Raw genomic sequence first — 49,080 nt, forward strand, 5'->3', positions numbered from 1 at the left:
CGGCGATGCGAAAACTGCTGCAACTGGCCTATGGTGTGGTGAAATCAGGAAAGACATTTAATGCGGAAATACCGCTTGCCGGATAGCCGACAAGACGGTATCTCTCCCACAGGGAGAGGGAGCTGGCCGGAGTACTTGGTTAGCCCGACACATTAATAAAACATAGCAATATCAACCAACTATAGGATAACTTGACTGGCTTTTACCTTCGATACCTCCGCGTAGCCTCAGGAAGTAATGGGGAGTATCAACGGACTCGAACGGTCCCCTTTCTCTGCGGGAGAGGGAGCTGGCCGGAGTACTTGGTTAACTTATATTATTAATAAAACATATTAATATCAAATAATTATAGGGTAATCGAACTGGCTTGTGCCTTTGATACATCCGCGTCGTTTCAGGAAGTCATCGGGGGTATCAACGGACTCGATCGGTCCCCTCTCCCTGTGGGAGAGGGCTAGGGTGAGGGGTAACACCTAACGCAATAACATACCTTTCTTCACTTAACAGATTTCTCCGCATGAAAATGCCATCATTTTTTCTTATCCCCACCAGACAAAAAGCCAATTTATCTTGTCGCCAGGCGCGGTGCATAATGCCTTGGTACTCTGATTTATCATCATAAAAGGGAGCACTATGTCACTTGCAACCCCATCGCTGGCAACGCTAAGCGTCTCTGATGCCAGCACTGAGGATATGGCGGCCATTCAACAAATTTATGCTCATCATGTGCTTTACGGGCCAGCCTCGTTCGAAGAAACGCCCCCAACGTTGGAGGAGATGCAACAGCGCCGCCACAACGTCTTGGCTGCTGGGTTGCCATGGCTGGTGGCGAAGATGCAAGACCGCGTCGTGGGCTATTGCTATGCCACGCCGTATCGGCCACGACCGGCTTATCGCTACACCATCGAGAATTCGGTCTATGTTGCCGAAGGCCTGCAAGGGCACGGTATTGGCAAGACATTACTCGGCGCATTGATTGCCCGCTGTGAACACGGCCCGTGGCGGCAAATGTTGGCAACGATTGGCGATGCTGCCGGCAATGCAGGCTCCCTTGCCCTGCACCGCAAGCTAGGCTTCACCAGCATCGGTACCCTAAGCGGCGTCGGGTTTAAATTTGGCGGTTGGCTGGATACCCACATTATGCAGCGGCCACTGAATGGCGGCAGCCATACGCTGCCTTAGGCCCTTTCCGGGCAAGCTGCTGATTTTCATCTATAGTTAATTCTGTCGTGGCTTAGCGATCTCAGCGTGCATTCACGCATTCACTAAACATAAACAGTCGGGAGAGACGGATGAAAATTTTTCTGTGGATTATTGCGATTATCTTTATTGTTGGCCTACTGACCATTACCGGTGTGTTCAAACTGATCTTCTAGTTCTTACCACCATGGGCGCATCAATGCGCCCTGCATTACTCTGCAGTGATGTAAGCATATCAATGAGCTCAGATTATTTTCGAGCCGCTTCCCAACTCTCTAATATTGTTGCCAAAAACCGCTAAAAATCGTGTTGAATGCCTTCATTGCTACGTTAAAGAGAGCATAGGATGGCCTCAATTCATCACCTAACTCTTCCGTATCCTTTGGAAATCAACCGAGACTACGGAAAGCCCTACGTCACTGGTACATTTGAAGTTGGAGGCAAGCTATTTCTTGTGGTGTTCAACAAAATAGCCACAGCGACAGAGGCTCGAGCCAAAGGCTACGGTATCAACATGCCTGACATACCTTTTCCGCCCAATGGTATGGTAGAAATCTTTTTCGACGCTCTGAGCGTACCTGAAGAATACGGCCAATTTAGACACGTGCCGTTGCCGGGTGAAAACGGATCCAGGGTCTTGTTCAACGTTGCCAAGCTGGTGAGACTTCATTATAGTGTTTGCAAACCTGGTGGATATTTGTTCTATGCAGCGCCTGATGTTCACAGTGAACGCAAAGTTGATCTGGTCGTCATCTATAATAGCCTGCTAGGGTTACGGAACCCGCAAAGGGCCCAAAGTCATACCAGACTCTGTCGATTGCCAGCTGGCTGGCATGCTTATAACGGACTGTGCGTAGATGGGAGGGGTTATGTCATTACTTGCTGAAAAACCTGTGGTTAACAAAATATTGGCCCGTCAGCGCCTGATGATGCAGATGGCTGCGACCCAGGTTGTGAACCAGAAATTACTGACCGGGGAGTTTGAGTTGCGTGATGGGAAAATCACCAAAGGGAAAAACTTCCCTGAGCCCCACAATCCGCAACTTTACAGCGAATGCTAAACCTGCCGGCAAAACGCCCTGTTGCCGACAGCGCCAACGTTAAAAAAGCCCCAACTTTTCTGAGTTCACTACCAACCCCCGAAAAAACACATTTCGGGGGTTGGTCATTAATCCGCGGCATCAAGCCTTAAAACGAGCCCGCACCGAACTAATCCCAGAGACCACCAGCATCACAACGCCACCGGCGATCAGACCAAACACTGCATTCAGCAGCGTAGGGGTGAGGCCCCCCAGGATCGCACCTACGCCAGGTATCACCATAGAATAACTCGCCCAGTCGGTGAACAGATGATGCACAGGCGGTAACCCGTGGGTCAAAATCCCGCCGCCCACCATAAACATAGCCAGGGTCCCCACCACCGACAGCGTTTTCATCAGATAAGGTGCCGCACTGACGATACCGCGCCCTATCGATTGCGCCAGCGCGCTACGCTTACGGGCCAGGTAGAATCCCAGATCGTCCAGCTTGACGATGCCTGCCACGATGCCGTATACCCCAACCGTCATCACAATGGCGATGCCACACAGCACAATCACCTGCTGGCTAAAGGTGGCTCCGGCTACGGTCCCCAGCGTGATGGCAATAATCTCGGCGGAGAGTACAAAGTCGGTACGAATGGCGCCTTTGATTTTGCGCTGTTCATAGACCGCAACGTCCTCACTGTTATCCAGTTCCGCTTTCTCTTCTGCCTCTGCGCCCTTGCGGTGCGTCAGGCTGTGGTAAACCTTTTCAAACCCCTCAAAACAGAGGTAAGCCCCACCGACCATCAGCAGCGGTGTAATCGCCCAAGGGGCAAAAGCGCTGATCAGCAATGCCAGCGGTACCAGGATCGCCTTGTTGATAAACGATCCCTTGGCCACCTTCCACACCACGGGGATTTCACGATCGGCCTTAACACCGCTAACTTGTTGGGCATTGAGCGCCAGATCGTCTCCCAGTACCCCGGCGGTCTTTTTGGCCGCCATTTTCGTCATCAGTGAAACATCATCCAGTAACGAAGCGATGTCGTCGATCAGGGTTAATAAGCTACTGCCTGCCAAAATGCACTTTCCTTATCAAAGGGTGGGATAGCCATACCGGTTTAGCATAGCGGGTTGAAAACATGAAGAGGGAAAATCTTAATGATTTTACTGTAGCTGCGGGCTTAAGTCGTGAATTCTGCAGAAGGGGAAAGTGATAGCCTGCCGCGACAGGCGGCAGGCTAATAAGTCACGTTTTATTCCGTGTCGTTCTTCGCCAGGGCGGCATCTTTCTGGCGGCGATAATCCCGTGCCGCCGCCGGGATCGGCGTTACTTTGCCGGTTTCAATCCAGGTACGCAGGCGGCTAGCGTCCGCAAAATGGGTATATTTGCCAAAGGCGTCCAACACCACCAGCGAAACGGAGCGGTTGCCGATCACGGTACGCATCGCCAGGCAATGCCCGGCCTGATTGGTAAAGCCGGTTTTGGTCAGCTGGATATTCCATTTCTGGTTGTAGACCAGATGGTTGGTATTGCGAAACGGCAGTGTATAGTTGGGATCCTTGAAGGTAGCCATCCGTTCGGTAGTGGTGCTCAACTGGCCGATCAGCGGGTACTGCTTGGTCGCCAACATCAGCTTGGTCAGGTCACGCGCAGTGGACACGTTATGAATCGATAGCCCGGTCGGTTCAACGTAATGCGTATTGGTCATGCCTAGCGCTTTCGCCTTGGCATTCATTGCCTTGATAAAGGCGTTATAGCCCCCTGGATAATGATGCGCCAAGCTGGCCGCGGCCCGGTTTTCCGACGACATCAGCGCCAACAGCAACATATCCTTACGGCTGATTTCGCTGTTCAAACGCACCCGGGAGTAGACCCCTTTCATTTCTGGCGTCTGGCTGATATCGACCGACAGCATTTCGTCCAGCGGCAGGCGGGCATCCAACGTCACCATCGCCGTCATCAGCTTGGTGATCGAGGCGATAGGCACCACTTCATCGGGGTTACGTGAATAAATCACCCGATGCGTTTGCATATCCAGCACCATGGCACTGCCAGAAGCCAACTCAGGCTGGGAGGCCTGCACTGCGGCGGTTTTATTGCTGGCTAATGCACTCGGCACCAGTCCAGTACCGGCTTGCAACGCGAGCAGGGTTAGAACCAAAACACGGATTTTCACATGTATTACTCTGTAACGGAGGAGAGAACCGACTGCGTTGAATTATAAGTGAGGGGTATAGAATTGCACTGTGATTGTGAGTAGCTATTTGTGACAAAATCTATCGGCGCAAAATTTATGCAACCCGCGAGCGTACTGGGTTGTACGCCCGCAAGGTAAAAGTTACAGCGCTGGCTGCCAGGCAGATTGCGGCAACAGGTACAATCCGGCAGCATGCTGCTCACCGGCCCCCACGATATGCCCAATACCGGCGGCCATCACGGCCAGGGTCACATCGAAGGCATTCAGGCTGTCGCCGTAGCCTGCCGTCAGGTTGAACATCGACCCGTTGGCCAGCAGATACAGCGTTTTGTCTGCCAGTTGGTAAGCATTCACAAATGGCATTGGCTCGCTGTGCGGCAGGGCCTGCAGGAAACCGACGTCGATCTCTTCCGCCACATGCCCAACGTTGAGGATAAACACCCCATCCTTGGCCCGCTCCAGGTGCCGTGCAGACAGCACGTTTTTGGCTCCGGTGGCAGTGGCAATTACATCGGCCTGCTCTACGGCAGTGGCTAAATCGACTACCGCCCAACCATCGTAGCGCGCTTGCAAAGCCCGGGCCGGATCGATTTCCGCCACGATAACTTGCCCGCCATAAGCCTTGGCAGAAGCGGCTACGCCCTGGCCTACCAGCCCATAACCAATCACCACCACACATTTTTCATGCAGCGTCAGATGGGTGGTCTGGAAGAAAGTATGCCAGGCAGTCAGCCCAACCATGTGGCGATTATGCAGCCCTTCTTTTACCGGCAGGTCATCCCAGTTAAAGATCGGGTAACGTGGCGCGATGCCCCCCAAACGGCTGATGCCTGAACCGGTCGCTTCCAGCCCAGCCTTGATCTGCGGACCATTGGCAGATTGATGCAGGCGAGTGGTCAGATCGGCTCCCATCTCACACAGGTGAGTCGGCTCCCAGGCCAGCGCTCGGTCGAAAGATTCAGACCAGTCGGCATCACTCATATCACGCCAGGCGTGCGCTTGAGCACCATGACGCTCCAGCCAGGCCACTACGTCATCCTGTACCGTCGTCGGGTTACAGGTGGTGAGATAAATGGCCGCGCCCTTATCCAACAGCCCGGCTACCAGCGGGGCCATTTTCAGATCCAGGTGCATGTTACACGCCAGGCGCACGCCGTGCAGATCCGGTAACGCCGCTACTGCCGCGCGGGTACGTGGCATATGGCGCATGGCCCACTTCAACTCACTGTCAAAATCCTGATACATCGGTTACTCCTCTACTACGCCACGCCGCCAGGGCATGGCAGAATGATTAATCTGCATCGCATGGCGGCTATTATCACTTATCTCACCGCAAAAAACCGAGGTGACTGTCATGACAGCAGCATGAGTGATGGTTTTTCCGATCTATCAGGGGGAAGAACTTCCGGACGGATTGTTCAGCAGGTCCAGGCCGCGATGGCGAAACTCACGGCCCGGTATCAATGATAAGGTTAGAACAGGTAACGCACACCTAAGGCAAACTCACTGGAAACCAGGCGCGCTTTCATTTGCTCATCTTTTAACCCACGGGCATTGGTAAAGTTATTGTAACCACTTTCAATCTTGCCCATATCCACGTAGCGGTAGCCCAAATCAAGATTGAGCCGCTCCATAGCCGCATAGCTGATCCCTGCGCCAATAGAGTAAGCCAGATTATTTTGCGTGCTTGCCGCGTATTGGCGCGAGGTATTCCCCTGCCAGCCGTCGGATTTCACTTTGGCGATACCCAGGCCAACCGTGCCATAAACCGAGAAGTCATACCCTAGCGCGTAGTCACGATAGGCATTGAGCATCAGGCGCTGAGCGTCCACTTTGTGGTGATTGTAGCTGCTGGCAAAGGTGGTTGAGCCGCTGGTGTATTCGCTTTTCTTTTTGAACACATACTCCGCCTCACTGCGCCAGCCATTGCCAAATTGATAGCCTGCGGCGATAGCCCCGTTATAGAAATTATGCTTTTCGTCACCGCTGACAAAATCACCCACGCCTGGGCGGCTGCTGGTATCCATATCTTCTGCCGACTGTCTGGCGTGCAATAGTTTTATCGCCCCATAGTATCCCTCTAAATAATCATCGGCTAAAACATTACCGGAAACAACGGAGAGGGAAACCAGCAGTACCAGAGGTTTAATATTCATGCGATCCTCGCTTGAAAGGTTATTTATGAAGAACAATGAAGGTTCAGCTAAAATAACCAACGCGCAAAAGTGTCGCAATTCGGTTGAATACCTAAAGCTCTAGGTATTTTTACTTAACTCTTGCTGGAGAAAACAGCTCACCATAGACTTTCATTAGCTTCACCGACGAGTTGATCGCCAATTTGGCAAATAAATTGGCGCGATGGGCCTCTACCGTGCGCGGTGAAAGCTCCAGCTCCTGAGCAATTTCCTTACTGGATTTCCCTTGCATAATCAGCCCAGTGACCTCCAGTTCCCGCGCTGACAGCGCATTGAGCCTCTCTTGCAACTCGGCAGTTGCTTGCCGCTGTTGTTGCAACGTTCGCTGATGATCCAATGCCCCAGCGACAGTTTCGATCAACAGATCGGCATCAATGGGCTTGGTCAGGAATTCAAAAGCCCCGTTTTTGAAGGCCCGCCGACATAAATCAATATTTCCGTGGCCGGTCATGATGATAACGGGGATATCCAGCCCCTGTTGTTGCCACTCTTCCAGTAGCGTGATGCCGCTTTTACCCGGCATGCGAATATCCAGCAGCAAACAGCCGCACAGCGCCTGCGGTTCCCCCATCCGCTGTTGAAAATCCAGACTATTTTCATAAGCCAGCGTTTGCCAGCCCATGGTTGCCAATAGTGAAGTTAGCGAACTACGGATAGCCCGATCGTCATCAATCAGATAAATAAACTGTTCCATCACTCCTCCTGAGTGTTAAACGGAAACCACAGGGTAAAACGCGCTCCCTGACCGGCCATATTTTCCACCGTAATAGTGCCGTTCAGGCGCTGAACTAGAGTTTCTGTCAGCGCCATGCCCAGCCCCAATCCCTCTTGGCGAGTCGTGAAGAAGGGAATAAAGACCTGTTGTAATGCGGGTTCAGAAAGCCCTGGCCCACCATCGGTAATCATCAGCCGGATCCCTTGCTTCGAGTATTCAGCATCGATTGCCACCCAACCTGGCTCCGGCTGATTGGGCTGTTGTGCCTGAATGGCGTTGGTCACTATGTTATGGAAGATTTGTTCAACCCAGAGAGGATCGGCTCGCAGAGGAGGTAACGCATCGGGCATCCGGTTAACGATCCTGACCTTGCCCTTATTGATCTCATCTTCCAGCAGCATAGTGACGCGCAACCAGACCTTATGCAGATTGACCTCTTGCAATACTACCTGCTCATGCGCCAACTTTTGCCGAAATTGCAGCAGCAACGTGCTGATGCGTTTGATTTGTATCACTGCTGCATCAAGCAACGGCACGGCTTTATCCTGCTGCTGTTGATCTAACAGGCGCAGGGCAGCCTGGTTATAACTTAACACCGCAGTCAGCGGCTGGTTGAGTTCGTGAACCATACTGGCCGTGATTTCTCCCATGGCATTAAGCCGCGTCAATTGCGAGAAGTGTTCACGCAAAACGGCAATATTGCGTTGCCGTTTTTGAATACGGTATTGGTCGATAAAATAGACGACACCAGCCCAGAAAACTGGCAACAGCAATAACAGCAACCAAGGCAAACGCGCCCAATCAGGGTCGTTTCGGGCGGATAATGCAAAAGGCTGAGAGGCACTGCTGATCCCCTTGTCCCATTGCCAATAGGCTGGTTGAGCATGATCCCCCTGCTCAAATAAAGGTTTGTTGTGCCAGCTCAGGCCGATCTGCCGAAAATCATGACGCTGGGGAATATCCGCAAATAGCAGCGCAGGATCGATCAACAACGCAAAATGTTGGTGTGCCAGCCAGTAAGTTCCCTCTCCCGTTGGCGTTAAAGTCGGGATTGGCTGTGCCTGTGGCATACGTTTCCAAGCCACAATCTGCGGGAATTTTTGCTGGACGATGGCGGGATCGCTGGACACCGACAGTAAGGAAAGCACCGTCTCAAGCTGGGATAATTTAACCGTCACCTCACGATATAAAATACGATAGGTAACTGATTGCTCTTCATATTGCTGTTGCAAAGCATAAATTATCACCCCGCTCCCTGAAAACAGAGATAGAACCAACCAGAGAGCAACCTTGAGCATAATATCTCCATATCATTGGCAGACGAGTTTATTAATAGCGGATTAAACACTATGCGAATACAAGAATCTATTATTAACATCGGGCCGTTTCAATTCACCTCACGCTGCGGGGACAGGGTGTTATAATCCTATTTCATCGCAATAAAGGAACAACAATGACGGATTTGGCCCACTACATTACCCAATATGGCTACTGGGCGCTGCTGATTGGCTGCCTGCTCGAAGGGGAAACCATCACCCTGCTGGGAGGAATTGCGGCACACAACGGATTGCTGCGCCTGCCGCTGGTGATTGCGGTGGTCGCCATTGGCGGCGCCTTGGGCGATCAGGTGCTCTATTTTGCCGGGCGCCATTTTGGTGGGCGGGTGCTTGCCCGTATCGAGAGCCAGCAAGCCCGCATTGAACGCGCCCAAAAGCTGATTGCAAGCCACCCGATTTTATTTGTGATTGGCGTCCGTTTCATGTACGGGTTCCGGCTTATCGGCCCTGTACTGATCGGTGCCAGCAAGCTGCCCCCCTCGCGCTTTATCCCGCTGAATATTCTGGGGGCTATCCTATGGGCCACGCTATTTGTACTGCTTGGCTATTTTGGTGGCCAGGCCATCAGCAGTTTTGTCAGCGGTAGTGACAAAAAGCTGTATAGCCTGCTGTTCTGCGTGGTGGTGATAGCCGCTATTCTGCTGCTTCGCTACTGGTGGCGGCGGCGTCACGCACAATAAGACTATTTGTTGAGCATCAGCTTCAGGCCCAGTAAGGCCAGCACACTGCCGCCCAGGCGATCGAACCAGGCTTTGAAACGCAGGTAGACGCGGCGCGGGCGCGGTGATGACAGCACAAACGCCACAAAGGCATACCACAGCAGATCGACGACCAGAGCAATCAGCGGCAGCACGATATACAGCACCATAGGGATCTTATGGCTGAGCAACGCCGCAAACACGCTGCCGAATACGATAGCGGTGTTCGGGTTGCCCAACTGGGTTAGCAGCCCGGTGGTGAACGCCCGGCGAAAGCCTAGCTGCTGGCCGCCAACCGCTTCGATCATCAACGGCTGATTGGCTCCGCGCAGCATTTTGAACGCCAGATAGATCAGATAGGCCCCCCCCAGCATTTTCAGCGTGGTATACAGCCAAGGCAACGCCAGCAGCAGCGATTGCAGGCCCAACAAGGCGATTAGTGCGAAGATAAAACAGCCGCCCCCCATCCCCAATGCTACCGCCATCCCATCGCGCCGTGACGAAGCCACCGCCGTTCGCGCCACCAGAATAAAGCTTTGCCCTGGGCTCATCGCGCCAAGCGTAATAGCCCCGGTAATGCTGAGTACCGATAATAGCGTTTCGTTGATCATGCCCTTTCCCCTTGCCTGACTCCATCATTCAAATTAACGCGCTGGCCAAAATAAAAGCAATAGAAACGTAAGGATACGGGGTTAAAACTGCGCCACGTTCCCCCCGGTCAAGCATTACCCTGCGTCATCAACGCCACCAACTCCCTGGCCGCCTTCTGTTGCGGCTGGTGCTTCAGCCAAATCAGGTGCACCGGCAGACGCAGTTCGTTTTTGGTATTTTTAAATTTCAGGCGGATCAACCGGCCCTGTTCCAGCAACAGCGCAGTTAATGACAGCGGAAAGTTGCCCCAGCCCAGCCCGGCTTCCACCATGCTTAACGCCATCGGCAAACTGTCAGTACGCCAGAAAGATTCCGCTACCTGTGGGCGTTTATCGGCCATAGGCAAATCCCGGCTGGCTACCATGATCTGCCGCACGTTGACCAGTTCCTCCAGAAACAACTCGGCACCGCCAGCGCCCAGGGCTGAATGTTGCGCCGCAATGGTTGCCACCAACGACTCGCTACCCACATAGTGAAAATGTTCCTGGCTGTTAACGTCCAGCCCGCCGAATGCCAGGCACAGGCTGACCCGCTGTTGATGCAGCATATGCAAAACATCATCTTGTGGGGCAGTCAGCACCTCGATATCCAACAGCGGGTAGCGTTCCGCCAACGCTTTCACCGCCGCCAATAGACCGCTGCTGTTGATATCAGATGCCACACCGATCGACAGCCTGCTTTCCAGCCCTTGAGAAAGCTCAATGGCGTGGTTCTGCAGCTGCTTGAGCTGCTCGGCAATCAAGCGCGCGTGGGGAGCCAGTGCCAATGCCAGCGCGGTGGGCACCGGTTCACGGTGCGAGCGGTCAAACAGCTGAAAACCCAGCTCCGCCTCCATATTGGCGATCCCCATGCTGACCGCCGAAGGCACCCGCCGCAACGCCCTGGCTGCCGCCGAGAATGAACCGCGATCCAACACGGCCAAAAACAGTTCGATATTGTCACTGGAAAAATTCATCGCCTCACCTGTCAGTAAAACTGACAGCTCCTGACTTTTTCTATCAATAGCATTGACGTTATCTTACGCATCGGGTTGCCGGACGTCATCAGGCACGAAAAATAAAGCAGGAGAAAAGCATGCAAGGCGTGAAACGCAAACTGGTCTATGTGACCGCTTATGAAGTTATCGGTATGGTCATTTCGGCCCTTGGGTTGGCACTACTCTCCGGCTCTGCCCCGAGCAGCACCGGGCCGTTGGCGGTGATCATCACCACCATCGCCGTCACTTGGAACCTGATTTACAACTACTTGTACGAATTCTGGGAAAGCCGCCAGGCATCACGCACCCGCACGCTGAAGCGCCGCATTCTGCACGCGGTGGGCTTCCAACTGACGCTGGTGGTTTACCTGATCCCACTGATCGCCTGGTGGATGGAGATTTCCCTGCTGCAGGCCTTGCTGTTGGATATGGCGCTGATCGTGATTATTCCCTGCTATACCTTTGTGTTTAACTGGGCCTTCGACAAAATATTCGGGCTGCCGACCTCTGCCCTGCCTGCCGCCGAATCGGCCTGAGTGACACCCTCTTCCTCTGAACCGCAGTTTTTTTGCCTCAATTCCTTAGAACGGGTAGCATGCCTCGCCGTTATTTAACGGCGTTGGTATCAACCAAAACTGCGGAATGTTGCCATGACCTCATTCCCATGATGCAAACAGACAGGAACAGGACAAATAATGCACTCAGACAAAACGACTGCACATGACAAGCAGGCGGCGAGAAAGCGTTGGTTGGACTCGCACGAGTCCGGTTACCACAAAAGCATGGGTAAACGGCAGATACAGATGATCGCCATTGGCGGCTCTATCGGCACGGGCCTATTCCTTGGCACCGGTGCACGTCTTCAGATGGCGGGTCCGGCACTGGCGCTGGTGTATCTGGTATGTGGCGTGTTTTCTTTTTTCATCCTACGCGCCTTGGGCGAGCTGGTATTACACCGCCCATCCAGCGGCAGTTTCGTTTCCTATGCACGCGAATTTCTCGGTGAAAAGGCCTCCTACGTTGCAGGCTGGATGTACTTTCTTAATTGGGCGATGACCGGCATTGTCGATATCACCGCAGTAGCGCTGTATATGCATTATTGGGGTACCTTCGCCGAGGTTCCCCAGTGGCTGTTTGCCCTGGGGGCGCTTGGAATTGTGGCTACCATGAATATGATCGGCGTGAAATGGTTCGCCGAAATGGAGTTCTGGTTTGCGTTGATCAAGGTCGCCGCCATCTCTCTGTTCCTGGTCGTGGGGGTCATCTTCCTTGGCGTCGGCACACCGGTAGCGGGTAATACAACCGGCATCCACCTGATCACCGATAACGGCGGCATGTTCCCACATGGTCTGTTGCCTGCTTTGGTATTGGTACAAGGGGTGATTTTCGCCTTTGCCGGTATCGAACTGATAGGCACCGCCGCTGGCGAGTGTAAAGATCCGGAAAAAATGATGCCAAAAGCGATCAACAGCGTGATCTGGCGTATCGGTTTGTTCTATGTCGGCTCGGTGGTACTGCTGGTTCTGCTGTTACCCTGGAACGCCTATCAGGCTGGGCAAAGCCCGTTTGTCACCTTCTTTTCCAAGCTTGGCGTACCCTACATCGGTACCATCATGAATATCGTGGTGCTGACCGCCGCCCTTTCCAGCCTGAACTCTGGCCTGTACTCAACAGGCCGTATCCTGCGCTCACTCTCCATGGGGGGATCAGCACCAAAGCTGATGGCTAAAATGAGCAGCCAGCAGGTACCTTACGCCGGTATTCTGGTGACCTGCGGCATCTATGTGATTGGCGTGGTGCTGAATTATCTGGTGCCATCGCAGGTGTTCGAGATCGTGCTGAATATCGCTTCGCTGGGCATCATCTGTTCTTGGGCGTTTATTATCGTTTGCCAGATGCAACTGCGTAAGGCGATCAAGGCGGGGAAAGCCAAACCGGTGGCGTTTAAAATGCCAGGAGCACCGGTCACCTCGTGGCTGACGCTGTTGTTCCTGTTCGCGGTGGTGATCATGATGGCCTTTGATTACCCGAACGGTACCTGGACTATTGCCACCATCCCAGTGCTGGCCGTGTTACTGCTACTTGGCTGGTTTGGCCTGCGCAAGCGTGCTGCACAGGTGAAGCTTGAACAACAGGCTCACGAGCAACACAACGGCCAATAAGGGTTAACTTATTAGGTTTACCTAGCACTTTCGCTGGGTAAACCTGGCAACGACACGTTATTTAGGCAAAGCGGGATTTCATCCATTCACGTAGCCGTTGAATATGCAGGTACAGCGCAGGAATAAAGAAGATCCCGACCAGCGTTGCCAGTAACATCCCGCCAAACACGGTAATGCCGATAATTTGGCGGCTCATAGCCCCGGCTCCGGTAGCAAACACCAACGGCATCACTCCGAGAATAAACGAAATAGCCGTCATCATCACCGCCCGGAAACGTTGCCGGGCACCGTCCTGCGCGGCTTCGCGAATGCTGGCCCCCTCTTCACGCCGCGCCTTGGAGAATTCAACGATCAGGATGGCATTCTTGGCCGCCAGACCGATCAGCAAGACCAGCCCGATTTGGGCGTAAACGTCGTTGGCGAACCCCATCATGCGTAACCCGGCGACTGCCCCCGCCACCGCGAAAATCACCGATAGCATCACCACTAGTGGGATACTCCAGCTTTCATACTGAGCCACCAGGAACAGATAAGCGAACACCAGCGCCGCCAGATAGATCAGCAGGGCTTGGTCACCGGTTTGTTGTTCCTGCCAGGACAGGCCGCTCCAACTGTAGCCGTACCCCTTTGGCAACTGCTCGGCCAATAAAGACTCCATGGTGTTCATCGCTTGCCCAGAGCTAACCCCCTCGGCCGCAGATCCGTTCACCGATACCGACGGAAACTGGTTGAACTGGCTGATAAAAGGCGCGCCGATAGAAGGCGTGAGCCGCACCAGATTGGCCAGGCTCACCAAAACGCCGGTATCGCTGCGCACATTCAGGCGATTAATTTGTTCGGTGCGTTGCCGGTAATCCATATCGTTTTGCAACTGCACCCGAAACATACGGTTATTGACCGAAAAATCCCCCACGTTCAGGCCGCCAAGCGAAACTTGCAGCGTATTGAAGATCCGGCTGACCGGCACCTGCAACAACGCAGCCCGTTCACGATCGACCGTCAGGTCGATATCCGGCACCACGGCACTGAAGGTGGTAAATACCCGGCTCAGCTCTGGCCGCTGGTTGGCCGCAAAAATAATCCCCTGGGCCACCTGAGCCATCTGCTGCGGCGTTTGCCCCTCCAGCGCCAGCAGGCGTAAATCAAAACCGGCGGCGTTTCCTAACCCAGCGATTGCCGGTGGATTGACCACCACGATCATCGCCGAAGGTATCGCCGCCAGTCTGCCCTGAAGATCGGCCAACACCCGGTCAACATGTTCGCGTTGGCCCCAGGGTTTGAGCATCACGATGGCAAAGCCCGCATTGGGTGAATTGCCCCCGCTTAGCAGGCTGAAGCCGGTAATTTTGATCACATCTTCCACCGCCGGGTTTTGTATCACCTGCTGATGCATCTGATCCATTACCGCCTGGGTACGTTCAAGGGAAGCCCCATCCGGCAGTTGTACGTTGACGAAGAAGAAGCCCTGATCCTCCTCCGGCAGGAAAGAGGTTGGCAGACGGCTATAGCCATACCAAGTGGCCAAGCCAACGACGAAGAGCGCAATCACCGTGGTTAAAGCCCGCTTGCTGGCCAATGCGGTCAAGCGAACATAACCATCGCGCATCCGGTCCATACCCCGGTTGAAACCACCAAAAAAACCGGTTTGCGCCAGCTCACGCCGCCGGATCAGCGTGGCACAAAGCGCCGGGGACAGCGTCAGCGCGTTGATACTCGACAGGATCACCGCCGCCGACAGGGTCACGGCAAACTGACGATACAGCTCACCGGTAATGCCCGGCAGCACCGCAATCGGCACAAACACCGCCATCAGCACTAACGTCGTAGCGACGATCGGCCCGGCAATCTGGCTAATCGCCGTGCGGGTCGCCTCTGCCGGGCTAAGAGCGGGATCTTGGGCCAGCAGACGCTCCACGTTTTCCACCACCACGATGGCGTCGTCTACCACGATAGTCAGCGCCAGAATAATGGCGAACAGGCTGAGGGTGTTGGCGGAATAGCCGAAAACATACAGCACGGCAAAGGTACCGAGCAGCGACACTGGAATGGTCAGCGCCACGATAAAGGTGGCCCGCAGGCTCTGTAAGAACAGATAAACCACCAACAACACCACCGCCAGGGTTAACGCCAGCGAAATGGCAATCTCGTGCAGCGTTGCGGTTACCGGGCGGGTGGAGTCATATTTGATGTCATAGCTCATATCGCTGGGGAAGGATTGCGACAAGCGCGCCATCTCCTGGCGTACCGCGTTAGCAACATTCAGCGCATTGGCTCCCGGCGTGGGGTAAACCACCAAAAATGCCGATTCCTGTTGGTTCATCGAAGCATTGACCTGATAGTTTTGCGCTCCCAATTCGACCCGCGCCACGTCGCCCACCCGCACGGTGCCGCCATTGGCACCGCTGCGGATAATCACCCTGGCGAACTCCTGCGGATCGGTTAAACGTCCCTGCCCGCTGATGGTCAAGGTTTGCTGCTGCCGGGAAGGCGAAGGCGCGGAACCGATCTGGCCTGCAGCGGCCTGCACATTCTGCTGCTGCAACGCCTGCACGATGTCCTGCACGCTGATATTGAGCGACTCCATACGCTGCGGATCGAGCCAGACGCGCATGCTGTAATCCCGGGCACCAAACACCTGCACATCCCCCACACCGCTGATGCGGGCCAAGGCATCGCGCAGTTGGATACTGGTGTAATTGCTCAGAAACAGCGTGTCGCGGCTGCCCTTGGGAGAGAACACGCTAACGCCCAACAGCAGATTCGAGGCCCGCTTGCGCACCGAAACCCCGTTGTTATTCACCTCCGCCGGTAGCTGTGCACTAACCTGTGAAATACGGTTTTGCACCTCCACGGCGGCCATATCCGGATCGGTGCCGCTGGCAAAGGTAATGCTCAGTTGATAACCGCCGTTGTTGGCGCTGGTCGATTCCATGTACAGCATGTTGCTGACGCCGTTGACCTGAGCTTCGATGGGTGATGCCACCGCCTGAGCCACGTCACAGGCGCTGGCTCCAGGATAGAGAGCGCTGACGGAAACGACCGGTGGCGTGATATCGGGGTACTGCTCCACCGGGATCACCTTGAGAGAAACGATCCCCACCAGGGTGATCACCAGCGCAATCACGATGGCGAATTTTGGCCGCCGGATAAAGAAATGCAGCATCAACGTCCCCTTATGGTTGCGCGTTGGCGCTGGAGAGAATGGCGTTCACCTGCATTCCGGGCCTGACGTGCTGAACACCGGAGATAATCACCTTTTCGCCAGCTTTGAGCCCGGCGTTCACCTGATAATATTGCTGATGCTGTTCACCCAGAGTTACCTCGCGGACCTCCACGATATTCTCCGGGGTGACCACCAACACAAAGTGGCCCTGCTGGTTTTGCTGAAGCGCGGCGATTGGCACCAGCGTGACCGTCTGCGGTTGCTCGGCGGTCAGGATCACGTTCACCACGCCCCCGGGCAGCAGCAGATGATTAGGATTGGCAAAACGGGTGCGCAACGTGACGGTGCCGGTGTGGGCATCGATCTGGTTATCTACCGATTCAAAAGTGCCTGGCTCCGGGTAGGATTTGCCGTTGGCCAGTTCAAGACGGGCGGAAAACTGCCCTTCGGCAAGCTTTCCCTCCCCATGCTGACGCTGATAGGCGGCGGTAATATAGTCCCGTTCATTGATGGAGATCGCCACGCGGATCGGATCGAGCTGAATAATGTTGACCAGTGCACCACTCGCCGCGTTGACCAAGCTGCCCACATGAAAACGGCTATGGCCGATGCGCCCGGCAATCGGCGCATAAATACGGGTATAGCTAAGTTGTAACTGCTGTGTATTAAGCAGTGCCCGCGCCTGGGCGACCGCCGCCCTGCTGGTATCACGCTCGGCTGCCGCGGCATCGATATCCGCTCTGCTAACCGCGCGGTTATTGCCTAACTGCTGCAAGCGCGTCAGGTTTACCTGAGCCAGGTTGGCTGTGGCCGTGGCGCTATCCAACTGAGCCTGAGCCTGCGCTACGGCAGAATGGTGTAATGCGGGCTCAATCTCGTACAGTAAATCCCCTGCCTTGACCATCTGCCCTTCGGTAAACGGCCGTTTGGCGATAAACCCTTCGGTACGGGTCTTCACCTCCACGGTTTGTATCGCCTCAATGCGGCCAAGATAGTGCAATGCGCGTTCGGGTTGGCTTTGTTCAATCAGCGCCACGGTCACCGCAGGCAGCGGTGCAGCAACGATCGGTGTGGCAATGGCCAGCAGCCACAGAGCCATAAGACGGGAGAACAGAGGTTTAGTCATCGGCAGCAAGATCACTCATCAATTAATCTAACTTGATGAAAATTATAGTTCACCCATAGCAAGTCAGAATGAGCTCTGCTGACGATTTCTTGCAAAGACGCAAGCTCGCTTACACCTTGGCCAGAGGGCGCAGCATGCCGCGCCCACCAGCGGTTTACTGCGCCGTATAACCCCCATCAATGCTGTAAAAGGCCCCGGTGGTAAAACTGCTGTCTGTAGAAAGCAAAAAAACCACCGTTTTCGCTACCTCTTCACGCGTAGCCATACGCCCCATCGGATGGGAGGCAGCCATTTTCTCCCGCACCAAGGCTGGTAATCTGGCCATCGAAGGCGTATCGACATAACCAGGCCCGACGGCATTGATGCGTATCCCCCGATCGGCAAACTCCAGAGCGGCGGCCCTCGTCAAACCAATAATGCCGTGCTTGGCCGCGGTATAAGGCGCAATACCGGCAATGCCGACTATGCCATTGGCGGAAGAGAGGTTCACTATCGCGCCACCGCCTACCGCTGCGATAGCGGGTAATCCGTACTTCATCCCATAGAAGGTGCCACTGAGATCGGTTTCAATCACCGCGTGCCAATCATCAATGGAATATTCATTCAGCGGCACATCATGCGGCCCGGTAATACCGGCATTGTTGACCAGCAGATGCAATTGCCCGCCAAGGGCCAGCGTTTGCGCTACCGCACTGCGCACCGATTCAGGATCGCGAGCATCCATCACCAACGGAAATACCGATTTGCCTGTCGGATCCATACGTTGTGCCGTTGCTACCAGTCTTGCGCGATTTCTGGCGGTGATCGCTACCTTCGCTCCGCGATCGACCAACTCTTGAGCAATAGCTTCACCAATACCGGTGGAAGCACCGGTCACCAATGCCACTTTACCCGTAAAATCTTGCATAACGCCTCCCGATCGCTTTGAGTTAGGCGTTCAGGCTAAGGCTTGGGCATGACAGTTTCTGGCAGTGGCTATCCTCCAAAAATGCTGAAGCATCACCCCATTGGCAAAAGGATAAAACGAAAAAGCCCTGACAATATTTGCCAGGGCTTTTAGGTTACTGCATTTTTAAAATTCAACATTAATCAACTTACTAACTGGGTACTACTTTCGATACTGCTTAAAATGTACTTGTTTATCACAGATAATATTGGGTATTGAAAAGCTAACTACATCCTCCCCTATACTGGCTGATTTACAAATTCGACTTACCTACCTCACAATAATTAGCCGAGATAAAGCAAGCTAAACTGGTACATTCCCCCTTCGCGATATAAACTTTTGACGCATGGCTTTACTTTCATTGCAACAAACTTACAGGATAAAATTAACAAGTTGCAACATTAACACTTGAGAAACAGAGCCTTACATCATCGCGTTATGGTACACACCCTGCGATCGTCGGTACTGACTACGTGGCCTTAAAGCATTGTCGTTTGAGTCCGAACCGGCTACTCAACGAAGACTTCCCCATACAACAGAACTTCGTGGCCTTTATCGCATATCACTAAACAACTTATTAAAGATAACCTTTCAATCTGTTATTTAGCTAAGCAGCTAACTATCAATTTCCTGCTGCTGGATACTAATTTACGACTTTTTCAAACTATGTCAATACTGTTTTTAACAACATACGTTTATTGGCTAAATCGCTAATTTTAAACGGAGTGAAATCGATTAGCGTTTACCTTGCTGGTTAATTACAGACGGCTCTCACATGCTTGCAAGCTCGGTGGCCACGACCTGTCAGGAAGACGAGTGTAACGCAATGGCACAAGCGGCTCTTTTCAGCACCGCACATATTGCTTCCCCGACTGCCACAATTCCCGCTAATTTATGCAAAATTTCCCGTATAGCGAGAATTCCGGTGGACATACCACGCTACCTGCAACACATCGGCTTCACAGGCACACCACAGGCCGACCTGCAAACTCTGCAACAGTTGCATCGCTGCCATATGCTGGCGGTGCCCTTCGAGAATTTGAGCATTATCTATCATCAGGGGATCGATCTTAGCGAGGCCGGGCTGTTCAGCAAAATCGTCGAGCATAATCGCGGGGGGTTTTGCTATGAATTGAACCGGATATTCGCCCTGCTGTTGCAGCAGATCGGCTTTCAGGTAGCGTTTATATCCGGGGAAATCCACGCCAGAGACGGCTCTTTTGGCCCGCCGTTTGACCATATGGCGCTGGTGGTGACCCTGGATCAGCCGTATCTGGTCGATGTAGGGTTTGGCGATTCTTTCCTCGCCCCGCTGAAAATCACCACTACCGAGCAACAACCGCAGGCCAGCGGCACCTTTCATCTTGAGCAAGACGGCGAGTGGTATCATCTGGAGCGCCGCAACGGCGATCGAACCTCCCACGCCAAGACGCTTTATCGCTTTACCCTGCAACCCCGGCAGCCGGAAGAATTTAACGACATGTGCCACTATCACAGCACTTCGCCACAGTCGCACTTTACCCAAAAGCTAGTGTGCTCCCGCCCCACAGAGGATGGCCGCATCACCCTCAGCGAGTTAAAGCTGATCGTGACCCAAGACCATCACCGTAAGGAGTCTACTCTGCATTCGGAGGAAGAACGGTTGGAGGCGTTGCGGCACTATTTCGCCATTGAACTAAGGAGTTAGCGGCAAATCACTCGCGCAATATCCTTGGAGTTGTTTAACGTGCGGATCTCGGTAAACAGCTCAGTGGCTTCCTGATACTCTTTGCGCAGGTAGCTGAGCCACTGTTTGATGCGGGCGACGTGGTATAAACCGGTATCGCCCTGCTTTTCCAGATGCACGTACTTTTGCAATAGCTGCACCACCTGCGGCCAAGGCATACGCGGTTCGTTATATTTCACCACCCGGCTCAGATTGGGGATGTTCAACGCCCCACGGCCCAGCATTACCGCATCGCAGCCGGTGGCCTGCATACAGGCCTGCGCACTTTGATAGTCCCAGATTTCCCCGTTGGCAATCACCGGGATGGTCAAACGCTGGCGGATCTCACCGATCGCCTGCCAGTTGATGCGATCGGCTTTATAACCGTCCTCTTTGGTACGGCCATGGATGGTGATTTCGGTCGCCCCCGCTTGCTGCACCGCATCGGCAATTTCAAAGCTGCGGGAATCTGAATCCCAACCCAAGCGCACTTTTACCGTCACCGGCAGATGCGCTGGCACCGCGGCGCGCATCGCTTTGGCCCCCTGATAAATCAGTTCGGGATCTTTGAGCAAGGTGGCCCCGCCGCCGCTGCCGTTGACATGTTTGGACGGGCAGCCGCAGTTCAGATCGACACCGTAAGAACCCAGTTCGACTGCCTGAGCAGCGTTTTCCGCCAGCCATTCGGGATACTGGCCCAGCAGTTGCACCCGCACCTGGGTGCCGGATGGCGTTCTGCTGGCATGATGCAGTTCTGGGCATAGCCGGTAGAAGGATTTGGCCGGCAGCCGCTGATCGATCACCCGCAGGAATTCGGTGATGCAGAGATCGTAATCGTTCACCTCGGTGAGCAATTCCCGCACCAGAGAGTCGAGTACCCCCTCCATTGGAGCCAATAATACGCGCATGCCTACCCCTGCAATCAAAGAGGGCGCAATGATACGGGCGAAAGGCGGTGCCAGCAACATGAGATGACCGAATTGTCTATCGAAAACGTCTGCAGTGAAGCGATCACCAGTGGGGAAACGATCGGCTCAGCGGCGTCCACCTAGTTCAAGTGGACGCATTGACAACGGAGACCGCTCAGGGTTTCTTCACCGGCTTACCATGAAGATTAAAATAGAGTTCTTTGTCAGTGCGATGATACGTCCCCTCGCCCTCTGATTGCCAGAAGGTAGCGATGATATAAGGCGATTGCCACTCGAACACATATTTTCCACTCTTTGGCATAGCAATGAGCATATTACCTTCGTTGTCAATAAGCCCTTCGGTAACAGAAAATCCAATGTCTGCCACTGGTCTAGCAACCCTCTCATATTTGAAGAGATTTTTCTTCTCGCCAGTGGGGATTTGCGGCAGTTTACTGAAATCCAGCTGTTTGAAGACCTGGGCCAGAAACAGTTGTTTATCCAGTTGCTGCGTTTCCCAAGCGGGGAATTCCAGCGTCACATCATCAGCAAGGCGATAATACCAAGAGTAGTCGGCGTCATCGCCCGTCATCGCATAGATGAAAATATCATCCAGACGTTTGCCTTTAGGATACTTTTGCTGATTCTGAGCCATGAGCGCTTCAAGGTTGGCCCGGTGAGCTTTGATATCCACATAGACGCTCACATGGCCCGGGCCTTCAACACGGATACGTTTCGACAACGGCTGAAGAAAACGCTCTGGCTTTTCCAGCGATGGCGTAAGTTCTTTTTCCAGTGCCTGTTGGGCTTGGGGCAGGTTGAACAATTGCTCCGTTTTGATCTGATAGCGCGCTTCCAGTTCGCTACGTGAAAGCGCCAGATCGGCCAGCGACATTTCATTTTGGCCGCGATATTGTGGATCTAGCGTACGGAGTACCGTAAAGACTCGCGCAACGGTCGTTAATTTACCGTCTTCCGCGCTGGCACGAGCGATAACGTAGCTACCATCAGCATCGTCATACTGAAAATAAACGGCCTCTGGCCGATATTGCTCATTATAATAAATGGCTCCGTTGGCGGTCCTGAAGAGTATAGCTTTTTGGCTGGCAAGCCAGCGCTCTAAATACACTTCGTTTTTAGGCGTTTTAACCACAAATAACTCACCGTCTATGGCTATCCGTGTATCTCCACCCGGAGCCGACTCGACGGGCTGGCTAAAGCGGTAAACCCGAGTATCTTCATCTTTAATGTCGATAAAAATCCCTTGATCGCCCATTCGTCGCCAGTAAATTCCGCCTTGCGACTCGAACTTTTTGTAGAAAGAGAGCGGTAACTTGATGGTGAGATCCTTCGTCAATGAGACGACAACCCCTGGGAAATCATTAAGTGGTAAGGCAGCCAACTCTACCCGTTCCCGGACCAATCGCTCTTGCCAGGACTTCTTATCGGCTGCGAAGCGTGCTTTGATTTTTTGTAGCGCAGCAGAGTCATCATCAGCTTGTTGCAATTTCAAGGTGATAATGCAGTCCCAGAACGCGCACGCGTGTGACGCTTCACTGACCAGCCGCAAGCCTGAACCGAACCATTCTTTATTGATGGTATACGTTACACCTTCAATCACTACCTGATTTTGCTTTATTTCGTTAGTCTTCGTGTTATCCGTGGTATAGAGCGTAAGCGCTGTTGGTGTCATGCCGAAATAGACGCTGGCTTTGCTTTTCTTGATTGCTTCAACGATTTGCTGCTGTATCTCATCGTCGACGTTTTCTTTATTACGACTAAAATCGACCTGAATATCACGGGTGATATAGTTCTGTTCCGCTGTGCGTCCTAATGAAGAGTAACTATTTAATAATATTAGTAATATTCCAAGCCCGATGTATTTTTTCATTCTTTCGTTCCTTGAGAATGTCCCGCCTATATCGATGGCGGATGATATCACTATCGCTACGGAAAATTGAACCGTAACACCCGCCTTACCGACAGCAACATAGCTCTCAGCCAGAGAGTTTGCGCAGCGGCTCACCGGCAATAAACGCCTGGATATCGGCAATCGCTTCCCGGAAATAGGTGCGGTAGTTATCATCCGCCACATAGCCCACATGCGGCGTAGCCAGCACGTTGGGCAAGCGGCGCAATGGGTGATCGGCTGGTAGTGGCTCTACTTCAAACACGTCCAGCCCGGCACCGGCGATCTGCCCGGTTTGCAGCGCTTCAACCAAGGCTTGCTGATCGACAATCGCTGCGCGCGAGGTGTTAATCAGGAAAGCGCTGTTTTTCATCTGCGCCAGCGCCTGACGGTCGATCAGCCCACGGCTGCGATCGCTTAACACCAGATGCACCGAAACAAAGTCACTCGCTGCCAGTAACGCCTGTTTTGACTCGGCAAGTTGCACACCGAATTCCTGTGCCCTTTCAGCCGTCAGATTTTGGCTCCAGGCCACGACGTTCATGCCAAACGCCTGTGCCACCTTAGCCATCTGGCCGCCGATCTTGCCCAGCCCCAGTAAGCCTAACGTTTTGCCATGCAAGGTGATGCCAATATGTTGCTGCCAAGGCCCGTTGGCACGCAATCCGCTGCTTTCAGCCACTAGATGCTTGGCCAAACCGAGGATTAGCGCCCAGGTCAGTTCCATCGGCGCTTCAGAACCGCTGGCGGTGCCGCAAACGGTAACACCATGCCGAGCTGCCGCTGGCAGATCGATCGAAGCGTTGCGCATGCCTGAGGTGATCAGCAATTGCAGTTTTGGCAAACGGGCAAGCAATGCGGCGGTAAACGGCGTACGTTCTCGCATAATCACCACGATCTCGCAGTCGTTGATGCGGCTCACCAGTTGGTCTTCATCGTCAATATGCTCGCGCAGGGAGAAGACCTCAACCTGCTCGCCAAGGACGGACCAATCTGCCATCGTCAGCGCTACACCCTGGTAATCATCAAGAATTGCACACTTCAATTTCATCGGTAACTCCTGGAAGACAGGCGAAAAAAAACCGCCAATAAATGGCGGTTCAGTATAGATCAACTAAATACCCGTCGTCTTTCAAGCCGCAGCGTTGTTACCTGCACTTGCCCACCCCAGTCATTTACAATAGTAAACTCCTGGGGATGGGCAAGCCTGTCGCCTAGCTGCGGCTTGATATCCATAGGGTATAGAAGGTTACTCAGACGGTTTACGGCTATGCGGACGGCGCGATGGAGCACCTGAACGTGGTTTGCCGTCACCCTGCGGGCGAGCACTGCCGCCGCCGCGATTTTCACGCTGACCGCCGCCATTGCCACTACGCTGGCCGCCACCGTTACCGGTACGGGGAGCGCCGCCGCCGTTGCCACGTGGAGCACCACGGCCACCACCAGCCTGACGGCCATTGATGATCGGTTCGGCTTTGATGCTTGGATCCGGCTCATAGCCTGGCAGGGCAATGCGTGGAATTTCACGCTTGAGCAGGCGCTCAATATCACGCAGCAGTTTGTGCTCATCCACACAGACCAACGAGATCGCCTCACCGGTACGTTCGGCACGGCCGGTACGGCCAATGCGGTGGACGTAATCTTCCGGTACGTTTGGCAGTTCGTAGTTCACTACGTGTGGCAACTGATCGATATCCAGGCCACGTGCAGCGATGTCTGTTGCTACCAGCACGCGGATTTTGCCATCTTTAAAGTCGGCGAGTGCGCGGGTACGTGCGCCCTGGCTTTTGTTACCGTGGATAGCGGCAGCGGTGATGCCATCTTTATTCAGCTGTTCAGCCAAATGGTTGGCACCGTGCTTGGTACGGTTAAATACCAGCACCTGCTTCCAGTCACCTTCGCCGATCATCTGGGAAAGCAGTTCACGCTTGCGCTTCTTATCAACAAAGTGAACGCTCTGCTCAATTTGCTCAGATGCGGTGTTGCGGCGAGCCACTTCTACCGAGGCCGGGTTGGTCAGCAGTTTACTGGCCAGCCCTTTGATCTCATCAGAGAAGGTCGCGGAGAACAGCAGGTTCTGACGCTTGGCAGGCAGCTTGGACAGCACGCGGCGGATATCATGGATAAAGCCCATATCCAGCATGCGGTCGGCTTCGTCCAGCACCAGAATTTCAATTTTGGACAGATCAACCGCGTTCTGATGTTCCAGATCCAGCAGGCGACCTGGCGTTGCCACCAGGATATCGACGCCGCCGCGCAGCTTCATCATCTGCGGGTTGATGCTCACACCACCAAACACCACCAGCGAACGCAGGCGCAGGTGTTTGCTGTAAGCCTCAACGTTTTCACCGATTTGTGCAGCCAGTTCACGGGTTGGCGTCAGGATCAACGCGCGCACCGGACGACGGCCTTTGATTGGGTGATCGTGTTTGCTCAGCAGCTGTAATAGCGGCAAGGTAAAACCAGCTGTTTTACCGGTGCCGGTCTGGGCGCTGGCCATCAGGTCACGGCCTGCCAATACCACCGGGATTGCCTGGCGTTGAATTGGCGTAGGTTCGCGATAGCCCTGTTCTTCAACAGCGCGCAGAATTTCAGCACTTAAGCCGAGGGTTTCAAATGACATAGTAGAGAAAAACTCCAGATCCCCCCTAACCTAAACAAATGTTCGGTGCAGTTTCCGGGAGGATTATCAGACGGGGCATAAGGAGGTACTCGCACTTTTTTGCGGCACATCCTCGGCATGACCTCGAGGGATTGGCACAAACTGCAGTGCACCAAGCGCGAGAGTGTAGCAGAAATCGAACAAGAAAAGGCAATTTTACGTGTTCACAGCACTTTTCGCCGAGCAAGCTCACGGAAAAGCAAAATGTTCTGGCCTGTGGTTTACATTTTAGCCCGCTCGGCCTAAAGTTAATCATATGATTGATTAACTTTTTGGGTCAACCTATGTCCTCTGCAGAAAACCCGCCGCTAAGCCCTCTCAAACGGGGTGAACAAGCGCGCCAACAACTGCTCACCGCCGCGATTGAAGTGTTCGGCGAATATGGCCTTTCGGGTGCCACCACGCGGCAAATCGCCAAGCGTGCCGGGCAGAACATCGCCGCTATCACCTATTATTTCAACTCGAAAGAGGGGTTATACCTGGCGGTAGCACAGTGGATTGCCGACTTTATCCAGCAAAGCTTCCGCCCACTGAGCGAAGAAATAGAACGTTTCTATCAACTGCCCGCGGAGCAACGCCAGCCAGAGCGTTATCTCTACCATCTCAAAAGCGGGTTGCTGGCCTTCAGCCAACTGATGACCGAGCCCCACACGCTCAATCTGAGCAAGATTATGTCTCGCGAACAACTTTCGCCAACCGATGCCTACCCGCTGATCCACCAGCAGGTGATAGCCCCGCTGCATCACTTGCTGTGTCGCCTGTTGGCGGGCTATACCGGCATCGATGCGCGCTCCACCAAAATCATCTTGCATACCCATGCGCTGATCGGTGAGGTGCTGGCATTCCGCGTTGGCCGGGAAACCCTGCTACGTCAGGCAGGCTGGCATCAGATCGCAGCAGAAGAAGCCAAGCAGATTAGCGAGGTGCTGGCCGAACATATCGACATTCTGGTTAACGGGCTACGCCAGCGTTACGCCGTCTAACTTTCCGTCTTGCGAGTAAGGAATAGTATGAACAAGAAAAGAGTTGCCATTGTAGGTGTAGCGATTGTACTGATCGCCGCTGCGGCCTACGGTTTCTGGTCTTACCAACGCCAGCAGGACAAGCCTTTGACGCTGTATGGCAATGTGGATATCCGCACGGTCAACCTGGGTTTCCGCGTTAATGGCCGGTTGGCCTCACTGGCGGTAGACGAAGGGGACAGCGTGCAACAGGGACAACTGCTGGGCAAACTGGACGATGCGCCTTACCAGAACGCGTTGCTACAGGCACAGGCCAACGTTGCCAGCGCCAAAGCCAAGCTGGATTTATTGCAGGCAGGCTACCGCAACGAGGAGATTGCCCAGGTGCGATCCGAAGTAGCCCAACGGCAGTCGGCCTTTAGCTATGCCGACAGCTTCTTCCAACGTCAGCAGGGATTATGGGCGAAAAAGGCTACTTCAGCCGATGCCCTGGAAGATGCCCGCACCGCGCGTAATCAGGCGCAGGCAAATTTGCAGGCGTCAAAAGACAAACTGTCGCAATACCTGACCGGTAACCGCCCGCAGGAAATCGAAGAAGCCAACGCCAATCTGGCACTGGCCGAGGCGGCACTGGCGCAGGCCCAGTTGGATCTGCATGACACCACCCTGCTCTCTCCGTCCGTTGGTACGGTAATGACGCGAGCCGTGGAGCCAGGCACCATGCTCAGCGCTGGCAGCACAGTGTTTACCCTATCGTTGACGCGGCCGGTATGGGTTCGTGCCTACATCAATGAAGCCAGCCTGGGTAGCGCTACGCCAGGTACCGAAGTCTTGATCGAGACCGACAGCCGCCCTGGCAAGCCTTATCACGGCAAGATCGGCTTTGTTTCCCCCACCGCGGAGTTCACCCCCAAAAGCGTAGAAACGCCGGATCTGCGTACCGATCTGGTCTACCGCCTGCGGATCATCGTCAACGATGCCGATGATGCCTTGCGTCAAGGGATGCCGGTTACCGTCCATTTCACACAACCGTAAGGAACCGTGATGGCACAGGCACATACGATTGAACTGGTCGCGTTGGAAAAACGCTTTCCATCACTCGATAAACCGGCGGTGGCCAGCCTGACGACCACGTTGCGCAGTGGCGCGGTGACCGGGCTGGTTGGCCCAGATGGCGCGGGCAAAACTACCCTGCTGCGCATGTTGGCAGGATTGCTGCTACCCAGCAGCGGCAAGCTGACCGTCGCCGGGTTGGATCCGATCGCACAGGATCGCCAGTTGCACGCCATTCTCGGTTACATGCCGCAAAAGTTCGGGCTGTATGAAGATCTGACGGTGATGGAAAATCTCACGCTGTATGCCGATCTGCGCGGAGTCACCGGCGATCTGCGTAAGCAAACCTTTGAGCGGTTGCTGACGTTTACCGATCTGACCCGCTTTACCGAACGGCTGGCGGGCAAGCTTTCCGGCGGGATGAAGCAAAAGCTCGGGCTGGCCTGTACGCTGCTTGGCCAACCTCAGGTGTTGCTGCTGGATGAGCCCGGCGTCGGTGTCGATCCCATTTCACGTCGTGAACTGTGGCGAATGGTGCATGAGCTGGCCAACGACGGCATGCTGATCCTGTGGAGTACCTCCTATCTCGACGAAGCCGAGCAGTGCCGCGAAGTGCTGCTGATGAACGAAGGCGAACTGCTGTTCAGCGGTGCGCCACAGGATCTTACCCAGCGCATGGCTGGCCGCACCATCCTGATCGATACCCCAGCCGGTAGCCACCGGGCGCTGTTGCAACGGGCGATCTGTCTGCCTGCGGTTAGCGACGGTGTGATCCAGGGGAAATATCTGCGGCTGATCCTCAAGCCGGGTGAAGATCACCAGCAGGTATTGCGGGATCTGGATCTGCCACAGGCCGAATTAACCGAGGCCGATCCGCGTTTTGAGGATGCGTTTATCGATCTGCTGGGTGGCGGCCCGAACAGCAAATCCGCCCTGGCCGAGATCATGCCCACGGTAACGGGCGACAGCTCGGAAACGGTGATCGAAGCACAGGGGTTGACCAAAAAATTCGGCGACTTTGCGGCCACCGATCATGTGGATTTCAAGGTGCAGCGCGGCGAAATTTTTGGCCTGCTTGGCCCCAACGGCGCGGGCAAATCCACCACATTCAAGATGATGTGTGGCCTGCTGGTGCCTAGTGATGGCAAAGCGCTGGTGCTCGGTATGGATCTAAAAACCAGCTCCGGCAAAGCGCGCCAGCATTTGGGCTATATGGCACAGAAATTTTCGCTGTATGGCAACCTGACGGTGGCGCAGAACCTGAAGTTTTTCTCCGGCGTTTATGGGCTGAGCGGCAAGAGCCAGCGCGATAAAATCGACGAGATGTCTCGCGCCTTCAACTTCGCCCCGATCCTCAACCAAACGCCAGATTCGCTACCGCTCGGCTTCAAACAGCGGCTGGCGCTGGCCTGCGCGCTGATGCATGAGCCAGATATTCTGTTTCTTGATGAGCCCACCTCAGGCGTCGATCCCCTGACCCGGCGCGAGTTCTGGCTGCACATCAACGGCATGGTGGATAAAGGCGTGACGGTGATGGTCACCACCCACTTTATGGATGAAGCGGAATACTGCGATCGTATCGGCCTGGTGTATCGAGGCAAAATTATCGCCGCCGGTACGCCGGACGATCTCAAGCAGCAGATAGCCAGCGAGCAAAAACCTAACCCTTCAATGGAAGAGGCGTTTATCGAACTGGTGCAGGGCTACGATCGGGAGGAGACAGCATGAGCAACGACAACGGCTTTTCCTGGCGGCGGCTGCGGGCACTGTGCCTGAAAGAAACTCGGCAGATATTGCGCGATCCCAGCAGCGGGCTGATTGCCTTCGTCATTCCGCTGATGCTGCTGTTTATCTTTGGCTACGGCATCAACCTGGATTCCAGCAAGCTGCGGCTGGGGATCCTGATGGAGCAGCAAAGCGAAGAGGCCCGCGATCTGGCCAATGCCTTTATCGGCTCACCCTATATTGAACCGACCGTCAGCGATAACCGCCAAAAATTGATCCAAATGATGCAGGCTGGCAGCATTCGCGGCCTGGTGGTGATCCCCAGCGATTTTGCCGAGCATTTGGCAAGGCCCAACGACCGTGCTCCTTTACAGGTGATTACTGATGGCAGCGAGCCCAATACCGCCAACTTTGTGCAAGGCTATACCCAAGGGATCTGGCAAATCTGGCAGCAGCAGCGTGCCACCGATCTCGGGCGTGATGACAAGCCGCTGATTGAAGTCCAGATGCGCTACTGGTTTAACCCGGCGGCCATCAGCCAGCACTTTATTATTCCGGGGGCCATTACCATTATCATGACGGTGATCGGTGCCATTCTGACCTCGTTGGTGATCGCCCGTGAATGGGAGCGTGGCACCATGGAGGCGCTGCTTTCTACCCAGGTCACGCGCAGCGAGCTGCTGCTGTCCAAACTGGTGCCGTACTATTTCCTGGGCATGATCGCCATGGTGCTGTGTATGGTGGTTTCAGTATTTGTACTCGGCGTGCCCTACCGTGGCTCCCTGCTGCTGCTGTTCGTGATCAGTAGCCTGTTCCTGGCCAGCACGCTCGGCATGGGGCTGTTAATCTCGACCATCACCCGCAACCAGTTTAACGCGGCAATGGTAGCCCTGAACGCCGCCTTTTTACCTTCAATTATGCTGTCTGGATTTATCTTCCAGATCGACAGCATGCCCGCCGTGGTTCGTGCGGTGACCTATATCATTCCGGCGCGCTACTTTGTCAGTACGCTGCAAACGCTGTTCCTGGCGGGCAATATCGGCACCGTGCTGGTGATTAACCTGCTGTTTTTGATCGCCTCGGCGGTGGTGTTTATCGGCCTGACGGCCTGGAAAACCCAGCGGCGGCTGGATTAAGGGGAAGCCATGTTTCACCGTCTCTGGACGTTGATTGTTAAAGAAATGCAGTCGCTACTGCGCGATCCGCAGACCCGCGCGATCCTGATTATGCCAGTGTTGTTACAGGTGGTGCTGTTTCCGTTCGCTGCCACGCTGGAAGTCACCAACGCCACTATCGCGGTATACAGCGAAGACAGCGGCCAGCACTCCATTGAGCTGACTCAGCGCCTCGCCAAAGCCAAAGCCTTTTCTCACGTGCTGTTGTTGCGTAGCCCGCAGGAGATAAGAACCACCATTGATAATCAGAAGGCGCTGCTGCTGGTCCGCTTTCCGGCCAACTTCTCACGGGATATCGCCAGCGGTAATACCGCGCCGTTACAGCTGATCCTCGATGGCCGTAACTCCAACAGCGCGCAGATCGCCGCCAACTATGTGCAACAGATCGTGCAGGACTACCAGAATGAGCTGATTGGGCAGCGTACCAAGCCCAACAACAGCGAACTGGTGGTACGCAACTGGTATAACCCGAATCTGGATTACAAATGGTTCGTGGTGCCTTCGCTGATCGCGATGATCACCACCATCGGCGTGTTGATCGTTACCTCGCTTTCCGTCGCGCGTGAACGTGAGCAAGGCACGTTAGAGCAGTTGTTGGTTTCGCCTTTAACCACCTGGCAGATCTTTATTGGCAAAGCGGTACCGGCCCTGATCATTGCCACCTTCCAGGCTTCGATCGTGCTGTTGATCGGTATCTTTGCCTATCAGATCCCGTTTGCCGGTTCGTTGCTGCTGTTCTACGGCACCATGCTGGTTTACGGGCTGTCTTTGGTGGGCTTCGGGCTGCTGATTTCTTCACTGTGCGCGACACAGCAGCAGGCGTTTATCGGGGTGTTTGTGTTTATGATGCCGGCGATACTGCTTTCCGGCTATGTCTCGCCGGTGGAGAATATGCCGGTTTGGCTTCAGCATCTCACCTGGGCCAACCCTATCCGCCACTTCACCGATATCACCAAGCAGATCTACCTCAAGGATGCCGGTTTCGGCATTATCTGGCACAGCCTGTGGCCGTTACTGGTGATCACCGCCACTACCGGTAGCGCGGCCTATGCCATGTTCCGGCGCAAGATTGCCTGAATAGCAGACGTAAAAAAACCGACGGGTGAGATCGGTTTTTTACACTTCCTAACATGAAACTAATGCCTCTAGCCGGAATGGAACGGTCTTTAACTAACGGTTAAATAATACGTTAATAATGGTTTATTTTTCAATAAAATGAGAGATCGTTCGTAGACAGTGCCCGCACTAAAAAGCTGTTCCATTAACTTTCTATATGGATAACTGAAAGAACAAAAGACTCCACGATACCCTATGGATTTCAAGTTGCAGCTAGGCGCCAAGCTATCTCATCCCCAGGAGCTTACGTTTAGTAAGTGACTGGGGTGAGATAGTGCAGGTAACAACGCTGCGGCTTGAAAGACGACGGGTATTAGCGGCGGTTGCCGAAGATACGCAATAGCATCAGGAACAGGTTGATAAAGTCGAGATACAGCGTCAATGCGCCAACGATGGCGTATTTGCGGAAACTGTCTTTATCATCGGCATTCAACTGTTCACCCATCGCTTTCAGTTTCTGGGTGTCGTACGCCGTCAGGCCCACAAATACCAGCACGCCGATATAGGTGATCGCCCACATCAGCGCCGGGCTTTTCAGCCAGATGTTCACCAGCGAAGCCAGCACAATCCCGATCAGCCCCATAAACAGCATGCTGCCAAAACCGCTCAAATCGCGTTTGGTGGTATAGCCGTACAGGCTCATCGCGCCGAACATACCCGCAGTGACCACGAAGGTGCTGGCGATCGAGCTATAGGTGTAGGCAATGAAGATGCTTGATAGCGTTAACCCGGTCAGCGCCGAGTAAAGCATAAATAGCCCAGTGGCCATGGTGCCGCTCAGGCGGTTAACCATGCCGGAAATCACAAACACCAGGCCCAGCTGTAGAATAATCAGCCCAAAGAAAGTGATCTGGCTTGAGAAAATAAAGTTGATGATCGCAGGCGTATGCGCTGCATACCAGGAAACAAATGCGGTCAACAGCAAGCCACAGGTCATCCAGCCATACACCTGCGCCATATAAGCCTGAATGCCGCTGTTGGCACGTTCAACGATCGAACCATTACGTGGATATCGGTCCATGACGGTTACCTTTTACATGTGAGCCAAGTTTCGGGGAACTTCCCCTGCCAATAATAAGCGTACCACAGAAAACACCGCGCGAAACGGACAAAGGTATTGATTTATTTCCGCTGTTGAGGCGGTATTTACCAACGCTTGGCGGCTTGTTTATCCGTATCGCGAGCTTCTACCCAGCGCTCCCCCTGCCCGGTCGCCTCACGCTTCCAGAAGGGAGCTCGGGTTTTCAGATAATCCATAATAAATTGTGCCGCCTCGAAAGCCATGCTGCGGTGGGCGCTGGTCACGCCGACAAACACAATTTCATCACCAGGAAAGAGATCACCGATGCGATGGATCACCGTTGCCCGCTGCAATGGCCAACGGGATCGCGCTTCTGCAACGATCTCTTCAAGGGCTTTTTCAGTCATGCCAGGGTAATGCTCCAACGACAAGGCACTGACGTCATCCCCCAGATTGTGATTGCGTACCTTGCCGGTAAAAGTCACCACTGCGCCATCATCATCACACTGTGCCAGCCACTGGTATTCTTCACCTACGCTAAAGGTTGCCTGGCCAACGCGGATACGAGTATTTTCCACTGTTAACCTCCGGTTACCGGTGGAAAGAAAGCCACTTCATCACCGGCTTGCAGCGGATGCTCTGCGGCCACCAGCGATTGGTTGACCGCCGTCAGCAATTTACCAGGCTCCAGCGCCAGCGCCCAACGATCGCCACGCTCGCACAGCGATTTACGCAGCTCTTCAACCGTAAGGTACTGCGCTGGCAGGCTCAGCGTGCTGGTGCCGACCAGTTCACGCACCTGGGCGAAAAACAGAATAGTGATCATGATCCCACCTTAAAATCACCGGACTTGCCGCCGCTTTTTGCCAGCAGCCGCACCGGGCCAATTACCATATCTTTCTGCACCGCTTTGCACATGTCGTAGATGGTGAGCGCGGCCACCGAAGCGGCGGTCAACGCTTCCATTTCAACCCCGGTTTTACCGGTCAAACGGCAGCAGGTTTCGATACGCACGCGGTTAAATTCCGGCTGCGCTTCGAGCTGTACTTCCACCTTGCTCAGCATCAACGGATGGCAAAGAGGGATCAGTTCCCAGGTGCGCTTCGCCGCTTGAATACCGGCAATACGCGCCGTGGCGAATACGTCGCCTTTATGGTGGCTGCCGTCGATAATCATCGCCAGCGTTGCCGCCTGCATTTCAACAAAAGCCTCGGCACGGGCTTCACGTACCGTCTCCGCTTTGGCAGAGACATCGACCATATGGGCCTCGCCAGCGGCGTTAATGTGGGTTAGCTGCGTCATGGATTATTTCTTTAAATGAGGTAAGAAGTTGCACGGGCGATGGCGCGCATCCAGTTGTTCTTCAATAATGCGTTCCCAAGCGGTACGACAGGCTCGGGTGGAACCCGGCATGGCGAAGATCACCGTCTGGTTGGCAATACCGGCCAAAGCGCGGGACTGAATGGTCGCGGTGCCGATCTCTTCGTATGACACCATGCGGAACAGTTCGCCGAACCCTTCCACCTCACGGTCAAACAGCGGCAATAGCGCTTCTGGCGTATTGTCCCCAGAGGTAAAGCCGGTGCCGCCGTTAATCAACACGGCCTGCACGTCATCGCTGGCAATCCATGCGGAAACCTGCGCACGGATCTGATAAATATTGTCTTTGACCAAGGCACGCGCCACCACCTGATGGCCAGTTTCCTGCGCGGCTTCTTGTAGATATTGCCCGGAGGTATCTTCCGCTTCAGTGCGGCGATCCGAGACGGTCAGAATGGCAATCCTGGCCACAATAAATTCACTGCTGGTTTGGCTCATTGTGTGTTGTGCTCCTTATTGTCGATGGCCCCTCACCCTAACCCTCTCCTTTAGTGAGAGGGGACCGTTCGAGTTCATATTCACCATCTGGCATTCCCCGTTGCGTCAAGGAGAGGGAACCGATCGAGCTTGTATTCGTCATCTGGCGTTCCCCGAGGCTATAGGGGACGTGTTAACCGCCGATAAACGATAAGTTCTGCGTGAGACCGCTATTGCCCTGATGCAGGAAGTGGGTCTGCTTTTTGGTTTGCAGCCCGCTTTGAATGCGCATTTTCAGCTGTTCTAACTGGCCATCATCCGCCAGCAGATCGCGTAGGGTAATCCCTTGCTCACCAAACAGGCACAGATGCAGATTGCCGATGGCGGAAACCCGCAGGCGGTTGCAACTGGCACAGAAATCTTTTTCGTACGGCATGATCAGCCCTATCTCGCCCTGATAATCCGGGTGGCTGAATACCTGCGCCGGGCCATCACTGCGGCCACGGACTTGGCGCTGCCAGCCCTGCTGTTCCAACTGCAGACGGATCACTTCGCCAGAAACGTGGTGCTTGCGGAACAGATCGCTGCCATCGCCGGTTTCCATCAGTTCGATAAACCGCAGTTGGATTGGCCGATCCTTGATCCAGTTAAGGAAGCTGCCCAGTTGCTGGTGATTGACATCACGCATCAGCACCGCATTCACCTTCACCTTGCTGTAACCAGCGGTAAAGGCGGCATCGATGCCCTCCATCACCTGGCGGAACTTGTCCTGGCCGGTGATGGCATGAAACTGGCGTGCATCAAGGCTGTCTACGCTGACGTTAATCGCTGTGAGGCCCGCATCACGCCAACTGGCCACATCACGCGCCAGGCGGTAGCCATTGGTAGTCACGGCTAGGGTTCGGATCGCTGGGTTTTCGCGTACGGCGGCAATGATGTCGGTAAAATCACGGCGTAAAGAGGGCTCACCGCCAGTCAGGCGTACCTTTTCGGTACCCAGTTCGGCAAAGGCACGGCTGACGCGCCGAATTTCATCCAGAGAGAGGAAAGTCTTGGGACTGCCGCTCGGTTTATAGCCATCCGGCAGACAGTAAGTGCAACGAAAGTTACACACGTCGGTGATCGACAGGCGCAAATAATAGAATTTGCGCTCAAAAGCATCAATGAGTTGCGGCACCTGTAACACCTTCCAAATACGGGAGATGCGAGCGTTTCCACTCTGCACCCTGGTGGCTGACATCGCCACGGCCAGGAGACCTTATCGCTCTAATGAACAACGTAGGTATCAAGGCTAGGAGTTTTGATCTCATTCCCACTACCTCAAGTAGCCGGAACAAAACCGTGGTTTTACTGAGAATTCTAGCGCTAAACAGCCGCGATAGCCAATGTGGATTTACGCTATATACTTGTGTATACAGCGATTTTTCACCCTCTCAAGTCTTGATAACCATAATAAACAACCGTTACGCCAGCGAATTGACCAGAATCACGCAAATCGCACTCTTTATCGCGTTTTTGCGTCAAATCCGCTACTTTATGCAGGCAGTCTACCTACCCTGAGTTAAGGAATTTTATGCGTAACCGTACCCTGGCCGATCTTGATCGCGTCGTGGCACTAGGTGGTGGTCACGGTCTTGGCCGTGTGATGTCTTCGCTGTCGTCGTTGGGCTCTCGCCTGACCGGCATTGTGACCACTACCGATAACGGCGGTTCTACCGGCCGCATCCGCCGTTCTGAAGGCGGCATTGCCTGGGGTGACACCCGTAATTGCCTCAATCAGCTGATTACCGAGCCTAGCGTCGCCTCGGCGATGTTTGAATACCGTTTTAGCGGCAACGGGGAACTGGCGGGGCATAACCTGGGGAATCTGATGCTGAAAGCCTTGGATCACCTGAGCGTGCGCCCGCTGGAGGCGATCAATCTGGTTCGTAGTCTGCTAAAGATCGACGCGGCGCTGATCCCGATGTCGGAACAGCCGGTCGATCTGATGGCTCACGATCATGAAGGGCACCAAGTCTACGGTGAAGTCAATATCGATCAACTGAGGATCATGCCGCAAGAGCTGATGCTCTCCCCGCCGGTACACGCCACCCGCGAAGCGGTTGAGGCAATCGCGCAAGCCGATCTGATCCTGATCGGGCCAGGCAGTTTTCTTACCAGCCTGATGCCACTGTTGCTGCTTGAGGATCTGACTCAGGCCCTGCGCCGCAGTAGCGCCAATATGGTGTATATCGGTAACCTGGGCCGCGAGTTGAGCGTCGCCGCAGCCGCATTGACGCTGCAAGACAAACTGGCGCTGATGGAAGAGAAGATCGGCCGTAAAATGATTGACGCCGTGATCGTTGGCCCGGCGGTGGATACCAGCGCCATGCAGGATCGCATTGTGGTGCAACAACCACTGGAAGCCAGCGATATCCCGTATCGCCACGATCGCCAACTATTACGCCAGGCGCTGGATACCGCGTTGGTGCAGCTAGCTAGCCGCGGTTAATCTTGACCCCGGAGCCAAGGATTATCGCTAACGCTGTCGATGTAGAGATCTTCCACCTGCTTGCGTGCCCACGGGGTGCGGCGCAAGAACTTGAGGCTGGATTTGATGCTCGGATCGCTGCTGAAGCAGTTGATGCGAATACGCTCTGCCAGCCCGTTCCAGCCATATTGGGCTACCAGCTTGTTCAGCAGTTGCTCCAGCGTAATGCCGTGTAACGGGTCTTTGGATGGGGTTGCGGTCATGGCGGCTACTCGTCTCAATACTTGGGGCGCACACCTTAATCAGCAAACGGGCGTACGGCAAGAAAATTTACCGGGGCGTGCATACCACGCCCCTTGGGTTCATTATGATAGCGCGATAAATTGCTCGCGCAGCTGGTGGATTTCATCACGCACCGCAGCGGCCTGCTCGAACTCCAGATTCTGTGCATGAGAATACATCTGTGCCTCCAACTCCTGGATTTTTTGCTCCAGCGCTTTGGGGGTGAGCAGTTGGTATTGCGCCGCACTCTCTGCCGCTTTGCCCTTCCCTTTGTGCTTGCCACGGCTGCTTGGTTGCCCAAGCTGCAGAATATCCGAAACCTTCTTGTTCAGGCCCTGAGGTACGATACCGTTGGCTTCGTTATGCGCCTGCTGCTTGGCACGGCGGCGTTCCGTTTCGCCGATCGCCTTGGCCATGGAATCGGTGATCCTGTCGCCATACAGGATCGCTTTACCGTTGAGGTTACGCGCCGCTCGGCCAATGGTCTGGATCAGTGAACGCTCAGAACGCAGGAACCCTTCCTTGTCTGCGTCCAGGATCGCTACCAGCGACACCTCTGGCATGTCCAGGCCTTCCCTTAACAGGTTGATGCCCACCAGCACGTCAAACTCACCCAGGCGCAAATCACGGATGATTTCAACACGTTCTACCGTATCAATGTCCGAGTGCAGATAACGCACCCGTTCCCCGTGCTCTTCCAGGTATTCTGTCAGATCTTCAGCCATGCGTTTGGTCAACGTGGTGACCAGTACGCGCTCATTGATGGCCACTCGCTTACGGATCTCGGAAAGCAGATCGTCCACCTGAGTGGTGACCGGGCGCACTTCCACGATCGGATCCAGCAGGCCAGTTGGGCGCACCACCTGATCGATAATATCGCTGCCGGATTTCTCCAGCTCATATTTGCCCGGCGTGGCGGACACGTAGATGGTCTGCGGTGCCGCAGCGGCAAACTCTTCAAAACGCATCGGCCGGTTATCCAGCGCCGAAGGCAGACGGAAGCCGTACTCCACTAGCGTCTCTTTACGCGAGCGGTCGCCTTTAAACATGCCGCCAATCTGCGGGATGGTGACGTGGGATTCATCTACCACCAGCAATCCGTCTGCTGGCAGGTAGTCGAACAGGGTTGGCGGTGGCTCGCCCTCACCGCGCCCGGAAAGATAGCGCGAGTAGTTTTCGATACCGGAGCAGTAACCCAACTCGTTCATCATCTCCAGATCGAACTGGGTACGCTGCGTCAACCGCTGCTCTTCCAATAGCTTGTTGTTTTCCAGCAGCACTTTGCGCCGCTGGGCCAGCTCCACCTTGATCTCTTCCATCGCCTGCACGATACGTTCACGCGGGGTAACGTAGTGAGATTTGGGATAGATGGTAAAGCGTGGCACCACCTGCTCAATCTGGCCAGTTAGCGGATCGAACAGGGACAGGCGTTCGACCTCTTCGTCAAACAGCTCAACGCGCAGCGCCAACTCGTCCGATTCCGCCGGGAAAATGTCGATCACTTCGCCACGTACGCGGAAGGTGGCACGCTGGAAGGCCTGATCGTTGCGGGTATATTGCAGCTCGGCAAGACGGCGCAGGATTGAACGCTGATCGATGATCATGCCCTTGGTCAGGTGCAGCATCATTTTCAGGTACAGATCCGGATCGCCCAGGCCGTAGATGGCGGAAACCGAAGCCACCACCACTACGTCACGCCGCTCCAGCAGCGCTTTGGTGGCCGACAGGCGCATCTGTTCTATATGTTCGTTGACCGAGGCATCTTTCTCGATAAAGGTATCGGAGCTAGGTACATAGGCTTCTGGCTGGTAGTAATCGTAGTAGGAGACAAAATATTCCACCGCATTCTCGGGAAAGAACTCTTTCATCTCGCCATACAGCTGCGCCGCCAGGGTCTTGTTGGGCGCCAGCACCATGGTGGGCCGGTTGAGATCGGCAATCACATTGGCGATGGTAAAGGTTTTACCCGAGCCGGTCACCCCCAGCAGCGTTTGGTGCGCCAGGCCGTCTTCCAGGCCCTCTTCCAGCTTTTGGATGGCTTGCGGCTGATCGCCGGCCGGTTTGAATTCGGAATGCAGTTTGAAATGTTTGCTCATATCCCCATCATCTTTCAGGTTTGCGGCCAGGCGGTAGCGGCCTAATTATGGAAAGACCGGAATATTTCCGCCAGTGCCCATGATACTGGATATAAAACCAGCTTCAAGCGGATTTACGCTATTGCGTCCGTTAACGGGGCGCGAACGCACCAGCAAGGTGACAATACCATGACATTTTTATTGTCAATCACCCTGTTATCCCCAGATTGCGTCACGAATTAACTTTTGGCCGTGATTTCGCTGAAAAACCGCCCATCGGCACGTTAACGATATCCGTTGGCTTGATTTTAAATAACCTATTGATATTAAATTAATTTAATAAAAAGACGAGAATGCGGACAACCTGCGCACAACCCGCGCCCGCTCTCTGTTCACACCGCTTTTCTAAGTATAATGCACAAGGTTATCCACAGGAATAGTGGATAACTCTCACTACCCCACGGGGGACGGGAGTTGCGGAAAGAACGCTTTTCCCAATGAAACGTTAACGGAGCCGGTTTTTTAGTTATTTTTTTACAATAATTCTGCTTTGGTTATGCCGATTAATGCTAAAAGCCGTGATAACGAAAACACTCTTTTCGCTATTTTGCTTTTCAGGGGTTGCAAGTTGCGGCAACAACCTTTAGGGCTTGCACCAACAGCTTGCCATGCCGCACGCTAACGGTGCAAAAAACGCCCAAGTTAACCTTCTGGCCCTGGCAGAGCCCCCTGCGTACCGGGCCCAAATACAGTTAACAAAACAGTAACAAACCGTTTTTTTTGTTGCGCAACACCTGATGGCCTGGGAATTGCATTTCCTGATCCGGGGGCGTTACCTTGCAGAAGAACTGGCAAATTCTGGCGAAAACCGGCCACAGCCAGCTCGGTTATCTTCGGCGAAAAAGTTCATTGCATACCAAAAACCCCCCTAGAGCCGCCAAACGACCGGTAGCGGCCATTTTCCAATTTTTAGCCTGAGCCGCGATTAGGGTAATCAGCACAGCATTTTCCACACCCGGGAGAGACACCGCTTGCTGCGGTCAACGTTATCCATACGTGAATATCGGTCTTGGAGGAGATGCCAAATGTTAAGCTTAAGGGCGGTAAACCAATATTATGGGCAACAGCATACGCTGTGTGATGTCAGCCTTGAGTTACCTCGTGGGCAATGCACCCTGTTGCTTGGCCGCAATGGAGTGGGCAAAACCACGCTGATCAATTGCATCATGGGACACCTGCCGATCGTCAGCGGCAGCATGACCTGGCAGTTGGCGGATGAGCCACCGCAAAACCTGTTGCCACAGCCGGTAGAAAACCGGGCGTTACTGGGCATTGGTTACGTGCCACAAGGGCGGCAAATCTTTTCCCAACTGAGCGTAGAAGAGAACCTGCAAGTGGCCTTGCTGGCCGGGCGTGGCAAGGTCCGCCGTATGCCCCCCATCATTTACAATCTGTTCCCCCGGCTGCAGGCGATGCGTATGCGCCGTGCGGGTGACCTGTGCCAAAGTGAGCAACAGCAGTTGGCATTAGGCCGCGCTTTGATGCTGGAACCGGAACTGCTGATCCTGGATGAACCCACCGCCGGTATGTCACCTTCCCTGGCGACGGAGATCGGACAGGTGCTCCGTAAGCTGAATCAGGAGTTGGGCATGACCATTTTGCTGGTTGAGCACCAACTCCCCTTTGCCCGCCATCTGGCAGACCGCTTCTGTCTGATGGATAAAGGCCGTAGCGTGGCAAATGGCACACTGGGGCAGTTGGATGAAGGGCTGATTGATACCTATCTGACAGAGTGATTCTGGCCCCTCCGTGGGCCATCAGGTTAAGGGTTCAACCTGGTTAAATCGAGATACTGTCCCAGTGCCTGCTGCTCTACCTGCGGTAAATGTGGGATCTCGCCCAACAGGGGCGCGGGCAATAGGCGGCAAAGAGTGGCAAGGTACTCTTGATGTCGTTTTCCCGGCAGGGTGACGTCATTGGCGATCCAGCCTGCCAGAGTCAAACCTGACTGTTGGATCGCCAGCGCAGTCAATAGAGCATGATTGATGCAGCCCAGCTTGATGCCCACCACCAGGATCACCGGCAATTGCTCCTGCTGCACCCAGTCGGCAAAGGTTTCATGCTCAGAAAGCGGCGTAAACCAACCGCCTGCGCCCTCTACTAAAAGCCAGTCTGCACGTTGCTCAAGATGACGTAAACCAGTGGAAAGCCGTGTTAGCGAGATGGGCCGTCCTTCGGCCTGGCTGACGATATGCGGCGAGGTCGGTTCGGCAAAGGTGTAAGGATTCACTACGGCGTAATCCAGCGCTACGCTGCTGTTTCTCTGCAGCGACAGCGCATCGCCGTTACGCAATCCTTCATCGGTCATCTCACTGCCTGACGCCACCGGTTTATAGCCAGCACAGCGCCATCCCGCCGCGCTGGCGGCCTGTAGCAAGGCGCTGCTGGCCACGGTTTTGCCCACTTCGGTGTCGGTTCCAGTGACGAACCAGCGCTTAATCACGATAAATTACTCCATAAGCCAGATGATAACTGAGAGGAAACTGCCCGTCCCGGCAAGGATAAGCAGCCTGCAATGCGGCAAGCCTCTGGCGGGAAAGCAGGCCAGCCTCGCGCCCTTGGTGCAGATGAGTCGCACCGATGCCCTTTAGCGATCGCATCAGCGTCATCACGTCGGGATAATTGAGCGTTTGCCAATCTGCCGTAAGCTGGTGCCGATAGGGATGACAGGCGGCGGCGATGTTAGCTGGCGGCAGGAAGTCATTAACATGACGCTCGCCATCGACTTGCTGCCAGGCGTCGCCTAACTCGTGTAAAGCCCCTTGTACCAAAGTAGAAAACAGGATCAGTCCACCGGGCCGCGTCACCCGATACAACTCAGCCAATGCCAGAGGCAGATCGCTGCACCACTGCACCACCAGGCTGCTAAAACAGATATCCACCGAGGCGGTCGGCAAAGGGATGTGTTCGATATCCCCCAGCAGATAGCGATCCGCCGCTTGCTGCTGGCGGGCAAAAGCCAGCATGCCCGGAGCCAGATCCAGCGCGCTGACCTGCTTGCCCTGCTCGCGCCAACGACGGCTGAAATAGCCCGTGCCGCAACCGGCATCCAATACCTGTTGGCCAGGATGAGACAGCCCCATCCCCAGTAAGCGTTCACCAACCTCCCGCTGCAGCACCGCTGCGGTATCGTAACTCGCCGCTGCCCGGCTGAAGGCGGCGGCCACCGCCTGCTTGTTCACCGTATCAATGGCAGACGTCATGCAGTACCTCCAGCAGGCGATCGATATCCTGCGGTTGGTGTGCCGCAGTGAGCGTAATACGTAACCGCGCCCCCCCCGGCGGCACCGTCGGCGGACGGATGGCGCTGACCCACAATCCCTGCTCTCGCAGGCGCTGCGCCAAATCCAGCGCCTGTTGGTTATCTCCCACCAGCAACGGTTGGATAGCGGTATCCGACGCGGTTAGCGTTAACGGCAGACCCGCCACCCCGGCACGAAAATGCTGGATGTGTTTTTGCAGCCGACTACGTAGTTCATCCCCTTGCTGAATACAGCTTAACGCCGCTTGCAAGGCACAGGCTTGGGCGGGCGGCATCGCAGTGCTGTAAATCAGATGGCGGGCGAACTGCAGCAGATATTCCGCCAACGGTTCATCGCAGAGGATCGCCGCGCCGCTGACGCCGAATGCCTTGCCAAAGGTGACGACCAGCACTTCCGGGCGTACACCTTGCTGCCAGCAACTGCCGCGCCCCTGCTCGCCACGTACGCCAATGCCGTGCGCATCATCCACCATCAGCCAGGCACCTGCTTGCTGCGTCAACCGATGTAGTTCGGCCAACGGTGCGCTATCACCGTCCATGCTGAACACCCCTTCGGTGATCGCCAACTGTTGGCCTGCACAGGTTTTTTGCAGCAAGGTGGCCAATGCCTGGGGCTGGTTATGCCGAAAGCGCCGCAGTTGTGCCGGTGAGTGAGTGGCCGCTTCCAATATAGAGGCGTGGCTGAGCTTATCCGCCAGAATGCGATCGTCGGCCTGCATCAGGGCCGCCAGCAATGCCTGATTGGCCGCGTAGCCGGAAATAAACAGCAGCGCCCGCGGGTAGCCTAGCCACTCTGCCAGTTGCTGCTCCAGCTCATGATGAGCATGGCAAAAACCGGTGACGTGACCGGAACCGCCACTACCCACACCGTAGCGCTGTGCCCCCTGCTGCCAGGCGGCGATCACCTCAGGATGTTGGCTCAGGCCCAGATAGTCGTTACCGGAAAAATTCACATAGCGCTGGCCGTCGAGTTGCAGATAGCGGCCATTACCGCCTTGATTCACCTGCCGTTGGCGATAAGCGGCTGCTCCTCGCCGCTCCTCCAGCGCCTGTTCGATCCGTTGCTGCCAGCTCATTACAGCGCCGCGTTGTAGAATTCAGCGGTATCGGCGTGCAGCAACTGCTCGGTCAGCACCTGCTGCTGCTGATTGTCACCCTGTTCGGTGGCGGTTTGCTGCGGATTCAGGCCCAGCTTGCGGAACAGTTGCAGATCCTTGTCCTCTTCCGGATTGGGCGTGGTCAGCAATTTGCAGCCATAGAAGATGGAGTTGGCCCCGGCCATAAAGCACATCGCCTGAGTTTGCTCGCTCATCTGTTCACGGCCTGCCGACAGGCGGACATAGGACGTCGGCATCATGATGCGGGCAATGGCAATGGTGCGGATAAAGTCGAACGGATCGACGTCGTCATTATCGGCCAATGGCGTACCTTTCACCTTCACCAGCATATTGATCGGCACGCTCTCCGGCGGCTTGGGCAGATTGGCCAGTTGCACCAACAGCCCCGCGCGGTCACGCACCGTTTCGCCCAGCCCGACAATCCCACCAGAGCACACTTTGATCCCGGCGTTACGCACCTTATCCAGGGTATCCAGACGTTCCTGATAGCTGCGGGTGGTGATGATATTGCCGTAGAATTCTGGTGAGGTGTCCAGGTTATGGTTGTAATAATCCAGCCCCGCTTCGGCCAGCCGTTCTGCCTGCGCGCCATCCAGCGTGCCCAGCGTCATGCAGGTTTCCATCCCCATCGCCTTGACGCCCTGCACCATCTGTTGCAGATAAGGCATATCGCGCTCGTGCGGGTTTTTCCAGGCGGCCCCCATACAGAAACGGCTCGAACCGGCCGCTTTGGCCTTGCGCGCCGATTCCAGCACCTGTTCCACCTGCATCAGCCGCTCGGATTCCAGGCCGGTTTTGTAGCGCGAACTTTGCGGGCAGTACTTACAGTCTTCCGGGCAGGCACCGGTTTTGATCGACAGCAGCGTGCTGACCTGCACCTGTTGCGGATCAAAATGTTGGCGGTGAACGGTCTGTGCTTCGAACAGCAGTTCGAGTAAGGGTTTATCAAACAGGGCCTGGGCTTGCCCCACTGTCCAGCGAATGCGGTCGGCCATTTACGGCGTCTCCAAAAGGGAAAAAAGTGTCGTCAGTGTAGAGTTTGCGATTATACTGTCAACCATTCTGTTAAAATTTGGTTTACGGTTAATGTCTGTTTCTCCCTACGATATTGAATTCGATCGACGCCACATCTGGCACCCTTACACCTCCATGACCCAGCCCTTGCCTTGCTATCCGGTGGTGTCCGCCAGCGGCGTCGAGCTGCAACTGGACGATGGCCGCCTACTGGTGGATGGCATGTCTTCCTGGTGGGCGGCGATCCACGGTTACAATCATCCACAGTTGAATCAGGCAGCCGTACAGCAGTTGGAAAAAATGTCGCACGTGATGTTCGGTGGCATCACTCATCCCGCCGCTATTGAACTGTGTCGCAAGCTGGTAGCGATGACCCCGGAAGCTTTGCAGTGCGTATTCCTGGCAGACTCTGGATCGGTGGCGGTCGAAGTGGCGTTAAAGATGGCGCTGCAATATTGGCAGGCCCGTGGTGAACGGCGGCAACGCATTCTGACCTTACGCCATGGCTATCACGGCGATACCTTTGGCGCGATGTCGGTCTGCGATCCGGACAACTCCATGCATAGCCTGTATCAGGGCTATTTGGCCACCCACCTGTTTGCCACCGCGCCGCAGTGCCGTTTTGACCAGCCTTGGGACGAACAGGACATTGTGCCGTTTGCCGAATTACTGGAGCAGCACGCCGGGGAAATAGCCGCGGTGATCCTGGAGCCAGTGGTGCAAGGAGCCGGTGGGATGCGGATCTATCATCCAACCTATCTGCAACGCGTGCGGGAGCTATGCGATCGCTACCAAATCCTGCTGATTGCCGACGAGATCGCCACCGGTTTTGGCCGCACTGGCAAACTGTTTGCCTGTGAACATGCCGACGTGGTGCCGGATATTCTTTGCCTGGGCAAAGCGCTAACCGGTGGCTATATGACCCTTTCCGCCACCCTGACCACGCGCCACATCGCAGAAACGATCAGTAACGGGGCCGCAGGCTGCTTTATGCATGGGCCAACCTTTATGGGCAACCCGCTGGCCTGCGCCGTCGCCTGCGCCAGCCTGACCTTGCTGGAGGAAAATCACTGGCAACATCAGGTCGCCGCTATTGAAACACAGCTTAAACAGCAACTCTTACCGCTGGTGGCATCACCCAAGGTGGCCGACGTGCGGGTGCTTGGGGCAATTGGCGTGGTGGAGATGCATCAGCCGGTGGATGTGGCGTTGCTGCAACTCGGATTTGTCGAACGCGGCGTGTGGATCCGGCCGTTCGGTAAACTGATCTACCTGATGCCGCCTTATATCATTTCGCCAGAACAGCTCACTCGGCTTACGGCAGCAATCGCCGCAGCGGTGGAGTAACGGTTTTAAGGTTGTATTGTGGCGGCAAACCGATCTAGCTTAGGGGTTCGGTATTTTAGACAACTGGGAGTCATTATGGCTTTTCGTTTGTACAGCAACGATCTGCAAGACGGCGCAAAAATGCCTGAACGGCAGGTATTTAACGGCATGGGCTACCACGGGGATAACCTCTCCCCTCATCTGGCCTGGGAAGATGCACCGGCGGGCACCAAGAGCTTTGCCATCACGGTTTACGATCCCGATGCCCCTACCGGCTCCGGCTGGTGGCATTGGGTCGTCGCCAATATCCCGGCAAACGTACATGAACTGCCGCAAGGTGCAGGTTCCGGCAAACCGGGGCTACCCGCAGGCTCAGTGCAAACCCGTACCGATTTCGGTAAGGCCGGTTACGGTGGCGCGGCTCCGCCGCAGGGTGAAAGCCATCGTTATCAGTTCACCGTGCATGCATTGGACGTGGAAAACATTCCAGTGGATGCAGAGGCGAGCGGCGCTATGGTCGGTTTTAACATCCACTTCCATAGCCTTGGCAAAGCGACGTTGACGGTAAAATACAACTGAGAAACGTTGAGGGGCGGAGCACTTCGCCCCGATTTTTAACCCACTATTTTGCCAGCACGCTCACCCACATTGGGCCTTTGCCCACCGGGTAACGCGCCAGGTCCGTCAGCTCGCCGCTGTCTTGGTCAATCTGATACACGCCAATATGGCCAGATTTCTGCCCTGCCGCAATCACGAAGCGACCACTGTGATCGATGTTGAAACCGCGTGGCTGTTCTTCTGTGGCATGGTGGCCAACCACCGCAATCTTGCCGCCATCTTCCGACACGCTGAATACGGTTAAAATGCTGGCGGTGCGATCGCTGGTATACAGGAAACGGCCGTTTGGCGTGAGGTGGATATCCGCCGCCCAACGCGTGCCGGTGAAATCCGCAGGCATCATATCCAGGCTTTGCACCAGCGTATATTTGCCACCGTTGGCTTCGATGGCGAACACGTCCACCGTGCCATCCAATTCATTGACGCAGTAAGCGAATTTATCGTTGCCATGGAATGCCATATGGCGAGGGCCTGCTCCGCTTGCCGTTGCTACGGCCTCTTGGCCGTGTGGCGTCAGTTGGCCCTGCTGGCTCAGATTGAACAGGCGGATGCGGTCTTCTTTCAGGCACGGCACCAGCAGCAATTGATTGGTCGGGTCAATATTGGCCGAATGCGGCGCGGTCAGGCCATCGATCTGCTGGGTAGGCGCAAGCACCACACCATCATGGCCAATCGGGCTGATGCTGGCACAGTTGCCGCTGTAAGAGGCGGAGAACAGATAACGGCCCTGCAAATCGGTGGAAATATGGGTTGGGCTGCCTGGCAGTGGTGCCATCCCAGCCTCATGCAACGTGCCATCTTCCGCGATACGGTAGCTGACAATGCCAAACGCCGGACGCACACCAACATACAGATGAGTCTTGTCCGGGTGGATCGCCATCGGCTGTACCTGCCCCGCGACCTCGACCGTTTGCAGCAGCGCCAGTGCGCCCTTGTCGTCTAACTGCCACACGTGGATCTGCTGGCTCTCCGGGCTGGCGACATAAACGATTTGCTTCATTTGCTCTCCTTAATGAGAAAGGGTAACCGGTTTCAGTTTGTTCTAGCTTACGCGACATTTGTGACATGGCAACCCTGGCAGGTTACGCAGTTTTATCGAACGGTTATCCGGTGTACCATCGAGGTAATTTTCTTGCTAACTATAATGAGACCGCTATGAGCTACCGTGTTATTGCCCTCGATTTAGACGGCACTTTGCTAGACAACCAGAAACGTATCTTACCGCAGTCGCTGGCCGCACTGGAGGAAGCCCGTGCCGCCGGGGTGAAAGTCGTGGTGGTCACCGGCCGCCATCACGTGGCTATCCATCCGTTTTATCAGGCACTGCAAATCGATACGCCAGCCATTTGTTGTAACGGCACCTATCTGTACGACTTCCAGCAGAAAAAGGTACTGGCTTCCGATCCGCTGGCAAAAGAGCAGGCCAAGCAGGTACTGCAACTGCTCAAGCAAAACGATATTCACGGCCTGATGTATGTTGACGACGCCATGCTTTATCAGGAGACAAGCGGTCATGTGATCCGTTCGCTGGCCTGGTCAGAGACTTTGCCGGTAGCCCAGCGCCCAACGTTGTTGCAGGTCAACAGCCTGATGCAGGCGGCGGATGACGCGCAGGCTATCTGGAAGTTTGCCACGTCACATAGCGATCTCCCAGCGCTGCGCAGCTTTGCCGAAATGGTAGAAAAAGAGCTGGGTCTGGCCTGTGAATGGTCCTGGCACGATCAGGTAGACATTGCCAAAGGCGGTAACAGCAAGGGCAAACGCCTGCAGCAATGGGTGGAGTCACAGGGGTTGAGCATGGATCAGGTGGTCGCCTTTGGTGACAACTACAACGACCTGAGCATGCTTGAAGCCGTTGGGCTGGGCGTTGCCATGGGTAATGCCGATAATGCCATCAAGGAACGAGCGGATCTGGTGATTGCCGATCACCTGCAGCCGGGTATTGCCGAGGTTATCCGTTCTCGCGTGTTGAATTAAAAAGATACCCCTCACCCTAACCCTCTCCCACAGGGAGAGGGAACCGATCGAGTGGGCTGAAAGTATCGTGATCCTTCATGATCACCTGCTGATTCACCTTGGATGAAGGTGCGATCGCAGTTGCTGAAATGACCTATTTACGACCAAAATAGGATCGTGACTCTTCATGAGTACCCGTTGATTCACCTTGGTTGCAGAAGCGACCTCCATTGCTAAGATCATCTCTTTACTTCCAAAAGAGCAGGGGCTAATAGTTCCCTCTCCTTTTTGGGACCGATCGAGTTTGCTGAGATGACCTCTTTATTTCCACAAGAGCAGGGGCTAATAGCTCCCTCTCCCTGTGGGAGAGATACCGTCTTGTCGGCTATCCGGCAAGCGGTATTTCCGCATTAAATGTCTTTCCTGATTTCACCACACCATAGGCCAGTTGCAGCAGTTTTCGCATCGCCGCAC

At 54.7% G+C, this 49,080-nt stretch carries 45 protein-coding genes and 1 riboswitch; of the genes, 17 read left to right on the plus strand and 28 right to left on the minus strand.

The window, feature by feature from the left end; genetic code table 11:
* The first annotated feature begins 633 nt into the window (after nt 1-633).
* The 3 genes from ACMV5I_RS22830 (at nt 634) to ACMV5I_RS22840 (ending at nt 2,261) form a co-directional block, all read left to right on the plus strand.
* Nucleotides 634-1,182 (plus strand): N-acetyltransferase family protein, encoded by a 549-nt coding sequence (locus tag ACMV5I_RS22830; RefSeq protein WP_414825312.1) that lies wholly within the window; start codon nt 634-636, stop codon nt 1,180-1,182.
* Between the two features lie 364 nt (nt 1,183-1,546).
* Nucleotides 1,547-2,086 (plus strand): hypothetical protein, encoded by a 540-nt coding sequence (locus ACMV5I_RS22835; RefSeq protein ID WP_262187213.1) that lies wholly within the window; start codon nt 1,547-1,549, stop codon nt 2,084-2,086.
* Nucleotides 2,070-2,261, plus strand: a complete 192-nt coding sequence (locus tag ACMV5I_RS22840; RefSeq protein WP_024485770.1) for a hypothetical protein — start codon at nt 2,070-2,072, stop codon at nt 2,259-2,261. Before ACMV5I_RS22835 ends, ACMV5I_RS22840 begins: the two co-directional genes overlap by 17 nt.
* Before the next feature lie 120 nt (nt 2,262-2,381).
* On the opposite strand, the gene ACMV5I_RS22845 is transcribed toward ACMV5I_RS22840, so the two are convergent.
* The 6 genes from ACMV5I_RS22845 to ACMV5I_RS22870 form a co-directional block, all read right to left on the minus strand.
* Nucleotides 2,382-3,302, minus strand: coding sequence for a DUF808 domain-containing protein (locus ACMV5I_RS22845; protein WP_414825313.1), 921 nt, complete (start codon nt 3,300-3,302; stop codon nt 2,382-2,384).
* A gap of 176 nt (nt 3,303-3,478) precedes the next feature.
* A complete protein-coding gene (gene pbpG, locus ACMV5I_RS22850; protein ID WP_121606249.1) occupies nt 3,479-4,408 on the minus strand; it encodes a D-alanyl-D-alanine endopeptidase in 930 nt (309 codons plus the stop codon).
* A 156-nt stretch (nt 4,409-4,564) separates the two neighbouring features.
* Nucleotides 4,565-5,668, minus strand: a complete 1,104-nt coding sequence (locus ACMV5I_RS22855) for an adenosylhomocysteinase (protein WP_411568793.1) — start codon at nt 5,666-5,668, stop codon at nt 4,565-4,567.
* 227 nt (nt 5,669-5,895) lie between these two features.
* Nucleotides 5,896-6,579 carry an outer membrane protein gene (locus ACMV5I_RS22860; protein ID WP_024485774.1) on the minus strand — a complete coding sequence of 228 codons (684 nt, stop codon included), beginning with the start codon at nt 6,577-6,579 and terminating at the stop codon, nt 5,896-5,898.
* Between the two features lie 109 nt (nt 6,580-6,688).
* A complete protein-coding gene (locus tag ACMV5I_RS22865; protein ID WP_166734491.1) occupies nt 6,689-7,312 on the minus strand; it encodes a response regulator transcription factor in 624 nt (207 codons plus the stop codon).
* Nucleotides 7,312-8,580 carry a sensor histidine kinase gene (locus ACMV5I_RS22870; protein WP_414825314.1) on the minus strand — a complete coding sequence of 423 codons (1,269 nt, stop codon included), beginning with the start codon at nt 8,578-8,580 and terminating at the stop codon, nt 7,312-7,314. The genes ACMV5I_RS22865 and ACMV5I_RS22870 overlap by 1 nt, the downstream gene beginning before the upstream one ends.
* A gap of 206 nt (nt 8,581-8,786) precedes the next feature.
* On the opposite strand from ACMV5I_RS22870, the gene ACMV5I_RS22875 reads away from it, so the two are divergent.
* Nucleotides 8,787-9,350: a DedA family protein gene (locus ACMV5I_RS22875; protein ID WP_021805212.1), complete on the plus strand. Its 564-nt coding sequence runs from the start codon at nt 8,787-8,789 to the stop codon at nt 9,348-9,350.
* Between the two features lie 2 nt (nt 9,351-9,352).
* On the opposite strand, the gene ACMV5I_RS22880 is transcribed toward ACMV5I_RS22875, so the two are convergent.
* A complete protein-coding gene (locus ACMV5I_RS22880; protein ID WP_414825315.1) occupies nt 9,353-9,979 on the minus strand; it encodes a LysE family translocator in 627 nt (208 codons plus the stop codon).
* A 107-nt stretch (nt 9,980-10,086) separates the two neighbouring features.
* Nucleotides 10,087-10,974 (minus strand): LysR family transcriptional regulator, encoded by an 888-nt coding sequence (locus ACMV5I_RS22885; RefSeq protein WP_414825316.1) that lies wholly within the window; start codon nt 10,972-10,974, stop codon nt 10,087-10,089.
* Between the two features lie 119 nt (nt 10,975-11,093).
* Here ACMV5I_RS22885 and ACMV5I_RS22890 point away from each other — a divergent pair, with 119 nt between their 5' ends.
* Entirely contained in the window at nt 11,094-11,531 is a 438-nt protein-coding gene (locus ACMV5I_RS22890) for a PACE efflux transporter (protein WP_024486924.1), read from the plus strand.
* 159 nt (nt 11,532-11,690) lie between these two features.
* Nucleotides 11,691-13,157 (plus strand): L-asparagine permease, encoded by a 1,467-nt coding sequence (gene ansP, locus ACMV5I_RS22895; RefSeq protein ID WP_121606243.1) that lies wholly within the window; start codon nt 11,691-11,693, stop codon nt 13,155-13,157.
* 61 nt (nt 13,158-13,218) lie between these two features.
* On the opposite strand, the gene ACMV5I_RS22900 is transcribed toward ansP, so the two are convergent.
* The 3 genes from ACMV5I_RS22900 to ACMV5I_RS22910 form a co-directional block, all read right to left on the minus strand.
* Entirely contained in the window at nt 13,219-16,320 is a 3,102-nt protein-coding gene (locus tag ACMV5I_RS22900; protein WP_414825317.1) for an efflux RND transporter permease subunit, read from the minus strand.
* 10 nt (nt 16,321-16,330) lie between these two features.
* The gene (locus ACMV5I_RS22905) at nt 16,331-17,419 is read right to left on the minus strand and encodes an efflux RND transporter periplasmic adaptor subunit (RefSeq protein ID WP_414825328.1); all 1,089 of its coding nucleotides are present in this window, start codon (nt 17,417-17,419) and stop codon (nt 16,331-16,333) included.
* 181 nt (nt 17,420-17,600) lie between these two features.
* A complete protein-coding gene (locus ACMV5I_RS22910; RefSeq protein ID WP_414825318.1) occupies nt 17,601-18,353 on the minus strand; it encodes an SDR family NAD(P)-dependent oxidoreductase in 753 nt (250 codons plus the stop codon).
* Nucleotides 18,354-19,317: 964 nt separating this feature from the next.
* Between ACMV5I_RS22910 and ACMV5I_RS22915 the strand changes: the two genes are divergently transcribed.
* Nucleotides 19,318-20,079 (plus strand): arylamine N-acetyltransferase family protein, encoded by a 762-nt coding sequence (locus ACMV5I_RS22915; protein WP_202670831.1) that lies wholly within the window; start codon nt 19,318-19,320, stop codon nt 20,077-20,079.
* Here ACMV5I_RS22915 and dusC read toward each other — a convergent pair.
* The 4 genes from dusC to rhlE form a co-directional block, all read right to left on the minus strand.
* On the minus strand, nt 20,076-21,005 hold the full coding sequence (dusC, locus tag ACMV5I_RS22920; RefSeq protein WP_021180408.1) for a tRNA dihydrouridine(16) synthase DusC: 930 nt from the start codon (nt 21,003-21,005) through the stop codon (nt 20,076-20,078). The genes ACMV5I_RS22915 and dusC overlap by 4 nt on opposite strands.
* A gap of 175 nt (nt 21,006-21,180) precedes the next feature.
* Complete coding sequence (locus tag ACMV5I_RS22925; RefSeq protein ID WP_414825319.1) at nt 21,181-22,896, minus strand: hypothetical protein; 1,716 nt, start codon at nt 22,894-22,896, stop codon at nt 21,181-21,183.
* Nucleotides 22,897-23,002: 106 nt separating this feature from the next.
* Nucleotides 23,003-23,965, minus strand: coding sequence for a D-2-hydroxyacid dehydrogenase family protein (locus ACMV5I_RS22930; protein WP_414825320.1), 963 nt, complete (start codon nt 23,963-23,965; stop codon nt 23,003-23,005).
* Nucleotides 23,966-24,163: 198 nt separating this feature from the next.
* On the minus strand, nt 24,164-25,537 hold the full coding sequence (gene rhlE, locus ACMV5I_RS22935; protein ID WP_024483101.1) for an ATP-dependent RNA helicase RhlE: 1,374 nt from the start codon (nt 25,535-25,537) through the stop codon (nt 24,164-24,166).
* 323 nt (nt 25,538-25,860) lie between these two features.
* Between rhlE and cecR the strand changes: the two genes are divergently transcribed.
* From cecR to ACMV5I_RS22960, 5 genes are read left to right on the plus strand one after another with little or no spacing between them, the layout of a single operon-like run.
* Nucleotides 25,861-26,559, plus strand: a complete 699-nt coding sequence (gene cecR, locus ACMV5I_RS22940) for a transcriptional regulator CecR (protein WP_414825321.1) — start codon at nt 25,861-25,863, stop codon at nt 26,557-26,559.
* 27 nt (nt 26,560-26,586) lie between these two features.
* The gene (gene hlyD / locus ACMV5I_RS22945; RefSeq protein WP_024483103.1) at nt 26,587-27,573 is read left to right on the plus strand and encodes a secretion protein HlyD; all 987 of its coding nucleotides are present in this window, start codon (nt 26,587-26,589) and stop codon (nt 27,571-27,573) included.
* 9 nt (nt 27,574-27,582) lie between these two features.
* A complete protein-coding gene (locus ACMV5I_RS22950; protein ID WP_414825322.1) occupies nt 27,583-29,319 on the plus strand; it encodes an ATP-binding cassette domain-containing protein in 1,737 nt (578 codons plus the stop codon).
* Nucleotides 29,316-30,452: an ABC transporter permease gene (locus tag ACMV5I_RS22955; protein ID WP_202726998.1), complete on the plus strand. Its 1,137-nt coding sequence runs from the start codon at nt 29,316-29,318 to the stop codon at nt 30,450-30,452. The genes ACMV5I_RS22950 and ACMV5I_RS22955 overlap by 4 nt, the downstream gene beginning before the upstream one ends.
* Nucleotides 30,453-30,461: 9 nt before the next feature.
* Complete coding sequence (locus ACMV5I_RS22960) at nt 30,462-31,568, plus strand: ABC transporter permease (protein WP_024483106.1); 1,107 nt, start codon at nt 30,462-30,464, stop codon at nt 31,566-31,568.
* Nucleotides 31,569-31,920: 352 nt separating this feature from the next.
* Here the strand turns inward: ACMV5I_RS22960 and ACMV5I_RS22965 are convergent, their stop codons facing one another.
* The 6 genes from ACMV5I_RS22965 to moaA all read right to left on the minus strand — a co-directional run bounded on the left by ACMV5I_RS22965 (nt 31,921) and on the right by moaA (nt 35,602).
* A complete protein-coding gene (locus tag ACMV5I_RS22965) occupies nt 31,921-32,628 on the minus strand; it encodes a Bax inhibitor-1 family protein (protein ID WP_021180400.1) in 708 nt (235 codons plus the stop codon).
* Nucleotides 32,629-32,753: 125 nt separating this feature from the next.
* Nucleotides 32,754-33,206: a molybdopterin synthase catalytic subunit MoaE gene (gene moaE / locus ACMV5I_RS22970; protein WP_024483107.1), complete on the minus strand. Its 453-nt coding sequence runs from the start codon at nt 33,204-33,206 to the stop codon at nt 32,754-32,756.
* Between the two features lie 2 nt (nt 33,207-33,208).
* Nucleotides 33,209-33,454 carry a molybdopterin synthase sulfur carrier subunit gene (moaD, locus tag ACMV5I_RS22975; protein ID WP_021180398.1) on the minus strand — a complete coding sequence of 82 codons (246 nt, stop codon included), beginning with the start codon at nt 33,452-33,454 and terminating at the stop codon, nt 33,209-33,211.
* Entirely contained in the window at nt 33,451-33,930 is a 480-nt protein-coding gene (gene moaC, locus ACMV5I_RS22980) for a cyclic pyranopterin monophosphate synthase MoaC (protein WP_071683176.1), read from the minus strand. Before moaC ends, moaD begins: the two co-directional genes overlap by 4 nt.
* Nucleotides 33,931-33,933: 3 nt before the next feature.
* On the minus strand, nt 33,934-34,446 hold the full coding sequence (gene moaB / locus ACMV5I_RS22985) for a molybdenum cofactor biosynthesis protein B (protein WP_414825323.1): 513 nt from the start codon (nt 34,444-34,446) through the stop codon (nt 33,934-33,936).
* A gap of 172 nt (nt 34,447-34,618) precedes the next feature.
* The gene (gene moaA, locus ACMV5I_RS22990; RefSeq protein WP_021180395.1) at nt 34,619-35,602 is read right to left on the minus strand and encodes a GTP 3',8-cyclase MoaA; all 984 of its coding nucleotides are present in this window, start codon (nt 35,600-35,602) and stop codon (nt 34,619-34,621) included.
* Nucleotides 35,593-35,735, minus strand: a riboswitch (molybdenum cofactor riboswitch). It overlaps the preceding gene by 10 nt.
* Nucleotides 35,736-35,998: 263 nt before the next feature.
* Between moaA and ACMV5I_RS22995 the strand changes: the two genes are divergently transcribed.
* Nucleotides 35,999-36,916, plus strand: a complete 918-nt coding sequence (locus ACMV5I_RS22995; protein ID WP_024483111.1) for a gluconeogenesis factor YvcK family protein — start codon at nt 35,999-36,001, stop codon at nt 36,914-36,916.
* Here ACMV5I_RS22995 and ACMV5I_RS23000 read toward each other — a convergent pair.
* Nucleotides 36,913-37,158 carry a VF530 family DNA-binding protein gene (locus ACMV5I_RS23000; RefSeq protein ID WP_021180393.1) on the minus strand — a complete coding sequence of 82 codons (246 nt, stop codon included), beginning with the start codon at nt 37,156-37,158 and terminating at the stop codon, nt 36,913-36,915. The genes ACMV5I_RS22995 and ACMV5I_RS23000 overlap by 4 nt on opposite strands.
* Nucleotides 37,159-37,260: 102 nt before the next feature.
* Complete coding sequence (uvrB, locus tag ACMV5I_RS23005; RefSeq protein ID WP_024483112.1) at nt 37,261-39,273, minus strand: excinuclease ABC subunit UvrB; 2,013 nt, start codon at nt 39,271-39,273, stop codon at nt 37,261-37,263.
* A 1,064-nt stretch (nt 39,274-40,337) separates the two neighbouring features.
* Between uvrB and ACMV5I_RS23010 the strand changes: the two genes are divergently transcribed.
* Nucleotides 40,338-41,048: an ABC transporter ATP-binding protein gene (locus ACMV5I_RS23010; protein WP_414825324.1), complete on the plus strand. Its 711-nt coding sequence runs from the start codon at nt 40,338-40,340 to the stop codon at nt 41,046-41,048.
* Nucleotides 41,049-41,074: 26 nt separating this feature from the next.
* Here the strand turns inward: ACMV5I_RS23010 and bioD are convergent, their stop codons facing one another.
* From bioD to bioB, 4 genes are read right to left on the minus strand one after another with little or no spacing between them, the layout of a single operon-like run.
* Nucleotides 41,075-41,755 (minus strand): dethiobiotin synthase, encoded by a 681-nt coding sequence (gene bioD / locus ACMV5I_RS23015; protein ID WP_202809708.1) that lies wholly within the window; start codon nt 41,753-41,755, stop codon nt 41,075-41,077.
* Nucleotides 41,748-42,515, minus strand: a complete 768-nt coding sequence (gene bioC / locus ACMV5I_RS23020; RefSeq protein WP_414825325.1) for a malonyl-ACP O-methyltransferase BioC — start codon at nt 42,513-42,515, stop codon at nt 41,748-41,750. The genes bioD and bioC overlap by 8 nt, the downstream gene beginning before the upstream one ends.
* Nucleotides 42,499-43,650, minus strand: a complete 1,152-nt coding sequence (gene bioF / locus ACMV5I_RS23025) for an 8-amino-7-oxononanoate synthase (RefSeq protein WP_202726989.1) — start codon at nt 43,648-43,650, stop codon at nt 42,499-42,501. Before bioF ends, bioC begins: the two co-directional genes overlap by 17 nt.
* Complete coding sequence (gene bioB / locus ACMV5I_RS23030; RefSeq protein ID WP_024530545.1) at nt 43,650-44,687, minus strand: biotin synthase BioB; 1,038 nt, start codon at nt 44,685-44,687, stop codon at nt 43,650-43,652. The genes bioF and bioB overlap by 1 nt, the downstream gene beginning before the upstream one ends.
* A gap of 91 nt (nt 44,688-44,778) precedes the next feature.
* Between bioB and bioA the strand changes: the two genes are divergently transcribed.
* Both bioA and ACMV5I_RS23040 read left to right on the plus strand, forming a co-directional pair.
* Nucleotides 44,779-46,053, plus strand: a complete 1,275-nt coding sequence (gene bioA / locus ACMV5I_RS23035; protein ID WP_414825326.1) for an adenosylmethionine--8-amino-7-oxononanoate transaminase — start codon at nt 44,779-44,781, stop codon at nt 46,051-46,053.
* A gap of 75 nt (nt 46,054-46,128) precedes the next feature.
* Nucleotides 46,129-46,611 (plus strand): kinase inhibitor, encoded by a 483-nt coding sequence (locus tag ACMV5I_RS23040; RefSeq protein WP_414825327.1) that lies wholly within the window; start codon nt 46,129-46,131, stop codon nt 46,609-46,611.
* Nucleotides 46,612-46,654: 43 nt separating this feature from the next.
* Here the strand turns inward: ACMV5I_RS23040 and pgl are convergent, their stop codons facing one another.
* Nucleotides 46,655-47,650: a 6-phosphogluconolactonase gene (gene pgl, locus ACMV5I_RS23045; RefSeq protein WP_121606227.1), complete on the minus strand. Its 996-nt coding sequence runs from the start codon at nt 47,648-47,650 to the stop codon at nt 46,655-46,657.
* A 155-nt stretch (nt 47,651-47,805) separates the two neighbouring features.
* Between pgl and ACMV5I_RS23050 the strand changes: the two genes are divergently transcribed.
* Nucleotides 47,806-48,627 carry a pyridoxal phosphatase gene (locus ACMV5I_RS23050; RefSeq protein WP_074027957.1) on the plus strand — a complete coding sequence of 274 codons (822 nt, stop codon included), beginning with the start codon at nt 47,806-47,808 and terminating at the stop codon, nt 48,625-48,627.
* Nucleotides 48,628-49,080: the final 453 nt, after the last annotated feature.

The organism is Serratia sp. T13T92 (genome assembly GCF_047530105.1).
GTDB lineage: Bacteria > Pseudomonadota > Gammaproteobacteria > Enterobacterales > Enterobacteriaceae > Chania > Chania fonticola.

Bases quoted from the DNA above. Each gene is read 5' to 3' on its own strand.
- moaC (WP_071683176.1), bottom strand. From the start codon at position 33,930: ATGACGCAGCTAACCCACATTAACGCCGCTGGCGAGGCCCATATGGTC.
- ACMV5I_RS22965 (WP_021180400.1), bottom strand. From the start codon at position 32,628: ATGGACCGATATCCACGTAATGGTTCGATCGTTGAACGTGCCAACAGC.
- ACMV5I_RS22860 (WP_024485774.1), bottom strand. From the start codon at position 6,579: ATGAATATTAAACCTCTGGTACTGCTGGTTTCCCTCTCCGTTGTTTCC.
- cecR (WP_414825321.1), top strand. From the start codon at position 25,861: ATGTCCTCTGCAGAAAACCCGCCGCTAAGCCCTCTCAAACGGGGTGAA.
- ACMV5I_RS22925 (WP_414825319.1), bottom strand. From the start codon at position 22,896: ATGAAAAAATACATCGGGCTTGGAATATTACTAATATTATTAAATAGT.
- ACMV5I_RS22960 (WP_024483106.1), top strand. From the start codon at position 30,462: ATGTTTCACCGTCTCTGGACGTTGATTGTTAAAGAAATGCAGTCGCTA.
- ACMV5I_RS22905 (WP_414825328.1), bottom strand. From the start codon at position 17,419: ATGGCTCTGTGGCTGCTGGCCATTGCCACACCGATCGTTGCTGCACCG.
- ACMV5I_RS22855 (WP_411568793.1), bottom strand. From the start codon at position 5,668: ATGTATCAGGATTTTGACAGTGAGTTGAAGTGGGCCATGCGCCATATG.
- ACMV5I_RS22910 (WP_414825318.1), bottom strand. From the start codon at position 18,353: ATGCAAGATTTTACGGGTAAAGTGGCATTGGTGACCGGTGCTTCCACC.
- ACMV5I_RS22840 (WP_024485770.1), top strand. From the start codon at position 2,070: ATGTCATTACTTGCTGAAAAACCTGTGGTTAACAAAATATTGGCCCGT.
- ACMV5I_RS22900 (WP_414825317.1), bottom strand. From the start codon at position 16,320: ATGCTGCATTTCTTTATCCGGCGGCCAAAATTCGCCATCGTGATTGCG.
- moaB (WP_414825323.1), bottom strand. From the start codon at position 34,446: ATGAGCCAAACCAGCAGTGAATTTATTGTGGCCAGGATTGCCATTCTG.
- ACMV5I_RS22865 (WP_166734491.1), bottom strand. From the start codon at position 7,312: ATGGAACAGTTTATTTATCTGATTGATGACGATCGGGCTATCCGTAGT.
- dusC (WP_021180408.1), bottom strand. From the start codon at position 21,005: ATGCGCGTATTATTGGCTCCAATGGAGGGGGTACTCGACTCTCTGGTG.
- uvrB (WP_024483112.1), bottom strand. From the start codon at position 39,273: ATGAGCAAACATTTCAAACTGCATTCCGAATTCAAACCGGCCGGCGAT.
- ACMV5I_RS22950 (WP_414825322.1), top strand. From the start codon at position 27,583: ATGGCACAGGCACATACGATTGAACTGGTCGCGTTGGAAAAACGCTTT.
- moaD (WP_021180398.1), bottom strand. From the start codon at position 33,454: ATGATCACTATTCTGTTTTTCGCCCAGGTGCGTGAACTGGTCGGCACC.
- ACMV5I_RS23010 (WP_414825324.1), top strand. From the start codon at position 40,338: ATGTTAAGCTTAAGGGCGGTAAACCAATATTATGGGCAACAGCATACG.
- bioC (WP_414825325.1), bottom strand. From the start codon at position 42,515: ATGACGTCTGCCATTGATACGGTGAACAAGCAGGCGGTGGCCGCCGCC.
- ACMV5I_RS22830 (WP_414825312.1), top strand. From the start codon at position 634: ATGTCACTTGCAACCCCATCGCTGGCAACGCTAAGCGTCTCTGATGCC.
- hlyD (WP_024483103.1), top strand. From the start codon at position 26,587: ATGAACAAGAAAAGAGTTGCCATTGTAGGTGTAGCGATTGTACTGATC.
- ACMV5I_RS22875 (WP_021805212.1), top strand. From the start codon at position 8,787: ATGACGGATTTGGCCCACTACATTACCCAATATGGCTACTGGGCGCTG.
- ACMV5I_RS22835 (WP_262187213.1), top strand. From the start codon at position 1,547: ATGGCCTCAATTCATCACCTAACTCTTCCGTATCCTTTGGAAATCAAC.
- ACMV5I_RS22890 (WP_024486924.1), top strand. From the start codon at position 11,094: ATGCAAGGCGTGAAACGCAAACTGGTCTATGTGACCGCTTATGAAGTT.
- bioB (WP_024530545.1), bottom strand. From the start codon at position 44,687: ATGGCCGACCGCATTCGCTGGACAGTGGGGCAAGCCCAGGCCCTGTTT.
- bioF (WP_202726989.1), bottom strand. From the start codon at position 43,650: ATGAGCTGGCAGCAACGGATCGAACAGGCGCTGGAGGAGCGGCGAGGA.
- ACMV5I_RS22930 (WP_414825320.1), bottom strand. From the start codon at position 23,965: ATGAAATTGAAGTGTGCAATTCTTGATGATTACCAGGGTGTAGCGCTG.
- bioA (WP_414825326.1), top strand. From the start codon at position 44,779: ATGTCTGTTTCTCCCTACGATATTGAATTCGATCGACGCCACATCTGG.
- ACMV5I_RS22885 (WP_414825316.1), bottom strand. From the start codon at position 10,974: ATGAATTTTTCCAGTGACAATATCGAACTGTTTTTGGCCGTGTTGGAT.
- ACMV5I_RS23000 (WP_021180393.1), bottom strand. From the start codon at position 37,158: ATGACCGCAACCCCATCCAAAGACCCGTTACACGGCATTACGCTGGAG.
- ACMV5I_RS22955 (WP_202726998.1), top strand. From the start codon at position 29,316: ATGAGCAACGACAACGGCTTTTCCTGGCGGCGGCTGCGGGCACTGTGC.
- rhlE (WP_024483101.1), bottom strand. From the start codon at position 25,537: ATGTCATTTGAAACCCTCGGCTTAAGTGCTGAAATTCTGCGCGCTGTT.
- ACMV5I_RS23050 (WP_074027957.1), top strand. From the start codon at position 47,806: ATGAGCTACCGTGTTATTGCCCTCGATTTAGACGGCACTTTGCTAGAC.
- ansP (WP_121606243.1), top strand. From the start codon at position 11,691: ATGCACTCAGACAAAACGACTGCACATGACAAGCAGGCGGCGAGAAAG.
- ACMV5I_RS22995 (WP_024483111.1), top strand. From the start codon at position 35,999: ATGCGTAACCGTACCCTGGCCGATCTTGATCGCGTCGTGGCACTAGGT.
- ACMV5I_RS22880 (WP_414825315.1), bottom strand. From the start codon at position 9,979: ATGATCAACGAAACGCTATTATCGGTACTCAGCATTACCGGGGCTATT.
- pgl (WP_121606227.1), bottom strand. From the start codon at position 47,650: ATGAAGCAAATCGTTTATGTCGCCAGCCCGGAGAGCCAGCAGATCCAC.
- ACMV5I_RS23040 (WP_414825327.1), top strand. From the start codon at position 46,129: ATGGCTTTTCGTTTGTACAGCAACGATCTGCAAGACGGCGCAAAAATG.